This is a genomic window from Streptomyces sp. CRN 30, from assembly GCF_034105845.1.
Window position 1 is genome coordinate 1 of the sequence record NZ_JAVRHI010000394.1, and the last position, 57671, is coordinate 57671.

The 57671-nt window shown below is 72.0% G+C and carries 51 protein-coding genes, 1 tRNA gene and 1 riboswitch (1 of these 53 running past the window's edge); of the genes, 30 read left to right on the plus strand and 22 right to left on the minus strand.

Going from position 1 to position 57671, the window contains the following annotated elements; translation table 11 throughout:
- Positions 1-614 precede the first annotated feature (614 nt).
- From UW392_RS42450 to UW392_RS42460, 3 genes are all read left to right on the plus strand, one after another.
- Entirely contained in the window at positions 615-1502 is an 888-nt protein-coding gene (locus UW392_RS42450; protein WP_320780636.1) for a glycerophosphodiester phosphodiesterase, read from the plus strand.
- A 141-nt stretch (positions 1503-1643) separates the two neighbouring features.
- Positions 1644-2267: an ATP-binding protein gene (locus UW392_RS42455; protein WP_414497199.1), complete on the plus strand. Its 624-nt coding sequence runs from the start codon at positions 1644-1646 to the stop codon at positions 2265-2267.
- 113 nt (positions 2268-2380) lie between these two features.
- Positions 2381-3343 carry a DUF5926 family protein gene (locus UW392_RS42460; protein WP_320780638.1) on the plus strand — a complete coding sequence of 321 codons (963 nt, stop codon included), beginning with the start codon at positions 2381-2383 and terminating at the stop codon, positions 3341-3343.
- Positions 3344-3638: 295 nt separating this feature from the next.
- On the opposite strand, the gene UW392_RS42465 is transcribed toward UW392_RS42460, so the two are convergent.
- Complete coding sequence (locus UW392_RS42465) at positions 3639-4589, minus strand: hypothetical protein (RefSeq protein WP_414497184.1); 951 nt, start codon at positions 4587-4589, stop codon at positions 3639-3641.
- Between the two features lie 56 nt (positions 4590-4645).
- Positions 4646-5311 carry a bifunctional DNA primase/polymerase gene (locus UW392_RS42470; RefSeq protein ID WP_320780639.1) on the minus strand — a complete coding sequence of 222 codons (666 nt, stop codon included), beginning with the start codon at positions 5309-5311 and terminating at the stop codon, positions 4646-4648.
- 633 nt (positions 5312-5944) lie between these two features.
- On the opposite strand from UW392_RS42470, the gene UW392_RS42475 reads away from it, so the two are divergent.
- Positions 5945-7330: a PP2C family protein-serine/threonine phosphatase gene (locus UW392_RS42475; protein ID WP_320780640.1), complete on the plus strand. Its 1386-nt coding sequence runs from the start codon at positions 5945-5947 to the stop codon at positions 7328-7330.
- 91 nt (positions 7331-7421) lie between these two features.
- Positions 7422-8879, plus strand: a complete 1458-nt coding sequence (locus UW392_RS42480) for an aminopeptidase P family protein (RefSeq protein WP_320780641.1) — start codon at positions 7422-7424, stop codon at positions 8877-8879.
- Positions 8880-8923: 44 nt separating this feature from the next.
- Here the strand turns inward: UW392_RS42480 and UW392_RS42485 are convergent, their stop codons facing one another.
- On the minus strand, positions 8924-9367 hold the full coding sequence (locus tag UW392_RS42485; RefSeq protein ID WP_320780642.1) for an ATP-binding protein: 444 nt from the start codon (positions 9365-9367) through the stop codon (positions 8924-8926).
- 220 nt (positions 9368-9587) lie between these two features.
- On the opposite strand from UW392_RS42485, the gene UW392_RS42490 reads away from it, so the two are divergent.
- From UW392_RS42490 to UW392_RS42530, 9 genes are all read left to right on the plus strand, one after another.
- On the plus strand, positions 9588-10445 hold the full coding sequence (locus UW392_RS42490; RefSeq protein ID WP_320780643.1) for a hypothetical protein: 858 nt from the start codon (positions 9588-9590) through the stop codon (positions 10443-10445).
- Between the two features lie 115 nt (positions 10446-10560).
- A complete protein-coding gene (locus UW392_RS42495) occupies positions 10561-11307 on the plus strand; it encodes a YcnI family protein (RefSeq protein ID WP_320780644.1) in 747 nt (248 codons plus the stop codon).
- A gap of 86 nt (positions 11308-11393) precedes the next feature.
- A complete protein-coding gene (locus UW392_RS42500) occupies positions 11394-12047 on the plus strand; it encodes an SCO family protein (protein ID WP_320780645.1) in 654 nt (217 codons plus the stop codon).
- Complete coding sequence (locus UW392_RS42505) at positions 12044-12580, plus strand: copper chaperone PCu(A)C (protein ID WP_320780646.1); 537 nt, start codon at positions 12044-12046, stop codon at positions 12578-12580. Before UW392_RS42500 ends, UW392_RS42505 begins: the two co-directional genes overlap by 4 nt.
- A 13-nt stretch (positions 12581-12593) precedes the next feature.
- Complete coding sequence (locus UW392_RS42510) at positions 12594-14567, plus strand: copper resistance CopC/CopD family protein (protein ID WP_320780647.1); 1974 nt, start codon at positions 12594-12596, stop codon at positions 14565-14567.
- An 8-nt stretch (positions 14568-14575) separates the two neighbouring features.
- Positions 14576-15883, plus strand: coding sequence for an iron uptake transporter deferrochelatase/peroxidase subunit (gene efeB / locus UW392_RS42515; RefSeq protein ID WP_320780648.1), 1308 nt, complete (start codon positions 14576-14578; stop codon positions 15881-15883).
- Positions 15884-15899: 16 nt separating this feature from the next.
- Positions 15900-16835: a prephenate dehydratase gene (gene pheA / locus UW392_RS42520; protein WP_320780649.1), complete on the plus strand. Its 936-nt coding sequence runs from the start codon at positions 15900-15902 to the stop codon at positions 16833-16835.
- Between the two features lie 583 nt (positions 16836-17418).
- Entirely contained in the window at positions 17419-18696 is a 1278-nt protein-coding gene (gene serS / locus UW392_RS42525) for a serine--tRNA ligase (RefSeq protein ID WP_320780650.1), read from the plus strand.
- On the plus strand, positions 18693-19517 hold the full coding sequence (locus UW392_RS42530; protein WP_320780651.1) for an HAD family hydrolase: 825 nt from the start codon (positions 18693-18695) through the stop codon (positions 19515-19517). Before serS ends, UW392_RS42530 begins: the two co-directional genes overlap by 4 nt.
- Positions 19518-19721: 204 nt before the next feature.
- Here UW392_RS42530 and UW392_RS42535 read toward each other — a convergent pair.
- From UW392_RS42535 to UW392_RS42555, 5 genes are all read right to left on the minus strand, one after another.
- Positions 19722-19830 (minus strand) — tRNA-OTHER (locus UW392_RS42535).
- A 286-nt stretch (positions 19831-20116) separates the two neighbouring features.
- Entirely contained in the window at positions 20117-20836 is a 720-nt protein-coding gene (locus UW392_RS42540; protein ID WP_320780652.1) for an ABC transporter permease, read from the minus strand.
- A 13-nt stretch (positions 20837-20849) separates the two neighbouring features.
- Entirely contained in the window at positions 20850-21761 is a 912-nt protein-coding gene (locus tag UW392_RS42545) for an ABC transporter ATP-binding protein (protein ID WP_320780653.1), read from the minus strand.
- On the minus strand, positions 21758-22678 hold the full coding sequence (locus tag UW392_RS42550) for an ABC transporter permease (protein ID WP_320780654.1): 921 nt from the start codon (positions 22676-22678) through the stop codon (positions 21758-21760). Before UW392_RS42550 ends, UW392_RS42545 begins: the two co-directional genes overlap by 4 nt.
- Positions 22668-23627, minus strand: coding sequence for an ABC transporter ATP-binding protein (locus UW392_RS42555; RefSeq protein WP_320780689.1), 960 nt, complete (start codon positions 23625-23627; stop codon positions 22668-22670). Before UW392_RS42555 ends, UW392_RS42550 begins: the two co-directional genes overlap by 11 nt.
- Positions 23628-23846: 219 nt before the next feature.
- Here UW392_RS42555 and UW392_RS42560 point away from each other — a divergent pair, with 219 nt between their 5' ends.
- From UW392_RS42560 to UW392_RS42575, 4 genes are all read left to right on the plus strand, one after another.
- Positions 23847-25604 carry an SDR family oxidoreductase gene (locus UW392_RS42560; protein WP_320780655.1) on the plus strand — a complete coding sequence of 586 codons (1758 nt, stop codon included), beginning with the start codon at positions 23847-23849 and terminating at the stop codon, positions 25602-25604.
- A 141-nt stretch (positions 25605-25745) separates the two neighbouring features.
- Positions 25746-26309, plus strand: coding sequence for an RNA 2'-phosphotransferase (locus UW392_RS42565; RefSeq protein WP_320780656.1), 564 nt, complete (start codon positions 25746-25748; stop codon positions 26307-26309).
- 75 nt (positions 26310-26384) lie between these two features.
- The gene (locus UW392_RS42570) at positions 26385-27287 is read left to right on the plus strand and encodes an LLM class flavin-dependent oxidoreductase (RefSeq protein ID WP_320780657.1); all 903 of its coding nucleotides are present in this window, start codon (positions 26385-26387) and stop codon (positions 27285-27287) included.
- 123 nt (positions 27288-27410) lie between these two features.
- Positions 27411-28274 (plus strand): Cof-type HAD-IIB family hydrolase, encoded by an 864-nt coding sequence (locus tag UW392_RS42575; protein WP_320780658.1) that lies wholly within the window; start codon positions 27411-27413, stop codon positions 28272-28274.
- Between the two features lie 48 nt (positions 28275-28322).
- Here the strand turns inward: UW392_RS42575 and UW392_RS42580 are convergent, their stop codons facing one another.
- The 6 genes from UW392_RS42580 to hisC form a co-directional block, all read right to left on the minus strand.
- Entirely contained in the window at positions 28323-29360 is a 1038-nt protein-coding gene (locus UW392_RS42580; RefSeq protein ID WP_320780659.1) for a M23 family metallopeptidase, read from the minus strand.
- A gap of 136 nt (positions 29361-29496) precedes the next feature.
- Positions 29497-31128 carry a GAF domain-containing sensor histidine kinase gene (locus UW392_RS42585; RefSeq protein WP_414497191.1) on the minus strand — a complete coding sequence of 544 codons (1632 nt, stop codon included), beginning with the start codon at positions 31126-31128 and terminating at the stop codon, positions 29497-29499.
- 42 nt (positions 31129-31170) lie between these two features.
- Positions 31171-34671: a thiol reductant ABC exporter subunit CydD gene (gene cydD / locus UW392_RS42590; protein ID WP_320780660.1), complete on the minus strand. Its 3501-nt coding sequence runs from the start codon at positions 34669-34671 to the stop codon at positions 31171-31173.
- Between the two features lie 60 nt (positions 34672-34731).
- Positions 34732-35736 (minus strand): cytochrome d ubiquinol oxidase subunit II, encoded by a 1005-nt coding sequence (cydB, locus tag UW392_RS42595; RefSeq protein ID WP_320780661.1) that lies wholly within the window; start codon positions 35734-35736, stop codon positions 34732-34734.
- A gap of 21 nt (positions 35737-35757) precedes the next feature.
- Positions 35758-37263, minus strand: a complete 1506-nt coding sequence (locus UW392_RS42600; protein ID WP_320780662.1) for a cytochrome ubiquinol oxidase subunit I — start codon at positions 37261-37263, stop codon at positions 35758-35760.
- Between the two features lie 454 nt (positions 37264-37717).
- Complete coding sequence (hisC, locus tag UW392_RS42605; RefSeq protein WP_320780663.1) at positions 37718-38803, minus strand: histidinol-phosphate transaminase; 1086 nt, start codon at positions 38801-38803, stop codon at positions 37718-37720.
- 401 nt (positions 38804-39204) lie between these two features.
- On the opposite strand from hisC, the gene UW392_RS42610 reads away from it, so the two are divergent.
- The 3 genes from UW392_RS42610 (at position 39205) to UW392_RS42620 (ending at position 42733) form a co-directional block, all read left to right on the plus strand.
- On the plus strand, positions 39205-40317 hold the full coding sequence (locus tag UW392_RS42610) for a LacI family DNA-binding transcriptional regulator (RefSeq protein ID WP_320780664.1): 1113 nt from the start codon (positions 39205-39207) through the stop codon (positions 40315-40317).
- A gap of 268 nt (positions 40318-40585) precedes the next feature.
- Positions 40586-41677, plus strand: coding sequence for a metallophosphoesterase (locus UW392_RS42615; RefSeq protein WP_320780665.1), 1092 nt, complete (start codon positions 40586-40588; stop codon positions 41675-41677).
- A gap of 183 nt (positions 41678-41860) precedes the next feature.
- The gene (locus UW392_RS42620) at positions 41861-42733 is read left to right on the plus strand and encodes a hypothetical protein (protein ID WP_320780666.1); all 873 of its coding nucleotides are present in this window, start codon (positions 41861-41863) and stop codon (positions 42731-42733) included.
- Between the two features lie 75 nt (positions 42734-42808).
- Here the strand turns inward: UW392_RS42620 and thiC are convergent, their stop codons facing one another.
- On the minus strand, positions 42809-44620 hold the full coding sequence (gene thiC, locus UW392_RS42625; protein WP_320780667.1) for a phosphomethylpyrimidine synthase ThiC: 1812 nt from the start codon (positions 44618-44620) through the stop codon (positions 42809-42811).
- A riboswitch (TPP riboswitch) is annotated at positions 44613-44802 on the minus strand. Its footprint overlaps the gene before it by 8 nt.
- A 71-nt stretch (positions 44803-44873) precedes the next feature.
- On the opposite strand from thiC, the gene UW392_RS42630 reads away from it, so the two are divergent.
- Complete coding sequence (locus tag UW392_RS42630) at positions 44874-46439, plus strand: YibE/F family protein (protein WP_320780668.1); 1566 nt, start codon at positions 44874-44876, stop codon at positions 46437-46439.
- A 225-nt stretch (positions 46440-46664) separates the two neighbouring features.
- On the opposite strand, the gene UW392_RS42635 is transcribed toward UW392_RS42630, so the two are convergent.
- The 4 genes from UW392_RS42635 to UW392_RS42650 form a co-directional block, all read right to left on the minus strand.
- Positions 46665-47102, minus strand: coding sequence for an SsgA family sporulation/cell division regulator (locus tag UW392_RS42635; RefSeq protein WP_320780669.1), 438 nt, complete (start codon positions 47100-47102; stop codon positions 46665-46667).
- A 98-nt stretch (positions 47103-47200) separates the two neighbouring features.
- On the minus strand, positions 47201-47926 hold the full coding sequence (locus UW392_RS42640) for an IclR family transcriptional regulator (protein ID WP_414497201.1): 726 nt from the start codon (positions 47924-47926) through the stop codon (positions 47201-47203).
- A gap of 336 nt (positions 47927-48262) precedes the next feature.
- Entirely contained in the window at positions 48263-48475 is a 213-nt protein-coding gene (locus tag UW392_RS42645; RefSeq protein WP_320780671.1) for a DUF5326 family protein, read from the minus strand.
- A gap of 156 nt (positions 48476-48631) precedes the next feature.
- Positions 48632-48949: a cupin domain-containing protein gene (locus tag UW392_RS42650; RefSeq protein WP_320780672.1), complete on the minus strand. Its 318-nt coding sequence runs from the start codon at positions 48947-48949 to the stop codon at positions 48632-48634.
- Positions 48950-49008: 59 nt separating this feature from the next.
- On the opposite strand from UW392_RS42650, the gene UW392_RS42655 reads away from it, so the two are divergent.
- The 5 genes from UW392_RS42655 to UW392_RS42675 all read left to right on the plus strand — a co-directional run bounded on the left by UW392_RS42655 (position 49009) and on the right by UW392_RS42675 (position 52784).
- On the plus strand, positions 49009-49389 hold the full coding sequence (locus UW392_RS42655; RefSeq protein WP_320780673.1) for a phage holin family protein: 381 nt from the start codon (positions 49009-49011) through the stop codon (positions 49387-49389).
- 4 nt (positions 49390-49393) lie between these two features.
- Positions 49394-49888, plus strand: coding sequence for a low molecular weight protein-tyrosine-phosphatase (locus UW392_RS42660; RefSeq protein ID WP_320780674.1), 495 nt, complete (start codon positions 49394-49396; stop codon positions 49886-49888).
- A complete protein-coding gene (locus UW392_RS42665) occupies positions 49885-51069 on the plus strand; it encodes a cystathionine gamma-lyase (protein ID WP_320780675.1) in 1185 nt (394 codons plus the stop codon). Before UW392_RS42660 ends, UW392_RS42665 begins: the two co-directional genes overlap by 4 nt.
- 228 nt (positions 51070-51297) lie before the next feature.
- The gene (locus UW392_RS42670; RefSeq protein ID WP_320780676.1) at positions 51298-52203 is read left to right on the plus strand and encodes a LysR family transcriptional regulator; all 906 of its coding nucleotides are present in this window, start codon (positions 51298-51300) and stop codon (positions 52201-52203) included.
- 98 nt (positions 52204-52301) lie between these two features.
- Positions 52302-52784 (plus strand): NUDIX hydrolase, encoded by a 483-nt coding sequence (locus UW392_RS42675; protein ID WP_320780677.1) that lies wholly within the window; start codon positions 52302-52304, stop codon positions 52782-52784.
- A 94-nt stretch (positions 52785-52878) separates the two neighbouring features.
- Here the strand turns inward: UW392_RS42675 and UW392_RS42680 are convergent, their stop codons facing one another.
- The gene (locus UW392_RS42680) at positions 52879-54000 is read right to left on the minus strand and encodes a globin domain-containing protein (protein WP_320780678.1); all 1122 of its coding nucleotides are present in this window, start codon (positions 53998-54000) and stop codon (positions 52879-52881) included.
- A gap of 317 nt (positions 54001-54317) precedes the next feature.
- Between UW392_RS42680 and UW392_RS42685 the strand changes: the two genes are divergently transcribed.
- Positions 54318-55184 carry a GNAT family N-acetyltransferase gene (locus UW392_RS42685; RefSeq protein WP_320780679.1) on the plus strand — a complete coding sequence of 289 codons (867 nt, stop codon included), beginning with the start codon at positions 54318-54320 and terminating at the stop codon, positions 55182-55184.
- A gap of 4 nt (positions 55185-55188) precedes the next feature.
- On the opposite strand, the gene UW392_RS42690 is transcribed toward UW392_RS42685, so the two are convergent.
- Together UW392_RS42690 and UW392_RS42695 are read right to left on the minus strand one after the other, a co-directional pair.
- The gene (locus UW392_RS42690; RefSeq protein ID WP_320780680.1) at positions 55189-55635 is read right to left on the minus strand and encodes a heme-binding protein; all 447 of its coding nucleotides are present in this window, start codon (positions 55633-55635) and stop codon (positions 55189-55191) included.
- A gap of 67 nt (positions 55636-55702) precedes the next feature.
- On the minus strand, positions 55703-56929 hold the full coding sequence (locus UW392_RS42695; RefSeq protein ID WP_320780681.1) for an MFS transporter: 1227 nt from the start codon (positions 56927-56929) through the stop codon (positions 55703-55705).
- Between the two features lie 141 nt (positions 56930-57070).
- Between UW392_RS42695 and UW392_RS42700 the strand changes: the two genes are divergently transcribed.
- Positions 57071-57535, plus strand: a complete 465-nt coding sequence (locus UW392_RS42700) for a MarR family winged helix-turn-helix transcriptional regulator (RefSeq protein ID WP_320780682.1) — start codon at positions 57071-57073, stop codon at positions 57533-57535.
- 50 nt (positions 57536-57585) lie between these two features.
- Positions 57586-57671 carry the start of a GNAT family N-acetyltransferase gene (locus UW392_RS42705; protein WP_320780683.1) on the plus strand. 367 nt of this gene lie beyond the right edge of the window, so 86 of the gene's 453 nt are visible here — the first part of the coding sequence; it begins with the start codon at positions 57586-57588; the stop codon falls past the right edge of the window.

Consider the following 57671-nt stretch of genomic DNA (forward strand, 5'->3'; position numbering starts at 1 on the left):
GGCCGCCACCGCCCGGACCGTATCCGCCCGGACCGTGACCGCCGAAGCCGCCGGCGTCGCCGTGGCCCTCACCGCCGCCTCCGTACGGGCCCGCCGGCGGCTGCGGCGGCGGCCAGGACGCGTCGGGGGCCGAGCCCTGCATGGGGGAACCGGGGCCGGGGCCGGGACCTGAGCCGGTTCCGGCTCCAGGGCCGTAGGGGTGCTGTCCCGGCGCCTGTCCAGGACCAGGACCGGGGGTTTCCTGCTGGGACGTCGCGGACGTCGCGGGAGAATCCACCGGCACGGGGGGTGCGGACGGGGCCGGAGGTACCGCGGTGCCCTCGTTCTCGGTGCTCACAGCTTCTCTCCTCGGTCCACGGCTGTTGTCGGTTCACACTGAGTCGCACTCAGCCACGCTCGTGCGCGCCCGGCCTCTCCGGCCCGGCGCGATGTAGCTGTGCATGTCTTTTTGTATGCCCTCAGCTTTTCCCACGAGCCGTCAGAGCACCATAAGCGGTCGCTGTGGGTCCGTGGCTGTTTCTTACATAGGAAATTTAAAACATATCGGGCACAACGCCCTGACGCGCGCCCCCGCCCGCCCCCCGCCCGTCCCCGCGCGGTGGCACCATGTCGCGGTGACCCACGCACGACAGCACCGCATCCAGGTCGTCGCCCACCGCGGAGCCTCGGAGGAAGCCCCCGAGCACACCCTCGCCGCGTACCGGAAAGCCATCGAGGACGGAGCGGACGCCCTTGAGTGCGATGTGCGGCTGACGGCCGACGGTCACCTCGTGTGTGTGCACGACCGCCGCGTCAACCGTACGTCCAACGGCCGCGGCGCGGTCTCGGCACTGGAGCTGGCCGATCTGGCGGCGCTGGACTTCGGCTCCTGGAAGAACCGCGAGGCGTGGCACCACCGCGACGAGGAACCCGACTGGGAACACCGCCCCGAGGACCGGGAGTCGACCTCCGTCCTCACCCTGGAGCGGCTGCTCGCACTCGTCACCGACGCCGGCCGGCGGGTGGAACTGGCCATCGAGACCAAGCACCCCACCCGCTGGGCGGGCCAGGTCGAGGAGCGGCTGCTGATGCTGCTCAAGCGGTTCGGACTGGACGCCCCGCCCGCCGCCGACGACTCCCGGGTGCGGGTGATGAGCTTCTCGGCGCGCTCGCTGCACCGCGTCCGGGCCGCCGCGCCGACCCTGCCGACGGTGTACCTGATGCAGTTCGTCTCGCCCCGGCTGCGGGACGGCCGGCTGCCGCTGGGAGTCGGGATCGCGGGCCCCTCGGTACGGATGGTGCGCAGCCACCCCGCCTACATCGAGCGCCTGAAGCGGGCCGGTCACCAGGTGCACGTGTGGACCGTGAACGAGCCGCGGGACGTGGACCTCTGTGTGGGGCTCGGCGTGGACGCCATCATCACCAACCGGCCCCGCGCCGTCCTGGACCACCTCGGCCGCCGACAGCCGCCGCAGCCACCGCGACCGCCACAGCCACAGCCACCACACCCACCGCAGCCGTGAGGCCGTGAGGCCGTGTCCGGAAAGTCCGTCCGCTTAACCCTCCACCCCCGGCCAAACCGGCGTGATTCGGCCATCCCGGCTACAGGGAGTGCTCCGGCGCGTTCGCTCCGTGTTCGCCAGTTAGGAGTGCGTCAGCGGACCATGACCGGCCGGTTTCCGGTTCAGGCCAATGGGGCATCCACTCCGTGGCGTGGGGCAAAGGAGGTCTCGGGGGTGGCGTTGGTGGTGGCACAGGAGGTGCCGACGTCGTCGAGCATGGCCGTACCCCATGGCCCGTCGGGCGTGGGGAAAGCACGACACCGTATGCGCGACCAGTTGCGCAAGGGTGGCGTCACGGAAACGGTCATCGACGACGCCGTACTCATCCTTTCCGAACTTTTGAGCAATGCGTGCAAGCACGGCCGGCCCTTGGGCGACGCCCTGGCCGGAGACGGTGACGTCCGCGCCGCCTGGCGGGTCGAAGGCACCGGCCGGCTCCTGGTCGAGGTGACCGACGGCGGCGGACCGACCCGGCCGTCCCCGGCGACCCCGTCGGTGACGGCGCACGGAGGCCGCGGCCTCAACATCATCACGGCGCTGTCCGACGACTGGGGCGTGCGGGACGACGCCCGGGGCGAGGTCACGGTGTGGGTGGTCGTCCACGAGGACGTGTACGACCCGGACGCCGGGCACCGGCGCGACGACTTCGCCACACGGGTGGCCGCCCCGGCGGTGGCCGACATCCCCGGCCTGGACTTCGCGGACGCCTTCGACGAGCTGGCCTAACCGTTTGGGCCGTGAGGCCCACAGGGGCCCGTGGGCCAGGGGCCCGTGGGCCGTGGCGGTAACGGCTAGGCTCGCGCCCGTACGAGTAGAGCCGTAACCGGGAGACACCCACGATGGCCAAGAAGCGACCCCAGACGAAGGCCAGGCGGCCTCAGCTCGACGGAGAGGTCCCGGTCGTCGGCGCCCGCGAACCCTGCCCGTGCGGCAGCGGCCGCCGCTACAAGGCGTGCCACGGCCGCGCTGCCGCGCAGGCCGTGACCGAGCTGGTGCAGCGCCCGTTCGAGGGGCTGCCGGGCGAGGGCGACTGGGTGGCGCTGCGCGAGCTGGTGCCCGCGGCCACGGCCGAGCTGACCTTGAAGGACGGCCTCCCCGAGGGGGTCCCGTCCGTCACGCTGGCGACGGTCCTGCCGATGGCGTGGCCCGCGCTGCGCCGCGACGACGGCTCGGTCCTGCTCGGGCTGCAGAACGACACGCCCTCGGGCGACATCAGCCGCGACCTCGCCGACACCCTCCAGCAGGCCCTGAGCGCCGCGCCGGGGTCGCCGGTGCAGTCCCGGCGCGCGCCGGCCGACGGGCCGCGCCTCCAGGATGTGCTGGCGGCGGACGGCACTTTCGAGCCAGTGGTGCACGAGGGCTTCGAGTTCTGGGTCCCGGACCCGGAGAACGCCACGGCGGAGGTGACCGCCTCCCTGGAGCGGGCCAACGCCGCGGCTATCCCGACCGTCCGGCTCCAGGGCGTGGACGCCGCCTACTGGTGCGAGACGCCGGAGAAGAACCACCTGCGCTGGGTCATGCCGCACGAGGAGGAGCGGCTTCTGGACGCTCTCGCGCGGCTGCACGCGGCGGGCCGCTCGTCCCTCGGCGAGGGCACCCGGCTGGTCGGTTCCTTCCGCGCCCACGGGCTCATCGTGCCGGTCTGGGACCTGCCGACCGGTTTCTCGGCGCAGGACGCGGAGAAGCCGGCGGCCGAGTTCGCCGAGCGCCTCGCCGAGGCCCTGGCCGTGGAGACGCCGCTCACCGCGGAGGAGCGCCGGGCGCGCGGCGGCCTCACCAACCGGCAGGTCACGCTCAGCTGAGGGCCGTCCGCCGACCCCGTTCCGGCCGTTCGACGGCGGGTCCGGGGCCGGTCTCCGGCGGGAGCGGCGGCGGTTCGGACGGGGGGTGACTCCGATCACAACTCCCGGTCAGGACAGGCCAGTCGATGACCGGAAACACCGAGACCGAATTTGCTAACCGCCGATCTCTTGTTACCGTTCGAGTAGCCCGGTTGCTGGTGCATCCCCCGTCGCCAGCAACCGGGTCTTCACATGTCGCCCCTCGCTCACCGAACGCGGTCGTACGTCAACTGGCCGTTCCCGGCGGCGGCTACGGTCAGCCGCTTCCCGTTCGCAGCAGCAGCGGCCCGTACCCGGCCCGGTTCGCGAACTCGGCGACCGCTGTGTAGGACGCGGCCGCACCCCGGATCCGTTCCCTGGGCGTCTCGCACGACCCCGGTTCGTCCTCGGCGCTCACCGCGCAGCGCGTCTGTACGGTCCGGCCGCCGGTCCCGAGGAGACTCAGTACGGCGTCGAGCGGCCCTCCGGTCACGTTCCGGTAGTAGGTGCGGGCCCAGATCTCGGTGCCTTGGGCCAGGACGCAGGTCTGTGCCTCGATGCCCTCGGGGGAGGTCAGTTCGGGTCCGCAGCGCACGGCGGTGGCCAGTCCCTCGCCGAGTGTCGGCACCGAGCGGCCGGAGGCGGAGGCCCGCCCCTTCGATCCGTCCCCGAAGTCCCCGAGGTCCCCGAAGTCCGTGGGGTCCCCGAAGCCGCTGGAGTCCTTGGAGTACCTGGAGTCCCCGAGGTTCCCGGAGTCCCCGGGCCCCGTACCCCCGGTGCTCGCGTACGTCCCGTCGGCGGCCCGTCCGGCGCCGGAGGACGCCGTCCCGCCGCCCGTCGGCAGTTCCCGCGGGCCGCTCGCCTTCCCGTCGTCCCGGCCGCCGCCGGGCTCCGCGGGGGAGGAGACCGACGAGATGCCGTCACGTCCCCGGCCCGAGTCCGCCGCGGTCTCGGCGCGGTCCCGCTCCGAGCCCGCCGTGGCCACGGCGAAGGGCAGGACCACCGCGCACGCGATGCCGCCGACGAGGGCGACCACCCGCAGCCGGCGTGCGTCGGGCCCGTGGTTCCGGCGCTCCTCCGCACCGCCGCGGTGCCGGCCGGCGGCGGCGTCCTGACGGGGCTCCGGAGTACCACGCTGCCGGGCGTCCCGGGCGACACGCTGCCGCGCCTCCGGAGTACCCCGGTGACGCGACGGACCGGCGCGGTGTTCCCCAGCAGGAAGCGGCATGAAGCGGACGATAACGACCGCGGACGGATGCCGGGACCGCCCGCGCCCGACACCCCCTACATCTCGGGGGCGCTCACACCCGTACGAGTGAGGGCGTCGACGACCGCGTCCACGACGGCCTCCACGTCCGGGACCCAGGGGGAGGAGGAGCCGGGCAGCGGGGCCCGCTCCCAGCGGACGGCGCCCGTGCCGCTCTCGGACGGGGGCAGCGCGAGGTAGCCGCCCTGGCCGTGGAAGCGGAGGGAGCCGGGGACGAAGTCCTTGGCGTAGAGCAGTTCGCCGAGCTGCTCCATGGAGTACGGCTTGACCAGGATCGACCAGCGGGTGGCCGAGGCGACGACCGGGCCGAGACGCATGCCCATCCGGTCGAGGGCGACCAGCGCGCGGGCGGCCGGCAGCGCGGGCAGGGAGACGGCACAGGGAGCGGTGCCCCCGGTGGCCAGGACGATGGGGGCGGCCGGCCGGTTCGTCCACCACCAGCGCACCATCCGCCCGTCGGTGGTGGCCGCGAGCAGACCGGGGTCGAAGGGGTGCGCACCGGGCACCGTGCACTCCGGGTCGGGACAGGAGCAGCGGGAGCGTCCTTGCGGGTCCGCCGCCACACCCGGGAGTACGGGCCACTGCCATTCCGTGGCGTAGGTCAGGGCCGCGCCGATCAGACCGGGCCCCCCGTCGCTCCGCCGGGACAGGAGCCTGCGTCGCCTTCCGAGGATCTCGCGCATGAGCGCTCGTTCCTTTCCGTTGCACGCTGGCAACACCGTGGTCCAGAACACACCTGTGTCGATCACTTCACTGCGCGTAACTGTCGGCGCATCACACCCTGTCGAAGACAACCCCGTCGAAGACAAGGGGAACCCCTATGGGTCGAGCATTGGCTGCGTCCGCGGCCGGTCCGTCCATACTGCGTCTGTCAAAAGCATGGGCGTGGCGCGGGGGTGGCGGAGTCTGGCGTTTTGCCGTCCCGCGTATTTCTCTCCGCCTCCGCCACGGGAGGATGGGGCACGGTCGTCGGTGGATAGGACGCCCGGGTCCAGCGCCAGGTTCCGGATGGCTTCCAACCACCCCTGGCTTTCACCGAGTACGTACCCATCACGACCGCTGTGACGCTCCGTGAAGCACCCCCAGTCGACAGCAACAAGCCTTCCTCCGGGGCAGTTTCAAGCCATCTTTGTTTTTTCGCAAGACGTAGCGAAGAAAGTCACTTACGCCTCATGGACACCAGGAATCCCAGCAGGACAATGCTGGACATCCCCTCACGAGTGCGTGTACATGTGGAGACACTGCCGGCGACGCAGAATGACATGGGGGTTTGCGATGCTTTTGAGCAGTAAGCACCGGTCGGAAAGCCGACGGCCATGAACGCCCCGCACCCTCCGAAAGTGGCCGGAATCGATTCAACGGTTCCCTCACCCGCACACACTGTCGCGTCCGTCACGTCCGGCGGCTCCCCGGCCGTCCCCGGCGCCCCGGCCGCCCTTCTCCAGGACCGCCTCGCCGGCTGGGTCTCCGACCTCACCACCCTCCATGAGCTGACCGAGCGCCTGATCCGCACCGGCACCCTCGACGACGCCCTGCCCGAGCTGCTGCGCGCCGGAGCCACCCTGCTCGGCGCCCGCCGCGGCCTCGTCGTCCTGGAGCCCGCCGACGGACTCGGACCCGCCACCACCACCGGCCTCGGGCTCGGCCGCGCCGACCTCGGCCATCTGGAGACCGTGGAGCGCGCCGCGCTGTCGTACGGGCGGATCCTCCAGGGGCTGCCGGTCGCCGACGGCGGGATCGCCGAACCCGACCTGCTCGCCGAGGAAGGGCTCGACCCCCGCCACCGCGAAGTGGCCGCCCGGCTCGGGTACGCGGCCAGCTACACCCTGCCGCTGCGCACCGAGGACACCGGCCCGCTCGGCGCCGCCGTATGGCTCTACGACGAACCCGCCGCACCGCGCGAGCGGCAGCGGTACCTCGCCGGGCTGTACGTCCGGTACGCCGCCGCGCACCTCGCCCGGCTCGTCGAAGTGGAGCGCACGCGCGCGTGCGTCGCGGCGATCCGCGAGGAGCTGCTGCCCGCGCGGCTGCCGCGGGTGCCCGGGGTCCGGCTCGCCGCCCGGCACCGCACGTCCCCGCGCGGCGGCGGCGACTGGTACGACGCGCTGCCGCTGCCGGACTCCGCGCTCGGTCTCGCCGTCGGTTCGGTCACCGGCTCCGGTCCCGGCGCCGTCGCCGCGATGGGACGGCTGCGCGCGTCCCTGCGGGCGTACGCGGTGATGGAGGGCGAGGACCCGGTCGCCGTCCTGTCCGACTTGGAGCTGCTGCTGCGGCTCACCGAGCCCGCCCGTTCCGCCACCGCGCTGTTCGCCTACTGCGAGCCCGCGCTGCGCAGGATCACGCTGGCCGGCGCCGGGCACAGTCCGCCGCTGCTGATCGGCGAGCGGCGCACGGAGTTCGTGGAGACCTCCGTCTCCGCGCCGCTGAACATGCTGGCCTGCTTCGAGGCGCCGAGCGTGGAGCTGCGCGCCGAGGCCGGAGAGACGGTTCTGCTCTACAGCGACGGGCTGCTGCACCGTACCGGCGACCCGGTCGACCGCGCCTTCGCGCGGCTGCACGCCGCCGCGGCCGGGGTGTCCCGGGCGGGCCGGCAGGACCCCGACGCCGTCGTGGACCACGTCCTGCGCACGGTCCTTCCCGACGGACGGGACCGGGCGGACTCCGAGGAGGACGTCGTGCTGCTGGCCGTGCGCTTCGACTGACCGCCGGCGCGACAGGTCCACCGGCCCTGGTGCTCCTTACGTACGACCGTACGATGGGGGGTGGTCCAGTGCCGTGACAAGGAGGATGACCGTGTCGGAGGAGCTTCCGGAGAACCCGGAGACCGCTGAGGAAGAACCGATCAAGCAGCGGAAGAACGGCCTGTACCCGGGTGTTTCCGACGAGCTCGCCGAGAACATGAAGTCCGGCTGGGCCGACACCGAGCTGCGCGACCTGGAGCCGATCGCCCAGGCCGCCGAGACCGCCGCCCGGCGCGCCGCGCTCTCCGCGCGGTTCCCCGGCGAGCGCCTGGTGATCCCCGCCGGCAACCTCAAGACCCGCTCGAACGACACGGAGTACGCCTTCCGCGCCTCCGTGGAGTACGCGTACCTCACCGGCAACCAGACCGAGGACGGCGTCCTCGTGCTGGAGCCGAAGGGCGAGGGCCACGAGGCCACGATCTACCTGCTGCCGCGCTCCGACCGGGAGAACGGCGAGTTCTGGCTGAACGGCCAGGGCGAGCTGTGGGTCGGCCGCCGCCACTCCCTCACGGAGGCGGCGACGCTGTACGGCATCCCCGCGTCCGACGTGCGCGAGCTGGCGGAGAAGCTGCGCGAGGCCACCGGCCCGGTGCGCGTGGTGCGCGGCTACGACGCCGGCATCGAGGCGGCCCTGACCGACAAGGTCACCGCCGAGCGCGACGAGGAGCTGCGCGTCTTCCTCTCCGAGGCCCGGCTGGTCAAGGACGGGTTCGAGATCGGCGAGCTGCAGAAGGCCGTCGACTCCACCGTGCGCGGCTTCGAGGACGTCGTGAAGGTCCTCGACAAGGCCGAGGCGACCAGCGAGCGCTACATCGAGGGCACGTTCTTCCTCCGCGCGCGCGTGGAGGGCAACGACGTCGGCTACGGCACCATCGCCGCCGCCGGTCCGCACGCCTGCACCCTGCACTGGGTCCGTAACGACGGCCCGGTCCGCTCCGGCGACCTGCTGCTGCTCGACGCGGGCGTGGAGACGCACACGTACTACACCGCGGACGTCACCCGCACGCTCCCCGTCAACGGCACCTACAGCGAGCTGCAGAAGAAGGTGTACGACGCCGTCTACGAAGCGCAGGAAGCCGGCATCGCCGCCGTGAAGCCCGGTGCCGCCTACCGCGACTTCCACGACGCCGCGCAGCGCGTGCTGGCGGAGAAGCTCGTCGAGTGGGGCCTGGTCGAGGGCCCGGTCGAGCGGGTGCTGGAGCTGGGCCTGCAGCGCCGCTGGACGCTGCACGGCACCGGGCACATGCTCGGCCTGGACGTCCACGACTGCGCCGCCGCGCGCACGGAGGGCTACGTCGACGGCACGCTGGAGCCCGGCATGGTGCTCACGGTCGAGCCGGGTCTGTACTTCCAGGCCGACGACCTGACCGTGCCGGAGGAGTACCGGGGCGTCGGCGTCCGCATCGAGGACGACATCCTGGTCACCGAGGACGGCAACCGGAACCTGTCGGCGGGGCTGCCGCGCCGGTCCGACGAGGTCGAGGCGTGGATGGCCGGGCTGAAGGGCTGAGCCGCCCGCCCTCCGCGCCCCGGGCGGCGGAGGGTCCGGGGAGGTCACACCGCGAGGAGCGGTGTGTCCTCCCGCCACTTGATGATCTTGTCGAAGCTCACCACGGCGCCGCCGCGCGTCGAGGTGTTGCCGATGTGGACGTGGTCCGCCAGCTCCCGGATGATGCGCAGCCCCCGGCCGTGCTCGGCGTCCGCGGGGGCCTGGCGGGCCGGTCGCGGCGTGGGACCGGTGAACCCGGGGCCCGTGTCGCTGACCTCGATGCGGCACCGCTCGCCGTCCAGGTAGGCCGTGACGCGGTACGCCGCCGAGGGATCGCTCGCCCCGCCGTGCTCGACGGCGTTGGCGCACGCCTCACTGAGGGCGACGGAGAGGTCGTAGGAGCTGTCGGGGTCGACGCCCGCCGTCTCCATCGCGCCGAGCAGAAGGCGACGGGCAAGGGGCACGCTCGCGGCCTCGCGCCGCAGATGGAGTGACCACCAGATGCTCATGCTCCAGCCTCCCGGCCGCGGCTCGACATACCGTTACGTATTGCCCGACGGCCCGTGGCGTAAGCGCGGCGCTGACGTGAGACCGCCCATACGGCGGATGCGCCCCGGCGGCCACCGGTGTATGCGGGGCGCTCCCACCGAAGCCTGACCTTCCGGTCGTACGGCATCTTGCGGACCTGCCGCACGGGGTGGGTGGGCCCAGTGCGATGATGAGCCCGCCATGACTGCCCCCCACCCGCCTACGGCGCGCTCCGGGAACGACCTCCGGATCCTGCGGGCCGCGGTGTTCGCCGCGGTCTGCGTCGTGCTGGCCGGGGCGGGGCACGCCCTCGCCGCCTGCGCCGCCGTTCCGCTGTGGTCACTCGGCGTGGGGTTCCTGGGCGCGGTCGTGGTCGCGGCGCCGCTCGCCGGACGCGAGCGGTCACTGCCCGGGATCGCGGCTCTGCTCGCCGTCGGACAGACCGCGCTGCACACGCTGTTCGGACTGGGCCAGCACGGCGCCACGGCCGCCGCCTCCGGTACGGCGGTCACGGCCTCCACCGGCACCTCCGGCGCGGTGTCCGACGCCTCGCTGGTGCAGCAGGCGGCGCGGCTCATGTGCGGCACCACCGCGGCGGCGATCAGCCCGGCGCAGGCGCAGCGCATCCTCAGCGACGCGCGCGTGCAGCCCGGCACCGCCTCGCACCCGGGCGCCGCGCACCATCCGGCGGACGCCCTGTCGGCCGGTTCCGGTTCCGCCGCCGCACTGCTGCCGTCGCTGCCGATGCTGCTCAGCCACGTCCTCGCGGCGGTGGCCGCCGGCTGGCTGCTGCGCCGCGGGGACCTGGCCCTGGCCCGGCTCGTCGCTCTGTCGGCGCACTCCGCGCAACTCGTCAGCGAGGGTGCGCTCGTACGCTCCCTGCGCGCGGCGCTCGCTCTGGTGCGCGCCCTGTGCGCCGGTCTGCTGGGCGCGCCGGATGACGCCGCACGCCCCCCGCGTACGGCCCTGCTCGCCGTGGCGCCACCCCGTACCACCGCGCTCCAGCACTCGGTGATCCGGCGGGGACCGCCGCGCGCCGCGTTCGCCCTCGCCGCCTGACACGACGCGACCGCCGCTGCCTCCGTCCGGAGGGGTGGGCCGCCGTCGTGCGGCACGCGCGCGTGCGCGCACCCCTCCACCGGACACCACCAGCAGAAGAAGCGGAGTGCCCTTCATGAAGGCTTCCCGTATCGCCGCCGCCGGCGCCGTCGCAGGCGCCACCGTCCTCGTCCTGTCCGGTCCCGCCTTCGCGCACGTCTCCGTGCAGCCGGAGGGCGAGGCCGTCCAGGGCGGTTACGCCACCATCGACTTCAAGGTCCCCAACGAACGCGACAACGCCTCCACCACCAAGCTGGAGGTCACCATGGACGCCGACCACCCGCTGGCCTCGGTGATGCCGCAGCCCGTCGAGGGCTGGGAGGCGAAGGTGACCAAGAGCAAGCTCGACAAGCCGCTCGAAGCGCACGGCGAGAAGCTCACCGAGGCCGTCACCAAGGTGACCTGGACGGCCGAGGGCGACGGCATCGAGCCCGGCTTCTTCCAGAAGTTCCCGCTCTCCGTCGGCGCCCTGCCCGAGGACTCCGACGAACTGGTCTTCAAGGCGGTCCAGACGTACTCCAACAAGGAGGTCGTCCGCTGGATCGAGGTCCAGCAGGAGGGCCAGGAAGAGCCCGACAACCCGGCCCCGGTCCTCGAACTGACCGCGGCCGACGCCGACTCCGACGCCCACGGCTCCGCCGGCGGCGAGGCCGACGACGCCGACGACACGGAGGCCGCGGCCGAGACCACCGAGGCCGCCGCCGAGGACTCCGACGGCTCCACCGACACCACCGCCCGTGTCCTGGGCGTCGTCGGCATCGTCGTCGGAGCGGCGGGCGTCGCCTACGGCGTGCTCGCCGGCCGCCGCCGCGGCACCGCCTGACGCACCACCCGTCCGGTGCGCGCCGGGGACCCGCCGAACACGGTCCCCGGCGTGCGCCGGCCCGCTCACAACTGGGACATTTCTCTATGCGCAAGAAGACGTTGGCCGCGGCCGCCCTGCTCGCCGCCGCCTCCCTCACCCTCACCGCCTGCGGCAGCAGCGACGACTCCGGCTCCCCCGTCACCGTGGTCTCCGAGGACTCCTCGGCCCAGAAGGCCGCCACCGTCCTCGACCAGCCCTTCGAGAAGCCGGACCTGGTCCTCACCGACACGCACGGCGACGAGTACGACCTCCGTGCGGAGACCGAGGGCAAGCCGACCCTCATCTACTTCGGCTACACCAACTGCCCCGACGTCTGCCCGCTGACCATGAACAACATCGCCGTGGCCAAGAAGCAGCTGCCGAAGGCCGAACAGGACGAGCTGCGCGTCGTGTTCGTCACCACCGACCCCGAACGGGACACCCCCGCCGCCCTCGGCAAGTGGCTCAAGGGCATCGACTCCCAGGTCGTCGGCCTGACCGGCGACTTCGACACCATCCAGGCCGGCGCCCGCACCCTCGGCATCTCCATCGAACCGCCCGAGAAGGACAAGAACGGCAAGATCGTCTCCACCCACGGCACCCAGGTCGTCGCCTTCTCCCCGAAGACCGACGCGGGGTACGTCCTCTACGGCGAGGACGCCACCGTCGACGACTACACCGCCGACCTCCCCAAGCTGATCAAGGGGGCGAAGCCGTGACACGCCCCGCGTGGCCGGCCCTGGCGCTGGCGCTGGCCGGTGCCCTGGCTCTCGCGGGGTGCGGCGCGGACGCGTCCGGCTCGGACACGGCCGCCTCGGGCGCCGACCTCTCCGTCGGCTCCGCCTACATGCCGCAGCCCGTCTCCGAGACGATGGCCGCCGGGTTCCTCACCGTCACCAACGACGGCGGCACCGACGACGCGCTCACCTCCGTCACCAGCGACGCCGGCGAGGTCACCGTGCACGAGACGACCGACGGAACGATGCGGCAGGTCGACCGCCTCACCGTCCCGGCCCACGGCCGCCTCGCCCTGGAGAGCGGCGGCGACCACCTGATGTTCGAGAAGCTGAAGAAGCGGCCGGAGGAGGGCCAGACGGTCTCCGTCGAGCTGCACTTCGCCGACTCCGACCCGATCAGCGTCGACATGCCGGTGAAGGCGGCCACCTACCGGCCCGACAGCACGCGGTCCAACACCGCACAGCCCGACAGCACACAGTCCGGCACCGCACAGCCCGAGCACTCCAGTCACTGAGGGAGGGACCACCTTGACGCCGACCATCGCCCCACGCGTCCGGACACTGGCGCTGCTGCTCCTGGCCGCGGTCTGCGCACTGCTCGCGGGTGCCGGCCCGGCCTCCGCGCACGCCGCGCTGACCGGCAGCGACCCCCAGCAGGGGGCGGTGGTCGACCAGGCCCCGGCCCGCGTCTCCCTGACGTTCTCCGAGTCGGTCTCCATGGACGACGACTCCCTGCGCGTCCTCGACCCCAAGGGTGCCCGCGTCGACGACGGCGCACCGGCCAACGTCAGCGGCACCACCTACGGCGTCGCCCTGCACTCCGGCCTCCCGGACGGCACGTACACGGTCACCTACCAGGTCGTGTCCGCCGACAGCCACCCCGTCGCCGGTGCCTTCACCTTCTCCGTCGGCGCCCCGTCGAAGACCACGGTGACCGCCGCCGACCAGCAGGCGGGCGGCGGGACCGTCGGCTGGCTGTACGGCCTCGGCCGCTACGTCGCCTACGCCGGGTTCGCCGTGCTGGTGGGCGGCGCCGCGTTCGTCCTCGCCTGCTGGCCGAGCGGCTCCGGCGTACGGACCGTGCAGCGGGTGGTCGTCTCCGGGTGGCTCGCGCTCACCGCCGCGACCCTCGGCATGCTCCTGCTGCGCGGCTCCTACACCGGCTCCGGGAAGCTCGGCGACGTCTTCGACCTGGAGCTGCTCGGCCAGGTACTCCAGACCAAGACCGGCGCGGCGCTCGTCTCCCGGCTGCTGCTGCTCGCCGCGGCGGCGCTGTTCGTCGCGGTGCTCTTCGGGGCTCACGACAAGCGGGAGGACGCGGAGAAGAAGGACCTGACGTTCGGGCTGGCGCTCGGCGGTACCGTCGTCGCCGTCGGGCTCGCCGCGACCTGGGCCATGGCCGAGCACGCCTCGGTCGGTCTCCAGCCGGGCCTCGCCATGCCGGCCGACGTCGTCCATCTCCTCGCCGTCGCCGCCTGGCTCGGCGGGCTCACCACACTGCTCGTCGCCCTCTACAAGGCGCCCGCGGAGACCCCGGTGGAGGCCGACGCCGTCCACCGGTTCTCCCGGGTCGCCTTCGGCAGCGTCGTCGCGCTGGTCGTCACCGGCGTCTACCAGTCCTGGCGGCAGCTGGGCTCCTGGTCGGCCTTCACCGACACGCGGTACGGACAGCTGCTGCTGGTCAAGCTGGTCCTCGTGGCGGTGCTCGTCGGCATCGCCTCCCTGTCCCGGCGGTGGACGGCCCGGCTGGCCGACGGGGTGGCGGCGGTGCCGCGGCCGCGGGAGAAGCAGACGGTGGCCGCCACGACGGGCAACCCGTCCGGTGCCCGTGCCGGTGGGAACAGGGCCGGCGGGAGAGGAGCCGACGGGAAGGGAGCCGACGGGAAGGGGGCCGGTACCGCCGGCAAGACCCCCGCCGGTGCCAAGCGCGCCGCCCAGCTCGCCCGGCAGCGGGCCGCCGTGGACGCCGCCCGGCAGAAGCGGCTGCGCGACGGCGACCCCCACCGCTTCGGCCTGCGCCGCTCGGTCCTCGCCGAGGCCGGTGTCGCCGTCGTCCTCCTCGCCGTCACCACCGTCCTGACCCAGACCGAACCGGGCCGCACCGAGCAGGAGGCCGAGGCCGCCACCTCCGCCGCGGCCTCGGCCGACACCTCGGCCTCGGGGGCGGTCACCCTGGACATGCCGTTCGACACCGGCGGCGAGAACGGCGAGGGCGTCATACGCGTCGAGATCGACCCCGCGCGCGTGGGCGCCAACGACGTCCACGTCTACGTCGAGGACCCGGACGGCCGCGCCGTGGACATCCCCGAGGTGAAGATCGCCTTCACCCTGGAGACCAAGGACATCGGGCCGCTGCCCGTCGCCCCCGACCACATCACCACCGGACACTGGTCGGCGAGCGACGTACAGCTCCCCATGGCCGGCGACTGGAAGGTCGCCGCGACCGTGCGGACCTCCGACATCGACCAGGTCACCGTCTCCAAGAACGCCCAGATCGGCTGAACCGCACCATGACTGAACAGTCCGTTCCGGAGGCCCGTACGCGCGACGCCGACGCCGACGCCGTCGACGAAGCCGCCCCCCGGACCACCGCACCCGCCGACGGCATCTCACGGCGCCGCCTCCTCGGCACCGCCGGCGCCACCGGGCTCGTCCTCGGCGCGGCGGGCGCCGCCGCGGGGTACGCCGCCGCCCCCGCCGAGGCCACCCCGCTGACCTCGCTGGGCAGCGGGCAGGTGATGTTTCACGGGAAACATCAGCCCGGCATCACCACCCCGACGCAGGCCCGGGGCCACCTCGTCGCCTTCGACCTGACGGCGGGCGCCGGACGCAAGGAGGCGGCCGCGCTGCTGCGCCGCTGGTCCGGCACGGCCCGGCGGCTGATGGTGGGCGAGGCGGCCGCGTCCGGCGACACGGACGTCGCCCGGGACGCCGGGCCCTCCTCCCTCACCGTCACCTTCGGGTTCGGTCACAGCTTCTTCGGCCGGACCGGACTGGAGAAGCAGCGCCCCGTCTCCCTCGACCCGCTGCCCGACTTCTCCTCCGACCACCTCGACAAGAACCGCAGCAACGGCGACCTCTGGGTGCAGATCGGCGCCGACGACGCCCTCGTCGCCTTCCACGCCCTGCGCGCCCTTCAGAAGGACGCCGGATCGGCCGTCCGCGTCCGCTGGCAGATGAACGGCTTCAACCGCTCGCCGGGCGCCACCGCCCACCCCATGACCGTCCGCAACCTCATGGGCCAGGTCGACGGCACCCGTAACCCCAAGCCCTCGGAGAGCGACTTCGACCAGCGGATCTGGGTACCGGAGTCCGGCTCGCAGGACCCCTCCTGGATGGCGAACGGCTCCTACGCCGTCGTACGCCGCATCCGCATGCTCCTCGACGACTGGGAGGAGCTGTCGGCCAAGGAGCAGGAGGACGTCATCGGCCGCCGCAAGGCCGACGGGGCACCGCTCACCGGCGGCGGCGAGACCACCGAGATGGAGCTGGAGAAGACGGACAAGGCCGGGAACCTGGTCGTCCCGCTCAACGCCCACGCCCGTATCACCCGCCCCGACCAGAACGGCGGCGCGGCCATGCTGCGCCGGCCCTTCTCCTTCCACGACGGCATAGACACCGACGGCGTCCCCGACGCGGGGCTGCTCTTCGTCTGCTGGCAGGCCGACCCGCTGCGCGGCTTCGTGCCGGTCCAGCGCAAACTCGACCGGGGCGACGCCCTGTCGGCGTTCATCCGGCACGAGGCGAGCGGCCTGTTCGCGGTGCCGGGCGGAGCCACCGGAGACGGGTACGTGGGGCAGCCGCTGCTGGAGGGATGAGCACTAGGGTGAGGCCATGCCAGCCAGTTACGCGTATCTCGGCCCCGAAGGCACCTTCACGGAAGTCGCCCTGCGTACCCTCCCGGAGGCGGCGACCCGCGAGCTGGTGCCCTACGTCTCCGTGCAGTCCGCGCTCGACGCGGTGCGCGTCGGGGAGGCCGAGGCCGCGTTCGTACCGATCGAGAACTCCGTCGAGGGCGGCATCACCACCACCCTCGACGAGCTGGTCACCGGCCGGCCGCTGATGATCTACCGCGAGGTGCTTCTCTCCATCACCTTCGCGCTGCTGGTGCGGCCCGGCACCGCGCTGTCCGACATCAAGACCGTCACGGCCCACCCGGCCGCCCAGCCGCAGGTGCGCAACTGGCTGAAGGCTCACCTCCCCGACGTCGCCTGGGAGTCCGCCGCCTCCAACGCGGACGGCGCCCGCCTGGTGCAGGAGGGCCGGTACGACGCCGCCTTCGCCGGCGAGTTCGCCGCCGCCCGGTACGGCCTGGAGGCCCTGGAGACCGGCATCCACGACTCGCCGGAGACCGCGCAGACCCGGTTCGTCCTGGTGGGCCGCCCCGCCCGGCCGGCCGCACCGTCCGGCGCGGACAAGACGTCCGTCGTGATCTGGCAGCGGGACGACCACCCCGGCGGCCTGCGCGACCTGCTCGGCGAGTTCGCCACCCGGGGCATCAACCTGATGCTGCTGCAGTCCCGTCCCACCGGCGCCGGCATCGGCAACTACTGCTTCTGCATCGACGCCGAGGGGCACATCTCCGACCGCAGGGTGGCCGAGGCCCTGATGGGGCTGAAGCGGATCTGCCTCCAGGTGCGCTTCCTCGGCTCGTACCCGCGGGCGGGGGTGAGCCTCGCGGACGTGCGTCCGACCTCTCCGGGGACGTCGGACGACGAGTTCGTGGCCGCGGCGGAGTGGGTCGCGCGCTGCCAGGACGGGCGGTTCTGAGCAGGGGCCGGCATGGTTCCGAGCACGGTTCGGCGGGCCGTTCCGCAGATCGCCTCGCGGGCCGGGTTATCCACAGAAGTTATCCACAGGCTGTACGGCCTGGTGGGGACAAGTCGACAACAAATCGCCACCCAGTCGACAAATCGGCCTCCGGGCCGCATCTCCGTCCACAGAGCCGCAGGTCACCCTTCGTCCACCTGTTTCTTGCCCGCCATCCTCCGGAGTGACCCGTTTCCACTCGAAAGTGGGCCGGTGAAGGGTTTGGGAAGAGAATTCCACGGCCCGGTCGGAGGATTAGGAACGATCGCTTCCGAAGTCCACAGAACTTGCGCACAGCCTGTGGATAACTTGCCCCCATCCCCGGTTCCTGTGGACAGCCATGCCCCAAGTCCCCTGCACCGCAAGGCGATCCGGTCAACGCGCACCCCGCCTTCTGCCTCGTTCCAGGGAATGAGACGCTTTTTATTGACGGAGGGGATCAGCAGGCACATTCCGCACATAACGGAACGCTTCTCCCCTCCCGGTCCGCCGCCGGTCAATACGGAGTCGATCGCCGTCACCGCGCACCGGTAGCCTTGACCGCGTGATTGACCTTCGCCTGCTCCGTGAGGACCCCGACCGTGTGCGCGCCTCCCAGCGTGCCCGTGGAGAGGACGTCGCGCTCGTCGACTCCCTCCTCTCCGCCGATGAGCGGCGCAGGTCGTCCGGCGTCCGCTTCGACGAGCTGCGCAACGAGCAGAAGGGCCTCGGCAAGCTCATCGGCAAGGCCACCGGCGACGAGAAGGCCGAGCTGCTGAAGCGCGCGAGCCAGCTCGCCGCCGACGTCAAGGCCGCCGACGCCGAGCGCGACGCCGCCGACGCCGAGACCCAGGCGCTGCTGCAGAGGCTCGGCAACCTGGTCCACCCCGACGTCCCCGTGGGCGGCGAGGAGGACTTCGTCACCCTGGAGACGCACGGCACCCACCGCGACTTCGCCGCCGAGGGCTTCGAGCCCAAGGACCACCTGGAGCTGGGCCAGCTGCTCGGCGCCATCGACGTCGAGCGCGGCGCCAAGGTCTCCGGCTCCCGCTTCTACTTCCTGACCGGTGTCGGCGCCCTCCTGGAGCTGGCCCTGGTCAACGCGGCGATCGCGCAGGCCACGGCGGCCGGCTTCACGCCGATGCTGACCCCGGCGCTGGTCCGCCCGCAGTCGATGGCCGGCACCGGCTTCCTCGGCCAGGCCGCGCAGGACGTCTACCACCTCGACAAGGACGACCTGTACCTGGTCGGCACCTCCGAGGTCCCCCTCGCCGCGTACCACATGGACGAGATCCTCGAAGCCGACCGGCTGCCGCTGCGCTACGCAGGCTTCTCGCCCTGCTTCCGCCGCGAGGCCGGTTCGCACGGCAAGGACACCCGGGGCATCTTCCGCGTCCACCAGTTCGACAAGGTCGAGATGTTCTCCTATGTCCTCCCCGAGGACGCGCAGGCCGAGCACCAGCGCCTCCTGGAGTGGGAGAAGCAGTGGCTGACCTCGCTGGAGCTGCCGTTCCGCGTCATCGACGTGGCCTCGGCGGACCTCGGCGCGTCGGCGGCCCGCAAGTTCGACTGCGAGGCGTGGATCCCCACGCAGGGCAAGTACCGCGAGCTGACCTCGACCTCGGACTGCACCGAGTTCCAGTCCCGGCGTCTGTCGATCCGGGTGCGCGAGGACAAGAAGGTGCGCCCGCTCGCCACGCTCAACGGCACGCTGTGCGCCGTACCGCGCACGATCGTGGCGATCCTGGAGAACCACCAGCAGGCCGACGGTTCGGTGCGGGTGCCCGAGGTGCTCCGTCCGTACCTGGGCGGCCGTGAGGTGCTGGAGCCGGTGGGCAAGTGAGCGACAGCCCCTCCGGTACGGGTTTCCCGTACCGCCTCGTCGCGACCGACCTCGACGGCACGCTGCTGCGCGGTGACGACACGGTCTCCCGGCGCACCCGGGACGCGCTCGCCGCGGCCACCGCGGCGGGTGCCGCCCACATCGTGGTCACCGGCCGCGCGGTCCCGTGGACCCGGCACGTCCTGGACGACCTCGGCTACGAGGGTCTGGCCGTCTGCGGGCAGGGCGCGCAGGTCTACCACGCCGGTGAGCACCGTCTGCTGACCTCGGTCACGCTCGACCGGCAGCTCGCCGGGGTGGCGCTGGCCAAGATCGAGGCGGAGACCGGTCCGCTGTACCTGGCGGCCAGCCGCGACGGGCTGGACGGCGAGGTCATGGTCGGTCCCGGTTACGAGGTCGGGGGCACCCTTCCGGGGACGCCGTTCACGGACGCCTCCGACCTGTGGTCGGCGCCGCTGAACAAGATTTACATCCAGCATCCGACGCTGTCCGACGACGAGCTGGCGGAGGTGGCGCGGCGTGCCGCGGGCGGTTTCGTCACGGTCGTCGTGGCGGGTGCGGGGATCGTCGAACTGCTGCCGCTGGGGCTGTCGAAGGCGACGGGGCTGTCGCTGGCGGCGCGCCGGCTGAAGCTGAAGGCGGCGGACACCGTCGCCTTCGGTGACATGCCCAACGACGTGCCGATGTTCGCCTGGGCGGCGCACGGCGTGGCGATGGCCAACGCCCACGCCGAGCTGAAGGCGGTGGCGGACGAGGTGACGTCCTCGAACGACGAGGACGGTATCGCGGTGGTACTGGAACGACTGCTCGGCGGAGGCTGAACGCCGGGGCCTCGACCGCTCGGCGGAGGCTGAACACCCGACCACCCTGCCGCGCTGGCGAGAACCGCATGCCGGACCACTGCCGCTCGGCTCAGGCTGAACGCCCGGCCCGGCCGCTTCGCGGAAGCTGAGCGCCCGATCTCGCCGCTGGCGAGAACCGGGCACCGGGCCCCGGCCGCTCGGCGGGAGCCGAGTGGGCGGCCGTGGCGGAGGATGCACGGATCGAACGTGCGCGGGTCTCCAGGACCCGACCCGGGCCCGCCACCGGATTGCTCCGGGGCGGGCCGGTGCCTTGCCACTCGGCCGATCCTCCGGGTGGGCGGCCCACGCGAATGCCGTGCACCGCGTGCTCGAAGCGGCCGCCCCGGACGGCTCCTGTGCCAGACGGACTCGACGGAGGGCAGTGACTACTCCGGAGCCCGCCGCGGGCCGTCCTGTCGGGAGCGGGACGGACTGCCGTGCATGGACATCGCCCCGCTCCTCTCCCGGTCCCCGGCGCCTGTGTGGCGCGGCGGCTCGTGCATGTCACCAGTGTGCGAAACGGACGCGGCGGACGCCACCGAATAAAAACGGCGTACGGCCGTGCGGGCCGGGCTCGTTCACTCCTCCCCGGCGAGGGTGAGGGAGCGCAGCTTCTGACCTGCGTACCAGGTGGCCAGGACGGTCACCAGGACGAGCAGGACCGTCGCGGTGGGCAGGCCGACGTCGGAGGTGACCAGATCACCGCCGGCGACGTCCTGGGCGACGGCGAGCGACCACTGCTGGACGCTGAGAGTGCGGGCGCCGGGCACCAGGGAGCCGAAGAGGGCCTCCCAGACCAGTGCGTAGACGAGGCCGAAGACCACCGCGTGCCGGGAGACCGTGCCGAGGAGCAGGAAGAGCGCGGCGTAGGCGATCGAGGCGACGAGCGCCGCGACGGTGTAGGCGACGGCGACCTGCTGGCCGTTGCCGTTGAGGATCAGGCCCGCCAGGAGGGTCGGCAGGGCGGAGAAGGCCATGGTCACGGCGATGGCGACGATCAGCTTGGTGAAGATGATCGTGGGCCTTTTGACCGGCTTGGACAGCAGGTAGACCACGGAGCCGTCGTCGATCTCGGGACCGATGGCACCCGTGCCGGCGATGACGCCGATGATCGGCACCATGGTGGCGAGGGCGAAGCCGCCGAGGACGTCCGCGGCGGTCTGGTCGTCGGCGCCGGTCAGGGCGCGTACGGCGACGGCGATGACGAGCAGCAGCAGGGGCAGGGCGGCCAGGATGAGGGCCCGGCGGCGGCCGAGCAGAGCCCGGTAGGTGAGCCGGGCGACGGTGGGGTCGTACATGTTTTTCGGCCTCCTACGCCGCGACGAGGTACGAGAAGACGGACTCCAGGGACTCGTCGGACGGCGAGACCGTGAGCAGCCGGATGCCGTGGTCGCGGGCGACCCGGGGCAGCAGGGCCGTGAACCGGGCGAAGTCGACGGCCTGGACGCGCAGGGCGCCCTCGGCGTGGTCGACCTCGATGCCGGAGGTGGACGGGTCGGCGATGAGGGCCGCCGCGAGGGCCCGGTCGTCGCTGGAGCGGACCAGATAGCGGTGGGGCCGGTCGGTCATCAGGCGGCGGATCTTGCGGAAGTCGCCGCTGGCCGCGTGGCGGCCGGCGACGACGACCTCGATGTGCCAGGCGAGCTGTTCGACCTCTTCGAGGATGTGGGAGGAGAACAGGACCGTGCGGCCCTCCTCTCCCATGCGGCGCAGCAGTTCCATGAGCTGCATGCGCTGGCGGGGGTCCATGCCGTTGAACGGTTCGTCGAGGAGGAGCAGCGAGGGATCGTGCACGAGGGCGCTGGCCATCTTCACGCGCTGGCGCATGCCCTTGGAGTAGGTGGCGATCTTGCGGTCCTGGGCGTACTCCATCTCGACGGTGGCGAGGGCCCTCTGGGCCGCCTTCGCGCCGAGGCCGTGGAGTTCGGCGTTGGCGAGGACGAACTCCTTGCCGGTGAGGAAGTCGTACATGGCCTCGCGTTCGGGCACGATGCCGATGTGCCGGTAGATGGCCTCGTTGCGCCAGACGGGCTGTCCGTCGAGGGTGACGGTGCCGGTGGAGGGGGCGAGGAAACCGCCCATCATGTTGATGAGGGTGGACTTGCCCGCGCCGTTGGGGCCGAGGAGGCCGGTGACGCCTGGGCCGATCGTCATGGTGACGTCGTTGACGGCGACGACGTTGCCGAACCAGCGGGAGACGTGGTCGATGGTCAAGGTAGTCACAGGCCCACCTTCTTGTAGCGGCGGATCAGGAGGGCGTAGGCGCCGGCGATCAGGCCGAGGGTGACGAGGACGTAGACCAGGCCCTCCCCGGTGCCGGGGCCGTGGCCGCCGGGGAAGGCGGAGGGGGCGCCGAGGAAGGCGGACTGCACGCCGTCGATGAGGGTGATCGGCGAGAACAGGCCGATCCAGGCGACGGCGCCGGAGCTGCTCTGGACGTCCGCGATGGCCTGGAGGGTGGAGACCGCGCCGTAGCTGATGGTCAGTACGGCGATGACGGCGGCGATGCCGAAGCCGCGGCGCGGCGTGACCGAGGCGACGACCAGGCCGATGCCGGAGAACAGGAGCGAGAGCAGGGCCACGGAGACCAGTCCCTGGGCGAATCCCTTGGTCTGGTCGGCGAAGTCGAGCTTGGCGAGCAGCGCGCCGATGTACAGGACCAGCAGGGGGGCGGCGGTGAGGATGAAGAGGGCCGAGGCGAGCGCCGCGTACTTGGCGCGGACGTAGTCGGAGGTTTCGATCGGCCGTGAGAAGTAAAGGGGCACGGTCTTGAAGCGGAGGTCCCGGGAGACCGACTGGGGTGCCTGTGAGGCGATGTAGAGGCTGATGACGGCCTGGAGGACGATCGCGTAGCGCGTGTAGGTGAGGGGCAGGTCATTGGCCTTGGTGACGACGGCGACGGCGACCATGATCCCGGCGGGCAGGCACATCACCACGAACAGCAGCATGGGCAGGACCTTGGACTTGACCGAGCGGCCGAGTCCGTAGGCGCCGCGCAGCGACTGCGAGTAGAGCGAGCGGCGGGCGTAGGCGCGGCCGAGGCGGGGGCCGTCGTAGGCGCGGTAGCCGATGTTGTGGATGCGGGTCTTCTCGCCCGGGGCAGCGGCTGTGGCGGCGGCTGTGGGCTGCTCAGTTGCCATGGAGGGCGGCCTCCTTCGGTGCGGCGTCGTCCTTGAAGACCTCCGCGATGTGGTGCCGGCGCTGTTCCATGCGGACCAGGCCGAGTCCGAGGTCGGCGATGACGTCCCGGACGATGTCGTGGGTCTCCTCGCCGGTGGCGGTGAGCAGCAGGACGTGGCCGGCGCCGGGCAGCCCGCTGCCGTCCTCGACGCTCACCCCGCGCGCGTGGAGCGCGTCGCGCACCGCGCGGGTGCCGTCGGGGTGGTCGTCGGTGTCGGTGACCTCGATCGCGAGGGTGGTCGTGGACTGTGTGAAGTCCGTGGTGGAGCTGGCGCGCAGCAGTTTGCCGCCGTCCACGACGACGACGTGGTCGCAGGTGCGTTCCAGCTCGCCCAGGAGGTGGGAGGTGACGAGCACCGAGATGCCGAAGTCGGTGTGGATGCGGCGGATCAGGCCGAGCATCTCGTCGCGGCCGACCGGGTCGAGGCCGTTGGTGGGCTCGTCGAGGAAGACCAGCTGGGGGTCGTGGACGAGGGCCTGCGCGAGCTTCACGCGCTGCTTCATGCCGGTGGAGTAGCCGCCGATGGGGCGGTACCGCTCCTCGTAGAGGCCGACGTGGCGCAGGGTGTCCGCGGTGCGTTCGCGGGCGGCGGTGGGCGGCAGGCCGGACATCCGGGCCATGTGCACGACGAACTCGGTGGCCGAGACGTCGGGCGGCAGGCAGTCGTGTTCCGGCATGTAGCCGACGCGCTCGCGGATGGCGGCGCCCTTGGTGGCGACGTCGAGTCCGAGCACCTCGGCGCGGCCCTCCGTGGCGGGGGACAGCCCCAGCAGGATCTTGATGAGCGTGGACTTGCCGGCTCCGTTGGCTCCGACGAGCCCGGTCACACCGGGTCCGACGTCCACGGAGAGCCGGTCGAGTGCGGTCGCCCGGGGGAACCGCTTGCTCAGGCTTTCGGTCGCGATCACAGTCACGTCGTCGACGGTAGTGACGCGGGCCACGCCGGTCGTCACCCCGCAGGGCCGTCTTGGCCTCGTACTCCAGACGTACGGGGCCCTAGGGGGACCCTGCCTGAGGGCTACGGCGGGCGGGCGCCGCGCCGGACACGCGGACCGCACACCCTGTTGACGCGCCGTCTAACGACTGGGACTCTCGGCACCGTCGTACCGCGCGGGGACGGAGGAGACATGACGGGTTTCGAGGGGGCGCGCGAGCGCCGGGTGCGGACGGGCGGGGTCGAGCTGTGCGTGGCGGAACTGGGGGATCCCGAGCGGCCGACGGTGGTCCTCGTCCACGGCTACCCGGACAGCAAGGAGGTCTGGTCCGAGGTGGCCGACCGCCTCGCGGGCCGGTTCCACGTCGTCGCCTACGACGTCCGGGGCCACGGCGGGTCCACGGCGCCCGTACCGCTGCGCGGCGGGTTCACTCTGGAGAAGCTGACGGACGACTTCCTGGCCGTCGCGGACGCGGTCAGCCCCGGCCGGCCGGTGCACCTGGTCGGACACGACTGGGGTTCGGTGCAGTCCTGGGAGTTCACGACGGCCCGGCGCACCGCGGGCCGGATCGCGTCCTTCACCTCCCTGTCGGGGCCGTCCCTCGACCACCTCGGGCACTGGATGGCGGAGCGCGTGAAGCGCCCCACCCCGCGCCGGGTCGGCCAGCTCCTCGGCCAGGCCGTCAGGTCCTGGTACGTGTACGCGCTGCACACGCCCGTCCTGCCCGAACTGGCCTGGCGCGGCCCCCTCGGCAGGCGCTGGCCGGGCGTCCTCGGCCGCGTCGAACGGGTGCCCGCCGGGGACTATCCGACGGCGTCCCTGCCGCGCGACGCGGCGCACGGCACATGGCTCTACCGCGACAACGTACGGTCCCGGCTGCGTGCCCCACGCTCCGACGCGTACGCCCACGCGCCCGTGCAGCTCGTCACGCCCCTGGCGGACGCGTACCTCTCCGAGCGGCTCTACGACGGACTGGAGCGGTGGGTGCCGGAGCTGACCCGCCGTACCCTGTCCGCCCGGCACTGGGTCCCGCGCACCCGCCCGGACCTGCTGTCGACATGGATCACGGAGTTCGTCTCGGCCGTCGAGGACGGCCGGCCGGAACCGGCCGCCCGGGGGAGGCACGCCGAGCGGTTCGGCGGGCAGCTCGTCCTGGTGACGGGGGCGGGCAGCGGCATAGGCCGGGCCACGGCGCTGGCGTTCGCCGCGGCCGGCGCGCGCGTGATCGCCGTCGACCGGGACGGCGAGGCCGCGGCGCGCACCGCGGAGCGGGCACGCACGGCCGGTGCCCCGGAGGCCTGGGCCGAGACCGCCGACGTCTCCGACGAGCAGGCGATGGAGCAGCTCGCCGGGAAGGCCGACGCCGAGTACGGCGTGCCGGACGTCCTGGTGAACAACGCCGGGATCGGCCTGTCCGGCTCCTTCTTCGCCACCACGCCGGAGGACTGGAAGGAGGTCCTCGACGTCAATCTGTGGGGCGTGATCCACGGGTGCCGGCTCTTCGGACGGCGGATGGCCGACCGCGGTCAGGGCGGTCACATCGTCAACGTCGCGTCGGCGGCGGCCTACCAGCCCTCGCGGCTGCTGCCCGCGTACGGCACCTCCAAGGCGGCCGTGCTGATGCTGAGCGAGTGCCTGCGCGCCGAACTGGCCGGCCGGGGCATCGGCGTCACTGCGGTCTGCCCCGGGGTCGTCGATACGGGGATCACCTCGACGGCACGGTTCGCCGGGGCCGGCGCGGCCGAGGAACGACGGCGGCAGCGGCGGACGGCCCGGCTGTACGGGCTGCGCGGCTATCCGCCGGAGAAGGTGGCCGCCGCGATCCTCCAGGCGGTGCTCCGCGACCGTGCGGTGGTCCCGGTCACGCCGGAGGCGCGGGTGTCCCGGCTGCTGTCCCGCTTCGCGCCGGGCGCGCTGCGGTCGCTGGCGCGGGTCAATCCTCGTCTGTGAGCGAGGACTTGGGCACCGTGCGGGTGCGGGTTCTCCACAGGAAGCCCCGCTTTGCCTGTGGATAACACCGCTTGGCTGTGGACCAAACCTTTCCCTTAAAACCGATCGCGTGATACGCGTCTCCTTCGGCACGCTGTCCGAATGAACGAACGCGATGAACAGGGCTCGGACGACAGACGCACCGTGAAGGTGTCGAAGTACCTGTCCAAGCACCTACGGCACCAGCCCGAGCGGATCGGGCTGACCCTCGACGAGGGCGGCTGGGTCCGGATCGACACGCTCCTCGCGGCCGCCGCGTCCCACGGTTTCCCCATCGCCCGCGAGGAGCTGCATCACGTCGTCGCCGCCAACGACAAGCAGCGGTTCGCGGTCGACGGCGACCGCATCCGGGCCAGCCAGGGGCAAAGTGTCACCGTCGATCTCGGCCTGCCCCCGGCGACCCCGCCCGCCTTCCTCTACCACGGGACGGTGGCCCGCCATCTGGAGGCGATCCGCGCCGAGGGGCTCCGGCCGATGAACCGGCACGCCGTCCACCTCTCGCCCGACCGGGAGACCGCCACCCGGGTCGGCGCCCGCCACGGCCGGCCGGTGGTGCTGTCGGTGGATGCCGCCGCGATGCACGCCGACGGCCACGTCTTCCAGGTCAGCGCCAACGGGGTGTGGCTGACGGAGGCGGTACCGGCGCGGTATCTGCGTCTTCCCTGAGGCCCGCTCCTGCGCGTATACGGTTCCCGGGTGGGCGTTTCACGTGAAACAGCCGACGCGGCTTAGGCTCGTGTCATGAGCCTGCGCCTGAGCACCGTGATCCTCCCCTACCGCCGGTGGCACGAAGGCGGCCGCGCGGCCTGGACACGGGCCGAGCAGCTCGGCTTCCACGCCGCGTACACCTACGACCACCTGTCCTGGCGGAGCTTCCGGGACGGCCCGTGGTTCGGTGCCGTGCCGACCCTCACCGCCGCCGCGGCGGCCACCGAGCGGATGCGGCTGGGCACCCTGGTGACCTCCCCGAACTTCCGGCACCCGGTCACGCTCGCCAAGGAGCTGATCTCCCTCGACGACATCTCCGGCGGCCGGATCACGCTGGGCATAGGAGCGGGCGGCACCGGGTTCGACGCCACCGCGCTCGGCCAGGAGCCCTGGACGCCGCGCCAGCGCGCCGACCGGTTCGCCGAGTTCCTCGCGCTGCTCGACCGGCTGCTGACCGAGGACGCGGTCTCCTACGAGGGCGACTTCTACGCGGCGCACGAGGCTCGCAACATCCCGGGGTGCGTGCAGCGGCCCCGGCTGCCGTTCGCGGTGGCCGCGACCGGCCCGCGCGGGATGCGGCTCGCCGCCCGGTACGGCCAGGCGTGGGTGACCACCGGCGACCCGAGGCTGTTCGAGGACGGCACGCCCGAGCAGTCGCTGCGGGCCCTGCGGACGCAGACCGAGAAGCTGGCCGACGCCTGCGCGGAGATCGACCGCGACGTGGACGGACTCGACAAGGTGCTGCTCACCGGGTTCACCCCGGACCGCAACCGGCCGCTGGAGTCCCTGGACGCGTTCGTGGACTTCGCCGGACGCCACCGGGAGCTGGGATTCACGGAGATCGCCGTCCACTGGCCGATCCCCGGGTCGGACTTCGCGACCGACGAGAAGGTCTTCGAGCGGATCGCGATGGAGGCGGCGGCCCAGCTGTCCTGAGGCACGAGCGCCGGGATACGCCTGCCCGCGCCGACAGGTACGGGCAGGCGGCACCGATGAGAGCCGCGTCTCACAGATGTGCGGACGCCCGCACGCTCGTGCGGGTTACGTGACAATGGCCCGGTGACCTCAGCGACTCGACAGCCCCAGCCCCCGGCCGCCGCCGCTCGCCCCCGGCTCATCGCCACCGACCTCGACGGCACCCTGCTGCGCGACGACAAGTCAGTCTCGCCCCGCACGGTCGCCGCGCTGTCCGCCGCGGAGAAGGCGGGCATCGAGGTCTTCTTCGTCACCGGACGCCCGGCGCGCTGGATGGACGTCGTCAGCGACCACGTACACGGTCACGGCCTCGCCATCTGTGGGAACGGCGCCGCCGTGGTCGACCTGCACGGCACCGCCCCCCGGTTCGTGAAGGTGCGCGACCTGGCCCGGAAGAACGCCCTGGACACCGTACGGCTGCTGCGCGAGGCGGCTCCCGGCACGGTCTACGCCGTGGAGCAGACGTACGGCTTCAACCAGGAGCCGGACTACCCGAAGCTCCACCTGGAGGTCCCCGACATCCTCCTGTCGGCCGAGGAACTGCTGGGGCCGGACGGTCCCGCTCCCGACGAGCCCGTCCTCAAGATCCTGGCGTTCCACCCCACCATCGACCCGGACGCCTTCCTGACCCTGGCCCGGCTGGCCGTGGGCGACCGCGCCAACGTCACCCGGTCCAGTCCCAGCGCCCTGCTGGAGATCAGCGGCCCGGACGTCTCCAAGGCCAGCACGCTCGCCCTGTGCTGTGCCGAGCGCGGTATCTCGCACGAGGAGGTCGTCGCCTTCGGGGACATGCCGAACGACGTCGAGATGCTCACCTGGGCGGGACAGTCGTACGCCATGGGCAACGCCCACCCCGATGTGGTCGCCGCGGCCTCGGGCCAGACGGTCGCCAACAACGAGGACGGGGTGGCGATCGTGATCGAGCGGATGCTGGAACGCCCCGCCTGACGCTTGACGGTGAAGGGCGGGCGGCGGACAGCGGGCGGTGGCGACGGGTCAGACGGTCACGCCGTGGCGGGCCAGCCACGGCACCGGGTCCAGCGCCGAACCCGTCTCCGGGGTGACGCGTACCTCGAAGTGCAGATGCGGTCCGGTGGAGTTGCCGGTGCTGCCGGACTGCCCGATCCACTGGCCGGTCTCCACCCGGTCGCCCTGGTCGACGGCGAGACCGGCCAGGTGGGCGTATTGCGTGTAGTAGCCGCCGGCGTGCCGGAGCACGACCTGGATGCCGAAGGCGCCGCCGCAGGAGACCTTCACGACCTGTCCGGCGCCGACGGCGCGCACCGGCGTACCGAGGGGCACCGCGAAGTCCTGCCCGGTGTGCCGGTTCGCCCACCGGGACCCACCGCTGCCGAAGGACGCGGACAGGTCGTACGTCTCCACCGGCGCCACCCAGGACCCGGTGAAGTGGAGCTCCGGCTGGTCGATGCGGACGGAGCCGGGGCAGGAACCCGCCGACGCCGACGCCTCCGACCGGCCCCGCAGCCGGGACCGGGCCGCTTCCAGCTTGCGTTCGATCTTCTGCTTGAGGGCGGCCAGTCCGGCGTTCCGCCGCTCCAGTTCCCGCCAGGCGGCCCGCGCCTCCGCCTCGTCGGCGGCGAGCCGCGCCTCGGCCCGCCGGCTCTTGGCGAGGGCGTTGTTGACCGCGAGGTCCGCCCGCCACAGGACCCGTTGGCCGCGCATCAGCCGTTCCGGGTCCTCGGCGAGGAGCATCTGCGCGGTGAGCGGCAGTTGGCCGCCGCCGCGGTACTGGGTGCGTGCGATCCGCCCCAGGTCGTCGTCGAGGACGGCGATCTCCTCGCGCTGCCGGTCCAGCTGCGCCTCGTACCGCTGGGCCTCGGCGCGGCGGGCATCCGCCTCCTGGCGGCCGTTCTCGTAGCGCTGGGTCGCCGCGGCGGCCTCCTGGTAGAGCCGGACCACCTCGGCGCCCGCGTCCGCGTCGCCGTCCCCGTCCGAGCCGGGGCGGGCCGCGAGGACGGCGAGCGCGCACAGCAGCACCGGAACGAGCAGCGGATGACGGCGACGTGAGCGCATGTCAGTGATCGTGGCTTGTGCGGTGCCGCCGGGTCATGCGCGGATCGTGCAGCTGGGCTAGCGGTTGCCGCGCACGGGGGATGTCCGGGCGGACTCGGCGTGTCTACTGCCGACAGGACTCCGCCAGTACAGCTCGTCAGTACGGCGCTTCCCAGACGATCGTCGTCCCCGCGCCGTCGGGGCCGATACCCGGGCCGGTCCGGCTGGTGCCGCCGAGCGACTGTGCGCGGCGCTCCAGGTTGCGCAGGCCGCTGCGCCGGCCGCCCTCGGGGAGGCCGACCCCGTCGTCGGCGACGGTCAGCCGGACGCCCGGCCGCCCGTCCGGGAGGGTCACCGTCGCGTCGACGACGACCTCCAGGCGCGTCGCCCCGGCGTGCCGGTAGGCGTTGGAGAGCGCCTCACGCAGGACGGCGAGGAGGTTCTTGCCGGTCGTGTCGCCGACCGCGCTGTCGACCGGTCCGACGCAGCGGTGCGCGGGGGCGAACCCCAGCGGCACGGCGGCCATGGTGACCTCCCGCCGGATGCGGATCGACAGCCCCGTGGGCGTCTCGGCGGGCTGCCGGAGCGCGAAGACCGCCGAGCGGATCTCCTGGATGGTGACGTCGAGTTCGTCGACGGCCCGGCCGACCCCCTCGCGCACCTCGGCGGCGGCCGCGTCGCGCCGGGCGCTCTCCAGCGTCGTCCCGGCCGTGAACAGCCGCTGGATGACGAGGTCGTGCAGGTCGCGGGCGATGCGGTCGCGGTCCTTCAGGACAGCGATCCGCTCCCGGTCGCGCTGTGCCTCGGCGGTCACCAGGGCGAGCGCCGCCTGGGCCGCGAACCGGTCGGCGAGCACCCGCTCGGTCCGTGTGAACGGCCGCTCCCCGCAGGCCCGGGGCATCACCAGCCCGCCGAGAACCCGTCCGTCGCTGCGCAACGGCAGCACCAGGGCGGGGCCGTAGCCACGGGCGGGCCCGGTGAGCAGCCGCGGGTCGGTGGCCGCGTCGTCGACGACCACGGACCGCCCGGCGAGCAACTCGACGACCAGTCCGCTCTCCGGTGGGATCACCGTGCCCAGGGGTACGCCGGGGTGCCGGGCGGCACGGGACTCCGCGCCGCGCTCGTCGGCGCCGGGCGCGGCGGGCGGCCGGTCCGCGACGGCGGCGATCTCCATGCCGCCCCCGTCGACCGGCAGCAGCACGATCCCGGTGACCGCTCCGGAGAGCCGGCGGGCCTGTTCCGCGACGACCTGGAGGGAGTCGTCGGCGTCGTCGCCGGAGAGGAGGGCCGTGGTGACGGCGACCGAGCCGTCGATCCACCGCTCCCGTTGCCGGGCGGACTCCTGCAGCCGCGCGTTGCGGACGGCCACGCCCGCCTCCATGGCGAGCACACGGGCCAGGGCACGGTCGTGGTCGTCGAACCGTGAGCCGTCGCGCTTGCCCGCCAGGCGCAGGGTGCCGAGCTCCTCTCCCCGTACCCGGACGGGGACCTCCAAGCGCGGCACAGCGGGCAGGTCCGCGGGGCGGGCCGCCGCCGGGTCCTCGCCGTCACCGTGGTGGACGAGGTGGGTGACTCTCTCCCCGTCCTCGGCGAGGATGCTCAGCCCCGCGTACCGGGCGCCGGCCAGGTCCGCCGCCGTCTCGCAGATCCGCCGCAGCGTGGTGCGCGGTTCCAGGCCGTCGCCGACGGAGCGCATCGCCTCCAGCAGCCGCGCCGTCCGCGTGGGCGGCTCCGCGGATGGCCCCGCGTCGGACGGCCGGGAACCGGGGGGAGGCGAGGTACCGGACATGCCCCGAGCGTAGTGAGCCCCTTTCCTCCCGGAAAGTCGGAGCTACCGGGCCGTCACCAGCAGATCCGAAGCAGACTCCCGCTCGGCCATCGCCCGCAGCGGTCCCGGCTCGGCCACCAGCTCCGCGAACGTGCCGCGCTGCGCGACCCGCCCCTCGTCCAGCACGACGACCTCGTCGACCGCGTCGAGCCCGGCGAGCCGGTGGGTGATGAGCAGCGTCGTACGCCCCTCGGTCGCGGCCAGCAGGTCGGCGGTGAGGGCGTCCGCGGTGGGCAGGTCGAGGTGTTCGGCGGGTTCGTCGAGCACGAGCACCGGGAAGTCGGCGAGCAGCGCGCGGGCCAGTGCCAGCCGCTGCCGCTGGCCGCCGGAGAGCCGTGCCCCGTGCTCCCCGACCAGGGTGTCGAGGCCGTCGGGGAGGCTGTCGGCCCAGTCGAGCAGCCGGGCCCGGCCGAGCGCGTCGCGCAGTTCCGTCTCCGTGGCGTCCTTCCTGGCCAGCAGCAGGTTCTCGCGCACCGAGCTGTCGAAGAGGTGGGCGTCCTGCGCGCACAGTCCGACGAGCCGGCGGACGTCGTCGGTGTCCAGGGCGCGGGCGTCCACCCCGGCCAGCGTGTACGAGCCCGCGTCCGGCTCCAGGAACCGCAGCAGTACCTGCGCCAGTGTCGTCTTGCCCGACCCGGACGCGCCGACCACGGCGATCCGGCGGCCCTGGTCCAGGGTCAGCTCCAGGCCGGCGAGGGCCTCCCGGTCCTGTCCCGGGTGGCGGGCCGCGAGGCCCTTGACGACGACCGGGAAGGGCGTGGCGGGCGCCGGGCGGGGCCGCTCCGGCTCCCGTACGGGCTCGGGGGCGTCGAGCACCTCGTACACGCGCTCCGCGCTGCGGCGCACCCGCTGCCGGTACTGCACGGCGAGCGGCAGGCCGAGGACGGCCTCGAACGCGGCGAGCGGGGTGAGGGCGACCACGGCCAGGGCGACGCCGTCGAGCCGGCCGTCGGCGACCGCCTGGACCCCGACGAGGGAGGCCGCCGCCACGGTGAGACCGGTGATCAGCGCGGTGAGTCCGTCGCCGAGCGCGGTGGCGGTGGCCGCCCGCGAGGCGATGCGGGTCAGCGTGTGGTCCGCGCGGCGCGCGTCGTCGGTACGGGCGGGCAGGGCTCCGGCCACGGTCAGTTCGGCGGTGCCGGTGAGCAGGTCGGTGACGCGGGTGGCGAGCGTGCCGCGGGCCGGGGCCAGCCTGCGCTCGGCCCGGCGGGCGACGGCTCCGGTGATCAGCGGGACGCCGACACCGGCGGCGAGCAGTCCCGCGGCGAGTACCGCGCCTGCCTCCGGCAGCAGCCAGGCGGTGAAGCCGACGGAGGCGGCCGAGACGACCAGCGCGGACCCGGCCGGCAGCAGCCAGCGCAGCCAGTAGTCCTGGAGCGCGTCGACGTCGGCGACGAGGCGCGACAGCAGGTCGCCGCGGCGGCGGTCACGCAGCCCGGCGGGGGCCAGCCGCTCCAGCCGCCGGTAGACGGCGACCCGGGTGTCGGCCAGCATGCGCAGGACGGCGTCGTGCGACACGAGCCGTTCGGCGTAGCGGAACACGGCCCGTCCGATGCCGAAGGCCCGCGTCGCCGTCACGGCCACCATCAGGTAGAGCACCGGCGGCTGCTGCGAGGCGCGCGAGATGAGCCATCCGGAGGTGGCCATCAGGCCGACGGCGCTGCCGAGCGCCAGACTGCCGAGCAGCAGCGCCAGGGCGAGCCGGCCGCTCCGGGCGGCGGACATCGCACGCACCCGGGCGAGGACGCGGCCACGGGGAGCGGCGACGGGCTCCGCCGGGCTCGGGTTCTCGGCCGCGGCGGCCGGGGCGTCGGGTGTCGTTCCGGCCGGCCGTGCCGTCGGCGTGCCCGCTCCGGTCAGCGCGGTGTGCTCCGGTTCGGGGAGCCGTACCACCCGGTCGGCGGCCTCCAGCAGCGCGGGCCGGTGGACCACGAGCAGGACCGTCCGTCCCGCCGCGAGCCGCCGTACCGCCGCCACGACCTCCGCCTCGGTCGCCCCGTCGAGGGCGGCCGTCGGCTCGTCCAGCAGCAGGACCGGCCGGTCGGCGAGGAACGCGCGGGCCAGCGCGAGCCGTTGGCGCTGGCCCGCGGAGAGTCCGGCGCCGTCCTCGCCGAGCACCGTCTCCGCGCCTTCGGGCAGCGCGTCGACGAAGGTCAGCGCCCCGGCGTCCCGCAGGGCCCGGCGCACGGCGGCGTCGTCGGCCTCGGGCCGGGCGAGCCGTACGTTCTCCGCGATGGTCGCGGCGTACAGGTGCGGGCGCTGGGGCACCCAGGCGACCCGGGCGTGCCACTCGGCGGGGTCCAGGCCGGCGAGGTCGGCGCCGCCGACGCGCACCCGGCCCTCCGCGGGCCGTACGAAGCCCAGGAGGACGTCGAGGAGCGTCGACTTGCCCGCTCCGCTCGGGCCGACGAGTGCCACCGTCTCCCCGGGCTCGACGGTGAAGCTCACTCCGGACACCGCGTCCGTCGCGCGGCCGGGGTGGCGGACCGTCACGTTCTCGAAGGCCAGGGCCTGCCGTGCGGGCACCGGGCTTGTGCCGGGCACCGGTGCGGGCGTCTCCAGCACCTCGAAGATCTCCTCGGCGGCGGCGAGCCCTTCGGCCGCCGCGTGGTACTGCGCCCCGACCTGCCGCAGCGGCAGATACGCCTCGGGCGCGAGCACCAGCACGACCAGTCCGTCGTAGAGGGCCATGTCACCGTGGACGAGCCGCATGCCGATCGTCACGGCGACCAGTGCCACCGAGAGCGTGGCGAGCAGTTCCAGGGCGAAGGACGACAGGAAGGCGATGCGGAGCGTCCGCAGCGTCGCCTGCCGGTAGTCGTCGGTGATGCGCTTGATCGACTCGGCCTGGGCCTTGGCCCGGCCGAAGACCTTCAGCGTCGGCAGGCCCGCGACGACGTCCAGGAAGTGCCCGGAGAGCCGGGACAGGAGCCGCCACTGGCGGTCCATACGGGACTGCGTGACCCAGCCGATCAGCGCCATGAAGAGCGGGATGAGGGGGAGCGTGACGACGATGATGGCCGCCGACACCCAGTCCTCGGTGACGATCCGGGCCAGCACCGCCACCGGGACGGCGACCGCGAGCCCCAGCTGCGGCAGATAGCGCGAGAAATAGTCGTCCAGGGCGTCGACGCCCCGGGTGGCGAGGGCGGTCAGCGAGCCGGTGCGCTGGCCGGAGAGCCAGCCGGGCCCCAGGGCGGTCGCCCGGTCCAGCAGCCGTCCGCGCAGTTCGGACTTGACCGCCGCGCCGGCTCGGTGTGCGGCCAGTTCGGTGAGCCACCCCACCAGGCCCCGACCGCAGGCGACGGCCACCAACCACAGCAGAGCAGTGCGGAGTTCGGCCACTGCCTGGCCGTCCTGGAAAGCGCCGACCACGACCTCGGCGATGAGCATCGCCTGGGCGATGACCAGCCCCGCGCCGACGGCACCGAGTCCGACGACGGCCATGAGGAAGAGCCGAGTGGTGCGGGCGTACCGCAGCAGACGTGGATCGATGGGTTTCACGTGAAACATGCCCTCCCGTCCCGAGGGGTGCGTTTCACGTGAAACGCACCCCGGCCGGACTCAGTGCGTGGCTTCGGCCAGGTGCTGCGTACCGATGCGCTTGCGGAACACCCAGTACGTCCATCCCTGGTAGAGCAGGACGACGGGGGTACCGATCACCGCCAGCCACGTCATGATCTTCAGCGTGTAGGGGCTGGACGAGGCGTTGGTGACGGTGAGGCTCCACTCCGCGTTCAGCGTGGACGGCATGACGTTCGGGAACAGCGTCAGGAACAGCATGGCCACTGCGGCCACGATGGTGACGCCGGACAGCGTGAACGACCATCCCTCGCGTCCGGCCTGGTTGGCCCCGAGTGCGGCGAGCAGTGCGGCGACCGCCACCACCAGCGCCACGAGGCTGGCGCCGTCACCGTGCTCCGCCTGCGTCCACACCAGGAAGACCAGTGCCAGGACGGCGGTGACCAGGCCGACGCGCAGCGCCAGCTTCCGTGCCCGCTCGCGGATCTCCCCGACCGTCTTGAGCGCGGTGAACACCGTGCCGTGGAAGGTGAACAGCGTCAGCGTGACCACTCCGCCGAGCAGCGCGTAGGGGTTGAGCAGCTCCCAGACGCTGCCGACGTACTCCATGTCCCGGTCGATCTTCACGCCGCCGACGATGTTGCCGAAGGCCACGCCCCACAGGAACGCGGGGATGAGCGAGGTCCAGAAGATCGCCGTCTCCCAGTTCCGCTGCCAGCGCTCCTCGGGCCGCTTCACCCGGTACTCGAAGGCCACACCCCGGACGATCAGGCACAGCAGGATGACCAGCAGCGGCAGGTAGAAGCCGGAGAACAGCGTGGCGTACCACTCGGGGAAGGCGGCGAAGGTGGCGCCGCCGGCCGTGAGAAGCCAGACCTCGTTGCCGTCCCAGACCGGGCCGATGGTGTTGATCAGCACCCGCTTCTCGGGACGGTCCCGGGCCAGCAGCTTCGTCAGGACACCGACCCCGAAGTCGAAGCCCTCCAGGAAGAAGTAGCCGGTCCACAGGAAGGCGATGAGGACGAACCAGACGTCGTGCAGTTCCATGACTGTGCAGCTCCCTTACGCCTAGTACGAGAAGGCCATCGGCTTGTCGGCGTCACGGGCGTCGCCGCCGATCTTCGTGGGCGGGTTGAGGTCGGCCTCGGTCAGCTCGGGCGGGCCGGCCTTGACGTACTTCACGAGCAGCTTTACCTCGACGACGGCCAGGACGGCGTAGAGCAGGGTGAAGGCAATCATCGAGATGAGCACCTCGGCCGTCGAGACACCGGGGGAGACCGCGTCGCGGGTCTGGAACAGGCCGTAGACGACCCACGGCTGACGGCCCATCTCGGTGAAGATCCAGCCCCAGGAGTTGGCGATCAGCGGGAAGGCCATCGTCCAGACGGACAGCAACCAGTACAGGCCGGTGAGCCGGGAACCGAGCGGCTTCTTCAGCAGCACCAGGTGCGGGACCTCGTCCTCACCGCTGCGCAGGGCGGCCGGCAGCATGAACTTCTTCCGCGTCAGCCACAGCCCGACCAGGCCGAGGGAGAAGGACGCCATCCCGAAGCCGATCATCCAGCGGAAGCCCCAGTAGGCCACGGGGACGATGGGCTTGTAGTCGCCGGGGCCGAACTTCTCCTGCTCCGCCTTGTTGGTGTCGTTGATGCCGGGCACGTACGAGTCGAAGTCGCTGTGGGCGAGGAAGGACAGCAGCCCGGGGATCTCCAGGGCGACCTTGTTGTGGCCCTCGTCGACGTCTCCGTAGGCGAAGACGGAGAAGGGGGCGGGTTCCTCGCCGTCCCACAGCGCCTCGGCCGCGGCCATCTTCATCGGCTGCTGCTCGTACATGACCTTGCCGAGGGTGTCGCCGCTGATCGCGGTGAGCAGGCCGCCGACGGCGAGCGTGACCAGGCCGAGGCGGAGCGAGGTCCGCATCACCGGGATGTGCTTCTTGCGCTTCAGGTGGAGGGCCGCGATGCCCACCATGAAGGCGCCACCGGTCAGGAACGCCGCGGAGAAGCTGTGGAACACCTGGTTGAGCGCGGTGTTCTGGGTGAGGACCTGCCAGAAGTCGGTGAGTTCGGCGCGGCCCTTCTCCTCGTTGATCCGGTAGCCGACGGGGTGCTGCATCCAGGAGTTGGCCGCGAGGATGAAGTACGCCGACAGCAGCGTCCCGATCGAGACCATCCATATACAGGCCAGGTGGATCTTCTTGGGCAGCTTGTCCCAGCCGAAGATCCACAGCCCGATGAAGGTGGACTCGAAGAAGAAGGCGATCAGGGCCTCGAAGGCCAGGGGGGCGCCGAAGATGTCACCGACGAACCGGGAGTAGTCGGACCAGTTCATGCCGAACTGGAACTCCTGGACGATGCCTGTGACGACGCCCATCGCGATGTTGATCAGGAAGAGCTTGCCCCAGAACTTCGTCGCCTGGAGGTACTTCTCCTTGCCCGTGCGCACCCAGGCGGTCTCCAGGCCGGCCGTGAGAGCGGCGAGCGAGATCGTCAGGGGAACGAACAGGAAGTGGTAGACGGTGGTGATGCCGAACTGCCAGCGCGCCAGCGTCTCCGGCGCCAGAGCCATGTCCACGTCGTCGCTCTCCTTACACCGCCGTGGTCAGCGGCATTTTGTGCGTGTATGACACACCCATACCGGGAGCGATCCGACACGCTTGTGAACGCGTTCACATTCACAAGCAATTATGACCTACTGCTTTTCGACGCCGGAAGGGGGGTCCCCTGTGACGTCAACCCCTCGCCCGGCCTTTTCTACGAACCGTTGAACCAGGAGCCGGGGACAGACGGCCTGTTCCACGTGAAACGGTGCACTTCACCGGCCTCGCAGCACGGTCCGGAGCCCCAGGCCACGGGCCCGAGCCCGCAGCCCGACGATCCGGGAGGCCGTGAAAAAAGGGACTCGCGGGGTGACCAACGCCACCCCGCGAGTCCCTGCGGTTCTCAGCCGCCCGACGCCACCTGCCCGGCGCCGTCTTGCTCCGCCTTGCTCTGTCCCGCTCTGTCCTACCCTGTCCTGCCGCGCCCCGCTACAGGTCCAAGCCCTTCCGGAACCCTTCCGCCGCCTTGAGGAAGATGTCGTTCGCCTCGCTCTCCCCCACGGTGACCCGGACGCCGTCGCCCGGGAACGGCCGGACCACCACACCGGCCCGCTCACACGTCTCCGCGAAGTCGACCGTCCGCTCCCCCAGCCGCAGCCACACGAAGTTGGCCTGTGTCTCCGGCACCGTCCAGCCCTGGGCCCGCAGCCCCTCCACCACGCGGGTGCGCTCACAGACCAGCGAGCCGACCCGCCCGAGCAGCTCGTCCTCGGCCCGCAGCGAGGCGATCGCCGCCTCCTGCGCGATCTGGCTCACGCCGAACGGCACCGCCGTCTTGCGCAGCGCCGCCGCCACCGGCTCGTGCGCGACGGCGAAACCGACCCGCAGCCCGGCGAGGCCGTACGCCTTGGAGAACGTCCGCAGCACGCAGACGTTGGGCCGCTCACGGTAGAGCTCGATGCCGTCCGGCACCCGGGGGTCGCGGATGAACTCGCGGTACGCCTCGTCCAGCACCACCAGAACGTCACCGGGCACCCGGTCGAGGAACCGTTCCAGCTCCTCCCGGCCCACCACGGTGCCGGTCGGGTTGTTCGGGTTGCAGACGAAGACCAGCCGTGTCCGCTCGGTGATCGCGTCGGCCATGGCGTCCAGGTCGTGGACGTCCCCCGGCGTCAGCGGCACCCGCACCGCCGTCGCACCGCTGATCTGCGTGATGATCGGGTACGCCTCGAAGGAGCGCCAGGCGTAGACGACCTCGTCACCGGGGCCCGCCGTCGCCTGGAGGAGCTGCTGGGCCACGCCCACCGAACCGGTACCGGTCGCCAGGTCGGAGACCGGGACGCCGAACCGGTCGGACAGCTCGTCCATCAGCCCCGTACAGGCCATGTCGGGGTAGCGGTTGAAGGAGCAGGCCGCCGCGGCGACGGTCTCCATCACTCCGGGCAGCGGCGGATAGGGGTTCTCGTTGGAGGACAGCTTGTAGGCCGCCGGCCCGTCCGCGGCCGCCGCCCTGCCCGGCCTGTAGGTGGGGATGCCTTCCAGCTCGGCGCGCAGCTTGGGGCTCGTCTCGCTCACCGCAGTCCTCCTCGTGGCCACCACCGGCATCGAATACTTCTCACCTTAAGAGGATTGGCCGCCGGTGCGTACAGAAGAGACCGGACCACATCAGTCACACTGACATCAGGGGCAACAGCACACGAAGGCGCACGATCCGTAGGGGCGGTCGCGCATATATCTACGCGCCGGTGGCTTGCGCCCTAGCGCGCATCCCCCGTAGAGGTGAGTTGAGACCTCTTCGCAACATCGGAGTCGAGGCAGGCCCGCACGCGCCGACACACAACGTACGCGGGTCGACAGGACTAACTGCCTTGTTTACGAAGGCATTTGACCCATGCCAGCCATGCAGAAACGTGCCTGTCAACGCGCGCATATGCGTCCGCCCTACCCGCCTGCATGAGCCCTACTATCGGCTCGCCATGACAGCAGCAGGGAAGCACCAGGTGAGCCGCGCGGAAACCTCACGTCGAGGCAGCCGGCCGGGCCGGGCAGGCATCAGGGACGTCGCCGCCGCCGCCGGAGTCTCCATCACGACCGTCTCCGATGCCCTCAACGGCAAGGGCAGGCTCCCGGATGCCACCCGACGCCATGTCCGTGAGGTGGCCGACCGGCTGGGCTACCGCCCGTCGGCCGCCGCCCGTACGCTCCGCACCGGCAAGTCGGGCCTCATCGGCCTCACCGTGACGACGTACGGGAATGAACCTTTCACCTTCACCGAGTTCGCCTACTTCGCCGAGATGGCGCGGGCCGCCACGTCGGCCGCGCTGGCCCGCGGCTATGCGCTGGTCATCCTCCCCGCCACCTCCCGCCACGACGTGTGGTCCAACGTCGCCCTGGACGGCACGGTGGTCATCGACCCCTCCGACCAGGACCCGGTGGTCGGGGAACTGGTCCGCCAGGGCCTGCCGGTCGTCTCCGACGGCCGCCCGGCCGGGACCCTCCCGGTCACCGCCTGGGTCGACAACGACCACGAGGCGGCCGTCCTCGGCATCCTCGACCACCTCGCCGACGCCGGGGCCCGCCGTATCGGCCTCCTCACCGGCACCACCACCGACACCTACACCCACCTGTCGACCACCGCGTACCTGCGCTGGTGCGAGCGCGTCGGCCAGGACCCGGTCTACGAGGCCTACCCCGCGCACGACCCGTGCGCGGGCGCCGTCGCCGCCGACCGGCTGCTCGCCCGCCCCGACCGCCCCGACGCCGTCTACGGCCTCTTCGACCCCAACGGCACCGACCTGCTCGCCGCCGCCCGCCGCTACGGCCTGCGCGTCCCCGACGACCTGCTGCTGGTCTGCTGCAGCGAGTCCACCGTGTACGCCACCACCGAGCCGCCCATCACCACCCTGTCGCTCAAACCGCGCCGCATCGGCACGGCCGTGGTGCAGCTGCTGATCGACGCCATCGAGAACGTCGAGTCGAACCAACCGGTCGAGCAGGTGATACCGACCGAATTGATCGTGCGCACTTCGTCACAGCGCCGCCCGCCGCGCACGACGGTCAGTCCGCCGCGGTCCCCCGAGGACGAATAGGGACCCGATCGCCGTACCGGCGGCGGGGGTTCCCCGTCGGCCGGCAAGGGCGACACCGGCGGGGAAGGACGGTCACGAGGTGACCATGAGGTGGACGGGACGCAGGCGCAGAGCGGGCCAATCGGGGCGAAAGCCGCGATGCGACGGGGTCCTGTTCCGATTCACCACCCCTGGGTCATCACACAGCGCGATCCGCATTCCTATGATGGGCCCACGACACCGCGGGCCGCTGCGACCAGGCAGTCCGAAGCGGTGCAGCAGCGGCGCGATGGTGGAGGGGTCGATGACTCAGGGGGCCGGTCAGGGACCCGACGTGGAGCGGACGGCGACGTTGCGCGACTTCCGGGTGCCCGCGTACGTCCACGAGACCGGTCCGTACGGACAGGGCCAGCACCCCGGCGACGCCGTCCCGCCGCACGAGGAGCCGCCCCCGGAGGGGTACACCCCCACCGAGCGCGACCTGCCCGTCATCCATCGGGGTGACACCGTCATGGTGCCCGTGGAGCCCGCCGCGGAGGCCGCGGAGCAGTCCGCCGCGGGACCTGGCCCGCTGTACGTCGTCGGCGACGTGCACGGCTACCTCGACGAGCTGGTGGCCGCCCTCCAGGAGCAGCACCTGATCGACGAGGCCGGGCAGTGGTGTGCCGGTACGGCCCGCCTGTGGTTCCTCGGTGACTTCACCGACCGCGGCCCGGACGGCATCGGCGTCATCGACCTGGTCATGCGCCTGTCCGCCGAGGCCGCCGCCGCCGGCGGCTACTGCAAGGCGCTGATGGGCAACCACGAGCTGCTGCTGCTCGGCGCGAAGCGGTTCGCCGACACCCCCGTCAACTCGGGCGCCGGCACCGCCACCTTCCAGGCGGCCTGGCTGCTCAACGGCGGCCAGAAGACCGACATGGACCGCCTCCAGGACCACCACCTGCAGTGGATGTCGCGGCTCGACGCCCTGGAGGAGGTCGACAGCCACCTCCTCGTGCACTCCGACACCACCGCCTACCTCGACTACGGCCGGTCCATCGAAGAGGTCAACGACACCGTCCACGACACCCTCACGCGCAACGACGCGGACGAGGTCTGGGACCTGTTCCGCAAGTTCACCAAGCGGTTCTCCTTCCGCGACGAGGGCGGCGCCGACGCGGCCCGCTCCCTGCTGGACACCTACGGCGGGACCCGCGTCGTGCACGGCCACAGCCCGATCCCGTACCTGCTCGGTGAAGTCGGCTCCGAAGACGGAGAGGGCGATTCCGGTCCGATCGTCGAAGGACCGCACGTCTACGCCGACGGACTCGCCATCGCGATGGACGGCGGCGTGACCATGGCCGGAAAACTGCTGGTCCAGCAACTGCCGCTGAACGACTGAGCGTTCACCGGAGCCGGCGGCGCCCCGACGGCGGGCGGACGGGCCCGCACCCAATTTCCGGAAACCCCCTGTCACCCCGCGCCGTCACCGCTCTACCATCGGCTTATCCGTAGCAGGCTCCCCTCCGTTTCTGCCCGACGGCTCGTTGGCATGCGAGCCCCAAGCCCTACGGAGCATCGGGGGATGCACATGAACAGCGTTCCGCAGCACCTGTCGAGTGAGGACCGCAAGGACTACGAGCGGGTCCTGGACGAGGCGCTGCGCTCCGCACCACACCGCCCGGAACTGGCCGCGATGGGACAGCGGCTCAACTCCGAACAACTGCGCACCATGGCGCTCAGCGCCACCGCACTGATCACCGCGGCAGCGGCGACCGAGTACCAGCACTACGTGAAGGTCCGCGAGGAGCTGCGCCAGCCGGCGCCGTCCGCCCCGCAGTCGTCCGTGCGCGAATCCAGCTCCACCGAGACGAGCGGCAACCCCATGGGTCTCGCCGCCACCATGGGCGAGGTCGCCGAGACAGCGGGGGCGGGCGCCGTCGCCGTCGTCGCGGTCCTGGCCCCCGTCCTGGCCGGCACCGCCGCCGCGATATTCCTGCTGGTCGGGTACGTCCTGAAGATGATCGACCCGGAGCAGGCGTTCGCCCGGACGCTGCTCACCACCGGCTGGGTCTTCGGCGGCGTCACCGCCGTCGCGATCCTGGTCGCCGCCGCCGGACTGCTGACGACTGCACTGCGCAACCGCCCCTCGGCGGAGGCGGTGTCGTACGGCGAACGCGACGGGGTGGTGCGACGGGCGAGGGATGCCTGGCACACGGCCCTGCTGGAGCAGGGCATCGTGCCGTTCCTGCGCGACGCGCTCGCCGACCCCGCCGCCGCGACGGCGACCGGCGGCACGGCGCCGTCAGAACCGTCCGGCCGCATCCCTCAGCTGGGGTACGGCCGTCCCGGGTTCTCCAGCCCGGACGACGGCACCACCGCCGGCCACCGCCCGAAGTACTCCAGCCCGGACTTCAGCAGCCCGGACTGGGGCGGCCCGGAGCACCAGCCAGAGTGACCACCGGTGCGCGCTCCCCGACGGGCGGGTCCCCGCCCCGGGGGAGCGCCACCGATGGCTCGTGGGACCGGTCGGTCACTCCGCGAGCGGCAGGTACACCCGGTTCCCCGCGGCCGCGAACTCCTTCGACTTCCGGAGCATTCCCTCGGCGATCTCCTCCTGGGACGCTCCCTCGGCCGCCGTACCGCCGAAGCGCTCCGCGATGTTCTGGCTGATCTTCATCGAGCAGAACTTCGGACCGCACATCGAGCAGAAGTGGGCCGTCTTGGCGGGCTCGGCCGGGAGGGTCTCGTCGTGGAACTCGCGTGCCGTGTCGGGGTCGAGGGCCAGGTTGAACTGGTCCTCCCAGCGGAACTCGAACCGGGCGTCCGACAGGGCGTCGTCCCACTCCTGCGCACCTGGGTGACCCTTGGCGAGGTCGGCGGCGTGAGCGGCGATCTTGTAGGTGATGACACCGGTCTTGACATCGTCACGGTTGGGCAGGCCCAGATGCTCCTTGGGCGTGACGTAGCAGAGCATGGCCGTGCCCCACCAGGCGATCATCGCGGCACCGATGCCGGAGGTGATGTGGTCGTACGCCGGCGCGATGTCCGTGGTCAGCGGGCCGAGCGTGTAGAACGGAGCTCCGTCGCAGATCTCCTGCTGAAGGTCGATGTTCTCCTTGATCTTGTGCATCGGGACGTGTCCCGGGCCCTCGATCATGGTCTGGACGCCGAACCTCCTGGCGATCGTGTTGAGTTCCCCGAGCGTGCGCAGCTCCGCGAACTGTGCCTCGTCGTTGGCGTCCGCGATCGATCCCGGGCGCAGTCCGTCGCCGAGCGAGTAGGTGACGTCGTAGGCGGCGAGGATCTCGCAGAGTTCCTCGAAGTGCTCGTACAGGAACGACTCCTTGTGGTGCGCCAGACACCAGGCCGCCATGATCGACCCGCCGCGCGAGACGATGCCGGTCTTGCGGTGGGCGGTCAGCGGGACGTACGCCAGCCGCACGCCCGCGTGGACCGTCATGTAGTCGACGCCCTGCTCGGCCTGTTCGACGACCGTGTCCTTGTAGATCTCCCAGGTCAGCTCCTCGGCCCGGCCGTCGACCTTCTCCAGTGCCTGGTACAGGGGGACCGTGCCGATGGGCACGGGGGAGTTGCGCAGCACCCACTCGCGGGTGGTGTGGATGTTGCGGCCGGTGGAGAGGTCCATGACCGTGTCGGCGCCCCAGCGGGTCGCCCAGGTCATCTTCTCGACCTCCTCCTCGATGGAGGAGGTCACCGCGGAGTTGCCGATGTTGGCGTTGACCTTCACCAGGAACCGCTTGCCGATGATCATCGGCTCGATCTCCGGGTGGTTGACGTTGGCGGGGAGGACCGCCCGGCCCGCGGCGATCTCCTCCCGTACGACCTCCGGCGAGACGTTCTCCCGGACGGCGACGTACTCCATCTCGGGCGTGATCTCGCCCCGGCGGGCGTACGCGAGCTGGGTCACCGGCTGCCCGGTGCGGCCCCGGCGGGGCTGGCGCGGGCGGCCGGGGAACACCGCGTCGAGGTTGCGCAGTCCGCCGCGCGGCGAGGTGTGCTTGATGCCGTCGTCCTCGGGACGGACGGGCCGGCCCGCGTACTCCTCGGTGTCGCCGCGGGCGATGATCCAGGTCTCGCGCAGGGGGGCCAGTCCCCTGCGCACATCGGTGTCGACGAGCGGATCGGTGTACGGGCCGGAGGTGTCGTAGAGGGTGACCGACTCCCCGTTGGTGAGGTGCACCTGACGGACCGGCACCCGCAGGTCGGGGCGTGAACCCTCGACGTACGCCTTGTGCCAGCCGACGGACTTCCCGTTCTCCCCGCGTTCCTCCTGGTCGGAGTGGTGCGTGGAGGCAGGCGTGCGTGCGTCCTTGATGGTCATGAGACCTACTCCCTACGCCGGCATTACCCGGTAACAGGTTCGGCGGTCGACGCAGCGGTATCCGTCCGCGGACGCTTCGTGGGGAACATCACTCGGCTTCGGTGATGTTTCCCGTGAAACATCGCTGGGACGGAGGTCAGCGCCCTCTCAGCCCGGTGCTCCGAGCTCCCGCGTGTACAAAGGTGACTCCACGCTAGCGTCAGTTCGGGCGCGGTGAACAGAGGCCCCCTTCCGTTCTTGCGATGATCGGGCCGTGACCACGACGCAGCAGCCTCCCTTCCCCCCGCCCGAACCAGGCCGCGGCGACGGCCACGAGTACGGACACGGGCATGGGCCTGGGCCCGGCCACGGATCGGGCCCGGTTCCGAGGGCGGGCGGTGGCAACGGTCAGGGCTCCGGCGGCGGCTACGGCCCCGGTGGCGGCGGTGGGGGTGGCGGCGGCGGCGGCGGAAGTCACGGTCCCCATGGCGGTGGCGGAAGCCACGGTCCCGACGGTGGCGGAGCCGGGGGCGGCCACGGGCATTCCCACAGTCACGGCCCCGCCGCCCCCGTCTCCCAGCATCTGCGCAAGGTCATCGCGGCGGTACTGGTGCCCTTCGCCGCGGCCGTGCTGGTCGGACTCGCCGTGCTGTGGCCGGGCGGGGCCCCGGCGCACGAGCGCACCGGGGTCGGCTTCGACCGGCAGACCCAGCAAGCCACCGTCACCGAGGTGACGGAGATGAGCTGCCAGGACGTCAACGGCTCGAACCTCCCCGCCACCGGCGACACCTCGACCGCCGAGGGCTCTTCGGCCCAGCAGCAGGAGAGCGGGAACTGCAAGAAGGCGACGATCCGGGTCGACACCGGCAAGGACAAGGGCCGTACGTTCACCGAGGTCGTACAGCCGGACCAGTCACGGCAGCTGAGTGAGGGCCAGAAGGTCGTGGTCGCCTACGAGCCCTCCGCGCCGAAGGACCTGCAGTACTCGGTCTCCGACGTCAACCGCCGCTTCCCCATGGCGCTGCTCGCCGGGATCTTCGCGCTCGCCGTCGTGGTCGTCGGCCGGCTCCGGGGTGTGATGGCGCTGGTCGCCCTGGCCATCAGCTTCCTGGTGCTCAATTTCTTCATCCTGCCGGCGATCCTCCAGGGGTCGAACCCGCTGCTCGTGGCGGTGATCGGGTCGAGCGCCATCATGCTGATCGCGCTCTACGCGTGCCACGGGCTGTCGGCCCGTACGTCCGTGGCGGTGCTCGGCACGCTGGTGTCACTGGTCCTGATCGGCGTCCTCGGCTCGGTCTTCATCGGCTGGGCGGCGCTGACCGGCGACACGGACGACAACACCGGCCTCATCCACGGCCTGTACCCGTCGATCGACATGAGCGGTCTGCTGCTGGCGGGGGTCATCATCGGATCGCTCGGTGTCCTGGACGACGTGACGGTGACGCAGACGTCGGCGGTCTGGGAACTGCACGAGGCCAATCCGACGCTGGGGCGACGCGGTCTGTACCGCGCGGGCATCCGCATCGGCCGGGACCACATCGCCTCCGTCGTCAACACGCTCGTCCTCGCCTACGCGGGTGCCGCGCTGCCGCTGTTGCTGCTGTTCTCGATCGCACAGAGCAGCGTGGGCGCGGTCGCCAACAGCGAACTGGTCGCGGAGGAGATCGTGCGCACGCTGGTCGGCTCGATCGGGCTGGTGGCGTCGGTGCCGGTGACCACCGCGCTCGCGGCGCTCGTCGTCTCGGCCGACCGGCCGCAGAACGCCGGTGCCGCCGTCGCCGCGGGGGACGGCGGCCCGGCCGCGGCCCGTGGGGGGCGGGGACGGCGCCGCAAGCGGTGAAGGTGGCGGTGACGGTGACGACGACGGTGGTGGTGGCGGTGGCGGTCACGCCATCGTGGGTGGTGTGCCGTGCCCGTCTTCCGTCCCGTCGTGGGCGTCTGCCGAGCCCCTCCCTGCGCCGGACGAGGCGCAGGATCGTTCCGGCACGGTCGTCGGCGGGCGACCGCTGGACCGCCGGCGTCTGAGGAAGCGTTACCTCACCTCTTCAGGACGCGACGGAACGCTTCACCCGGCGCTCTGCTCCTCCGCCAGGATCCGGTCCAGCGCCTCGTCGAGGTGGGCGTCGAAGTCGGCGAGCACCCCTTCCTGCCCCAACGGCACCAGCTTGTCGGTGCGGTCGAGAAAGGCCACCAGCGGTGCGGCCGAGGAGCGGAACAGCGCCTGGTCGCTGCCGACCTGAAGGCGGATCAGCACCTCCGCCAGCGGCTCGGGGTCGACGGGCGCGATGCGCACGTCCCCGTCCCCGCAGGGCCGGCCCACCCCGTCGATCAGCAGCTCACGTCCGAAGGCCCAGGTCACCGGCGCGTCTCCGGGCAGGTGGAAGGTCAGTCGCACGGCATAGGGATCACCGGTCTCGTAGCTCAGCTCCACCGGGATGCGGAAGGAGAGCTCCTCCGACACGAGAAAGCTCATCATGACCTCTGCCTGTACGGACTCGTGCATCGCTTACCCCGTCATTCGCCGTCGACTGGCCGGGAATCAACCTCTAACACTGGTGGCATCTTGCTGAACGTACACACCAGATCACAAGGAGTTAGTTTTCACATACTGATAGAGAGGGAGAGCGAGCCCAGCAGCCGCCCCACCTCGTACTGCAGCTGACGCACCGCGGGCATGAGCCGGTCGGCCTGGCGGGCCGGCAGGGAGAGGGCCACGGTCGCCGCCGTGCTGCCGACGGTGAGGGGGATCGCGCCGCAGACGGCGCCCAGCGCGTACTCCTGGTGCTCGGTCACCGGTTCCATGCGCCGCACGCGCTCAAGCCGCCTCAGGAGGCTCTCGTCGTCCCGCACGGTGTAGCGCGTGACGGGGCGCACCGGATGCCGGTCGAGGTGGTCCCGGCGGGCGGGCTCGTCCAGCTGTGCGAGCAGGCACTGGCCGATGGCGTGGGCGTGGGCGGTCGTACGGAAGTCGGCCCACTCCTCGACCGCCGGGGCTCCCGGGGTGTCGGCGACGCACACGACGTCGACCTCCCCGTCGCGGTACATGGCGTAGTACACGGGGACACCGATCGCGTCGCTGCAGTGGGCGAGCGCGTCCGCCAGCGCGCCGCGACGTTTCTGCTGGGCTCCGCTGCTGCTCAGCCGCTCGGCGGCCTCCCCGAGGAAGAACAGGCCCTTGTCCCGGCGCAGATAGCCCTCGTGCACCAGGGTGCGCAGCAGGTGGTACGCCGTGGGCAGGGCCAGTCCCGTCTCCCGGGCCAACTGCTTGGCGGGGGCGCCGTACCGGTGCCCGGCCACGCACTCCAGCAGCCGCATCGCGCGCTGCACGGAACCGATGAGCGTGCCCACCGGGGTGTCCGCCGCCGGGACGTCCGCGGCGGGTGGCGCCGGACGGGACCGCACGGGGCGAGGCTGCACGGGAAGGGTGTGCGGAGTGCGCGGCGGGTGGACGGATGCGGTGTCAGCCGTGGCCAAGGGTCACTCCCGGAGCGAGGGGGCAGCCATTGCGGGGAACACGGGTGCTGGGTGTACGCCGCTGCGGGGTCGTCCCCGCCTGAGTTCCGGACTCTAACCGCCCGTCACCGCTCCTGGCCGACTCGCTCGGCAAATGTCCCTCGCCCGAGGGAACCGGTGGTCGTCGTCCTCACCGGTCCCCGGCGCCGCTCACCAGTCGCTGCGCGAAGAGGAGTTCGACATGAACTTCCGCACGATGTAGATCAGTCCGCCGACCAGGGCCACGAAGACCAGCACCTTGAAGAGCAGTCCGATCACGAACCCGACCACGCTGGCGATCAGGCCGCCGAACACGACCAGGGCGATGACCGGCACCGCGATCCACTTCACCCACCACGGCAGTTCCGCGAAGATCTCTCGCATCGCCCTCGTCCTCGTCTCTCCCGTTCCCGGGATCCTCCCGGTGACCGGGAATCCTGATGTCCTGCCCCCGATGCTAGGCGGCGCGGGTCCGGCGCGGGGGCCCGGCAGCCCTTGTCCGTCCCTGACCGAACCCCTAGGGAACCCGGAGGCCCGGTCTCAGCTCTCGGGCGGAGAGAAGACCACCAGGACCCGCAGGTCCTCGCTGATGTGGTGGAACTTGTGGGCGACGCCGGCCGGCACGTAGACGACGCTGCCGCGGGCCACCTCGGTCGTCTCCATGCCCACGGTGATCGCGGCCCGCCCGCTGACGACGAAGTACACCTCGTCCTGCGCGTGCGGCTGCTGCGGGTCGGTGGTGCCCGCGTCGAGCGCGTAGAGGCCGACCGACATGTTCCGCTCCCGCAGGAACTGCAGATAGGCACCATCGTTGGCGGCGCGCTCCGCCTCCAGTTCGTCCAGCCGGAATGCCTTCATCGCCTCGTCCGCCCCTGCCTCACCGTTCGTTCCCGATCGTGTCTGCCACGATCAGACACATGAAGAATTTCGTAGTCAAGACGATCGCGAACGCGGGCGCCCTGGCCGTCGCAGTATGGCTGCTCGACAAGATCACCCTGACCGGGGGCAGCACGGGCAAGAAGGCCGGCACCCTGATCCTCGTCGCTCTGGTCTTCGGCCTGGTCAACCTGCTGGTCAAGCCGATCGTGCAGGTCCTGACCTTCCCGTTGTTCATCCTGACGCTGGGTCTGTTCACGCTGGTGGTGAACGCGCTCATGCTGTTGCTCACCTCGTGGCTGGCCGACAAGCTCGACCTCAGTTTCCACGTGGAGGGGTTCTGGACCGCCGTTCTGGGCGGCCTGATCATCTCGATCGTGTCCTGGGCGCTGAACATGGTCCTGCCGGACGACAAGGACTGACCCGATGACCTACCGCGTCTCTTTCGTCTGCAGCGGCAACATCTGCCGGTCGCCGATGGCCGAAGTCGTCTTCCTCGCGCGCGTGGCGGACGCCGGGCTGGAGGGCCGGGTGGAGGCCGACAGCGCCGGCACGGGCGGCTGGCACGAGGGCGAGGGCGCCGATCCGCGCACGGTGGCCGTCCTGGAGGACAACGGTTACACCGTCGACCACACGGCCCGGCAGTTCCACGCCTCCTGGTTCGCCCGCCTGGACCTCGTCGTCGCCCTGGACGCCGGCCACCTCAGGGCGCTGCGCCGCCTGGCGCCCACCGAGCAGGACGCGGCCAAGGTCCGCCTGCTGCGGTCGTACGACCCGGCCGCGCGCGACGGCGACCTCGACGTGCCCGACCCGTACTACGGGGGCGCGGACGGCTTCGAGGAGTGCCTTGAGATGGTGGAGGCGGCGAGCGACGGTCTGCTCGCCGCGGTACGAGAGCAAGTGGAAGGACGAGCGGCATGAGTGATTCCGCCTCCATCGGGCAGACCCCCGGGCACCTCCCCGAGGCAGTGCTGCCGGACGGTGCGGGAGACGGCACGCGCGCCGTGCGCGCCGGGCTGCCCGAGCCGGTCAAGCACGAGCCGACCCTGCCGGGACCGGTGTTCGCCGCCCACTTCCACCTGCCGGGCGATCCCACCGGTCCGTACACCTACGGACGGGACGAGAACCCCACCTGGACGCTGCTGGAGCGCGCCATCGGCGGGCTGGAGGCGCCCGGCGCGCGGGACGTGGAGACACTGGTCTTCGCCTCCGGCATGGCCGCGATCTCCTCCGTGCTGTTCTCGCAGCTCAAGGCCGGGGACGCGGTCGTCCTGCCCGACGACGGCTACCAGGTGCTGCCGCTGGTGCGGGCGCAGCTGGAGGCGTACGGCATCGAGGTGCGCACCGCGCCGACCGCCGGGGACGCCCAGCTCGGTCTGCTGGACGGCGCCCGGCTGCTGTGGATCGAGACGCCGTCGAACCCCGGTCTCGACGTGTGTGACGTCCGCCGGCTCGTGGAGGCGGCGCACGCGCGGGGCGTGCTCGTCGCCGTCGACAACACCCTCGCCACCCCCCTCGGCCAGCGTCCGCTGGAGCTCGGCGCGGACTTCACGGTGGCCAGCGGCACCAAGCAGCTCACCGGTCACGGCGACATCCTGCTGGGCTACGTCGCCGGCCGCGGCGGCGAGCCGATGACCGCCGTACGGCGGTGGCGGAAGATCGTCGGCGCGATCCCCGGCCCGATGGAGGCGTGGCTCGCCCACCGTTCGCTCGCCACGCTCCAGCTCCGCGCCGACCGGCAGAACGCGAGCGCGCTGAAGGTCGCCGAGGCGCTCCGCGACCGACCGGAGATCACCGGGCTGCGGTACCCGGGACTGCCCGACGACCCGTCGCACAAGATCGCCGCGCGGCAGATGCGGCGCTACGGCTGCGTGGTCTCCTTCACCCTGCCCTCACGCGCGCGTGCCGACCGTTTCCTGGACGAGCTGCGGCTGGTGGACGACGCGACGAGCTTCGGCGGCGTACGGTCCACCGCGGAGCGGCGCGGCCGGTGGGGCGGCGACGCGGTACCGGAGGGCTTCGTCCGGCTGTCGGTCGGCGCCGAGGACCCCGAGGACCTGGTGGCCGACCTGCTGCGGGCCCTGGACGCGTCCGCTGAGTGACCCGGGCGGCAGCCCCCCGGACGGGGCATGCCGCATACGGCGGACGGTCCGAGCCTCCCCCCTCATGGCTCGGACCGTCCTCGGTTCCGCGCGCGAAGAACCGCGCACACAAGGCTAGTTGACTCTGTGTCAGTGTCCAATCACAGTAGCGACAGAGACCTATCGACATATTTATAGTTGGGCGGTGCCGGGGGGCCGGGAGAAGGGCAGAAGAGGGGAAGAGCTTTCGTGGATCTGGCCTTGCTGCGCACGTTCGTGACAGTTCACCGGGCCGGTTCCTTCACCCGGGCCGCCGCCCTGCTCGGCCTCTCGCAGCCGGCTGTGACCTCGCAGATCCGCACCCTGGAGCGGCAGCTCGGCCGCCCGCTCTTCCTGCGTCAGGCCCGCGGCGTGACCCCCACGACCATCGGTGACGAACTGGCGCACAAGGCCGCACCGCATCTCGACGCCTTGGTGGAGATAGCCGAGACCGGGCTCGACGACACGTCCTCCCAGCGGACGCTGCACCTGGCCGGGCCGCCCGAGTTCACGGCCGAGCGGGCCCTGCCCGCGCTCACCGGGCTCATCGGCGAGGACGCCCAGAACTTCTCCCTGCGCGCCTCCTTCGGCAACGCCGACGAAACCCTGGAAGGGCTCGCCGCCGGACATCATGATCTGGCCATCGGCACGGCCCGTCCGCGCGGTGGTCTGCTCACGGCGACTCCGCTCTGCGACGAGGAACACGTCCTCGTCGCGGCTCCGCGCTGGGCCGAGCAGACAGCCGTCGCCCGGCGCGGCAGCGACGGAACGTCCCTGCTGGAGCGCGTCCCCGTCATCGAGGTGCACGAGTCGCTGCCCTTCGTCGCCCGGTACTGGGCCTCCGTCTTCGACGCCTGCCCGGTCGCCCCGGGCACGATCATCGTCCCCGATCTGCGGGCGGTGCTGGCCTGCGCCGTCGCGGGGGCCGGGCTCGGGGTGCTGCCCCGGTACCTGGCCGCCGAGGCGCTGGAGCGCGGTGCGCTGGTCCCGCTGTACGACCCGGTGGTGCCGCCGCTGCGGACGTACTTCCTCGCCGTGCGCACCGGCACGCTGGCCATGCCGCACATCGCACGGGCCCACGACTGGCTGCTCCAGGTCGCGGCCGACTGGAACTGACCCCTGTGGCCGCCGGCTCCCGCCCGCAGGACAGGCATGTGGCCTTCCATGATCTTCCGTGATGTTTCACGTGGAACGAACCGGGCCACATTCCCCCCATGACCGACCGACCCGTGGTCAAGCGCACCGCACGCGCCGTTCTCCTGGACGGCGGTGACCTGATTCTGATCAAGCGCACCAAGCCCGGCGTGGATCCCTACTGGGTCACCCCGGGCGGGGGAGTCGAGCCGGAGGACACCACGGTCGTCGACGCCCTGCACCGCGAGGTGTCCGAGGAGCTAGGCGCCAAGGTCTCCGACGTCGTCCCTTGCTTCGTGGACACCGTGGAGCACATCGGGGAGGACGGCGGCGCCACGGGCGTGAAGGTGCAGCATTTCTTCGTCTGCCGGCTGGAGTCGATGGATCCGGCCCTGCGGCACGGGCCCGAGGTCGACGAGCCGGCCGGTGAGTACGAGATCGTCCGGGTGCCGTTCACACGGGTGGGCATCGCCTCGGTCCACCTCGTGCCGTTGTCGCTCCGGCACTATCTGGACGGCAACATCGAGGGGGTCCGGGCCCTGCACGCAGGGGATCTGGGCTGAGAAGACTACGCCGTACGCCGGGGATCTGGGCTGCGGAAGTGCGCCGCACACCGGGAACGAGTCGAGAAGAGCGCGGCATCTCCGGGGACGCGGCTCAGTCCTCCGTGCCGACCGGGCCGTCCACCTCGTCGTGGCGTATGCGCTCCGCGGGGACGCCGCTCGCCCGCAGGGTGGTCACGCCCCGGCGGATCATCCCGGGCGGTCCTGAGAGAAAGGCGTCGTACTCGTTCCAGGGTCCGTAGGCGCGGACCGCGTCGGGGAGCTGGAGCCGGGCCTGCCGGTCGGTCACGGCCCGGACCGAGAGCCAGGGGTGCACCCGCTGGAGCCGGAGCAGGGTGTCGATGTCGTAGAGCCCGTGGTCGGTGCGGGCGCCGTAGAAGACCTGCACCGCACGTCGGTCGCCGTGCTCGGCGACGTCCTCGACGAGCGCCTTCATGGGCGCGATGCCGGTCCCGCCGCCGATACAGAGCAGGCTGCTGCCGGAGGCGTGGTCCACGGTCATCGATCCGGCGGGCGGGCCGAGGCGGAGGACGTCACCGGGCCGGGCCCGGTGCACCAGGGCGTTGGATACCCAGCCCGCCGGTACGGCCTTCACATGGAGCGACAGCAGGCCGTCGGAGCGGGGCGCCGACGCGAAGGAGTAGCGCCGCCAGATCCGCGGCCACCACGGCGTCTCCAGGCTCGTGTACTGCCCGGCGAGAAAGGGGTAGGGCTGGTCGGGACGGAGGCTGAGGACCGCTATGTCCGGCGTTCTCAGCTCGTGCCCGACGATCTCGGCGTGCCACCAGGGCGGGGCGTGCAGCTCGTCCTCCGCCGCCGCGTCGATCATGATCTGCGAGATGCTCGTGTAGGCCCGGATCCACGCCTGCTCGGTCTCCGGATCCCAGGTCAGGAGGGCGTGTCTGCTCAGCGCGCCGAGGAGGCACTCCCCGACGGCCGGATAGTGCTCGGGCCGGGTCCCGTACTTGCGGTGGCCCCGGCCGAGGCCCCGGAGGTACGCGGTGAGGACCGCCGGGTCGTCGATGTGCTCGGCCGCCGTGAGCAGCGCCGTGAACAGCCGGTCGCGCTGCGCGTCCATCGCCGCCGGGAAGAGCGCCCGCAGCTCCGGATGCCGGACGAACAGCAGCGCGTAGAAGTACGACGTGACCTTCTGCGACATGGGCTCGATCTCCGCCATGGTGCGGCGGATGAGGAGGGCGTCCGGGGACGCGTCCATGTGTGCCTCGCCTAGAGCAGCTTCCGGTCGGTCTGCGCCCTGCGCCGGGAGATGCGTCGCAGCACACTCTGCCCGAGCGTTCCACCGTGTGAGGGCGCCCCGGCCGCATACCCGGAATCACAGGTCTTCGATCAGGGCAGCACGTTACGCTGCCCGCCTGTCACCGGTCTGTCGTCCTGCTGCCGCGCCATCCTGCGTTCGCCGACGTTTCACGTGAAACCCGGTGCCGCGCGAGCAGTGCTCACATGGCCAAAAGCTCGTACGTCCCAGCGGAAACGGGTGGACGGCGAGGGTGGCCGTCGGTCAGCCTGACCTGCGTGCCGACTCCCTCCCTCGCCACCCTGCCCATCCGACGCCTGACGTTCCGCGATCTCTCCGCGTGCGCCGATCTCTCCGAGTCCCGCGGCTGGACCCGCGAGGAACACCGGTGGAGCCTGCTCCTCACAGCCGGCAAGGGGTACGGCATCGACGACCCCGGAGGCGGTCTGGTCAGCGCCTGCGCCGTCACCGAGTACGGGCACAGTGAACGTCCCGCGCTCGCCGCCGTCGGCATGGTGCTCGTCGCGGAACGGCACGCCCGGCAGGGCGTGGGACGCCGCCTCATGCGCCACCTCGTGGCGACGTACAGCCCCGCTCCCCTGACCCTGTACGCGACGCCCAACGGCCGACCGCTCTACGAGGAGCTGGGGTTCAAGGCCGTCGGCGGCGCGGAGATGGTCCGCGGTTACTTCGCCCCCGACGAGCAGGGGCCGGCGGTCCCCACGCGGGCGGCGACCGCCGAGGACCTCCCGGCGATCCTGCGGCTCGACGAAGAGGTCTTCGGTGCGGACCGCACCCACATGATCGCGCGGCTGCCCGCCTTCGCCGACCGGCTGCGGGTGGCGGAGGAGGACGGACGGCTCGTCGGGTACGCCGCTGTCTGGCCCTCCACGGACAGCGATGTCGTGGGCCCGCTGATCGCCCGGGACACCGAGACGGCCAAGGCGCTGCTCGCGTCCTTGGCCGTCGGCGCGGAGCGCCCGCTGCGCACCGACATCGACGTACGCCACGAGGAGTTGCTGTCCTGGCTGAAGGCACGGGGCCTGGCACCCATCGCCTTCAACGCGGTCATGACGTACGGCACCACCGAGCTGCCCGGCGACTGGAGCCGCCGGTTCGCTCCGCTGACGGTGGCGGCCGGCTGAGCCGCTAGACGAGCGAAAGGGATGCGACGGCCGCCGAGGCGAAGCCGTGGTCCTGCTCCGGGGCTCCGCCGCCGACCCCGATCGCGCCGATCAGCCGTCCGTCGCGGTGCACGGGCACACCGCCCGCGATGAACAGCAGCGGCCGGTCCAGCGCGGTCGGCAGCGTGTGGAAGAGCCCGCCGGGCTGCACCGCGTCGACGAGGTCGGCGGTCGGCGCGTCCAGCTGAAGCGCCGTGTACGCCTTGCGGGTGCTGGTCTCCCCGGAGATCAGCACGGCGCGGTCGTCCCGTCGGAAGGCCAGGAGGTGGCCGCCCGCGTCGAGGACGGTGACGCTCACCGTGACTCCGGCGGCCTCGGCGGCGCGGTACGCCGCGGTGACGAGTGCCTCGGCGTCCTGGGTGGTCAGCGGGGCGGCGGCTGTGCTGACGGGGGTGGGGGTGGGGGTGCTCATCGGGTTGCTCTTCTCTTGCGGTTGTCGGGGTCGGGCGGTGCGGTTCATCGGGGTCGGGCGGTGCGGTTCAGTGGTGGACGGCCGGCTGCCGGTCGGCCGGCACGGAGCCTGTGACGACAGCGCCGGGGGCACCGGACGCGGCGGACGCGCCGGTCCGTCGTTCGAGGGCGGCCGCGAGGACGGCCAGTACCAGGGCGGACGCGGCCAGTGCGGCGCCCACCCAGTTCGGGGCGGTGTAGCCGAACCCGGCGGCGATGACGAGGCCGCCGAGCCAGGCGGAGAGCGCGTTGCCCAGGTTGAAGGCCCCGATGTTCACGGCCGAGGCCAGGGTGGGGGCGCCGTGGGCGTGGTCGAGGACGCGCTTCTGCAGCGGCGGGACGGTCGCGAAGCCGAGGGCGCCGATCAGTACGACGGTCACGGCAGCCGCCACCCGGTTGTGCGCGGTGAGGGTGAACAGGGCCAGGACGACGGCCAGGGTGCTCAGTGAGACGTAGAGCAGGGGCATCGTGGCCCGGTCGGCCAGCCGGCCGCCGACGAGGTTGCCGCCGACCATGCCGAGTCCGAAGAGGACCAGCAGCCAGGTGACCGAGGAGTCGGCAAAGCCCGCGACATGGGTCATCATCGGCGCGATGTAGGTGACGGCCGCGAAGACGCCGCCGAAGCCGAGGACGGTCATCGCCATGGCGAGCAGGACCTGCACGTTCTTGAAGGCGGCCAGTTCGTGCCGGAGCCGTACGCCCTCCGGCTTCGGCAGGTCGGGGACCAGCTTGGCGATGCCGGCCAGCCCGACGAGGCCGAGCGCGGCGACCAGGGCGAAGGTGACACGCCAGCCGACAGCCTGGCCGACGAGGGTGCCGAGCGGCACGCCCACCACGTTGGCGACGGTCAGCCCGGTGAACATCATGGCGATGGCTCCGGCCTTCTTCTCGGGGGCCACGAGATCCGCGGCGACGACCGAGCCGATGCCGAAGAAGGCGCCGTGGGCGAGCGAGGCCACCACACGGCCGATCACCATGACGGAGAAGGCCGGTGCGAGGGCGGAGAGCAGGTTGCCGACGACGAAGAGCCCCATCAGCAGCATCAGCATCCGCTTGCGGGGGATGCGGGTGCCGAGGACGGTCATCAGCGGGGCGCCGAACATGACACCGAGGGCGTAGCCGGTCACCAGGAATCCGGCGGTGGGGATGGAGACCCCGTAGTCCCGCGCGACCTCGGGCAGGAGCCCCATGATCACGAACTCGGTCGTTCCGATGCCGAAGGCCCCGATCGCGAGGGCCAGAAGCGCGAGAGGCATGGACGGGTACACCTTTCAGAAAGATTGCAGGAGCGCTGTGCTTGCGTCGACAATAGTTGCACACGCTGGCTATAAGTGAAAGCGGGCTATTGCACTCCTGGTCTACCCTTGTCTCAGCCGCTCCGGGACGGAGGAAACGCCATGACAGCGACGGACCCCGCACTCACCGCCCTCGCCCAGGGCTGGTGCGCCCTTTCCCTGCTGCACGGGAGGATCGAGACGCACATCGAGCGCGCCCTGCAGGCCGGCCACGGCCTCAGCGTGCGCGAGTACTCCCTGCTCGACGTCCTCAGCAGGCAGCACGAGGGCGACGGCGGACATCTGCAGATGAAGCAGGTCGCCGACGCGGTGGTGCTGAGCCAGAGCGCCACCACCCGCCTGGTGACGCGACTGGAGGACCGTGGCCTGCTGGAGCGCTACCTGTGCCCCACCGACCGCCGCGGCATCTACACGAACGTCACCGAGGCCGGTCTGAAGCTGCTGGAGGAGGCCCGGCCCACCAACGACACGGCGCTGCGCGAGGCCCTCGACGAAGCCTCCCGCAACCCGGACCTCGCCCCGCTGGTCCGGGCCGTGGAGACGCTGAAGGCCCCGCTCCCCGCCTGAGCCGGTCCACGCCGCACGCCCCGCCCGCCGCGGTGCGTAGGGTGCGGGGCATGGGAGATCTTGAGATACGGCCCGCCGTCGAGGACGACATCCCGGCGATCGTCGCGATGCTCGCCGACGACCCGCTGGGCGCGCG

Bases quoted from the DNA above. Each gene is read 5' to 3' on its own strand.
- UW392_RS42455 (WP_414497199.1), top strand. From the start codon at position 1,644: ATGACCGGCCGGTTTCCGGTTCAGGCCAATGGGGCATCCACTCCGTGG.
- UW392_RS42460 (WP_320780638.1), top strand. From the start codon at position 2,381: ATGGCCAAGAAGCGACCCCAGACGAAGGCCAGGCGGCCTCAGCTCGAC.
- UW392_RS42465 (WP_414497184.1), bottom strand. From the start codon at position 4,589: ATGCCGCTTCCTGCTGGGGAACACCGCGCCGGTCCGTCGCGTCACCGG.
- UW392_RS42470 (WP_320780639.1), bottom strand. From the start codon at position 5,311: ATGCGCGAGATCCTCGGAAGGCGACGCAGGCTCCTGTCCCGGCGGAGC.
- UW392_RS42475 (WP_320780640.1), top strand. From the start codon at position 5,945: ATGAACGCCCCGCACCCTCCGAAAGTGGCCGGAATCGATTCAACGGTT.
- UW392_RS42485 (WP_320780642.1), bottom strand. From the start codon at position 9,367: ATGAGCATCTGGTGGTCACTCCATCTGCGGCGCGAGGCCGCGAGCGTG.
- UW392_RS42490 (WP_320780643.1), top strand. From the start codon at position 9,588: ATGACTGCCCCCCACCCGCCTACGGCGCGCTCCGGGAACGACCTCCGG.
- UW392_RS42495 (WP_320780644.1), top strand. From the start codon at position 10,561: ATGAAGGCTTCCCGTATCGCCGCCGCCGGCGCCGTCGCAGGCGCCACC.
- UW392_RS42500 (WP_320780645.1), top strand. From the start codon at position 11,394: ATGCGCAAGAAGACGTTGGCCGCGGCCGCCCTGCTCGCCGCCGCCTCC.
- efeB (WP_320780648.1), top strand. From the start codon at position 14,576: ATGACTGAACAGTCCGTTCCGGAGGCCCGTACGCGCGACGCCGACGCC.
- pheA (WP_320780649.1), top strand. From the start codon at position 15,900: ATGCCAGCCAGTTACGCGTATCTCGGCCCCGAAGGCACCTTCACGGAA.
- UW392_RS42540 (WP_320780652.1), bottom strand. From the start codon at position 20,836: ATGTACGACCCCACCGTCGCCCGGCTCACCTACCGGGCTCTGCTCGGC.
- UW392_RS42550 (WP_320780654.1), bottom strand. From the start codon at position 22,678: ATGGCAACTGAGCAGCCCACAGCCGCCGCCACAGCCGCTGCCCCGGGC.
- UW392_RS42560 (WP_320780655.1), top strand. From the start codon at position 23,847: ATGACGGGTTTCGAGGGGGCGCGCGAGCGCCGGGTGCGGACGGGCGGG.
- UW392_RS42565 (WP_320780656.1), top strand. From the start codon at position 25,746: ATGAACGAACGCGATGAACAGGGCTCGGACGACAGACGCACCGTGAAG.
- UW392_RS42570 (WP_320780657.1), top strand. From the start codon at position 26,385: ATGAGCCTGCGCCTGAGCACCGTGATCCTCCCCTACCGCCGGTGGCAC.
- UW392_RS42580 (WP_320780659.1), bottom strand. From the start codon at position 29,360: ATGCGCTCACGTCGCCGTCATCCGCTGCTCGTTCCGGTGCTGCTGTGC.
- UW392_RS42585 (WP_414497191.1), bottom strand. From the start codon at position 31,128: ATGTCCGGTACCTCGCCTCCCCCCGGTTCCCGGCCGTCCGACGCGGGG.
- cydB (WP_320780661.1), bottom strand. From the start codon at position 35,736: ATGGAACTGCACGACGTCTGGTTCGTCCTCATCGCCTTCCTGTGGACC.
- UW392_RS42610 (WP_320780664.1), top strand. From the start codon at position 39,205: ATGACAGCAGCAGGGAAGCACCAGGTGAGCCGCGCGGAAACCTCACGT.
- UW392_RS42615 (WP_320780665.1), top strand. From the start codon at position 40,586: ATGGTGGAGGGGTCGATGACTCAGGGGGCCGGTCAGGGACCCGACGTG.
- UW392_RS42620 (WP_320780666.1), top strand. From the start codon at position 41,861: ATGCACATGAACAGCGTTCCGCAGCACCTGTCGAGTGAGGACCGCAAG.
- thiC (WP_320780667.1), bottom strand. From the start codon at position 44,620: ATGACCATCAAGGACGCACGCACGCCTGCCTCCACGCACCACTCCGAC.
- UW392_RS42635 (WP_320780669.1), bottom strand. From the start codon at position 47,102: ATGCACGAGTCCGTACAGGCAGAGGTCATGATGAGCTTTCTCGTGTCG.
- UW392_RS42645 (WP_320780671.1), bottom strand. From the start codon at position 48,475: ATGCGAGAGATCTTCGCGGAACTGCCGTGGTGGGTGAAGTGGATCGCG.
- UW392_RS42650 (WP_320780672.1), bottom strand. From the start codon at position 48,949: ATGAAGGCATTCCGGCTGGACGAACTGGAGGCGGAGCGCGCCGCCAAC.
- UW392_RS42655 (WP_320780673.1), top strand. From the start codon at position 49,009: ATGAAGAATTTCGTAGTCAAGACGATCGCGAACGCGGGCGCCCTGGCC.
- UW392_RS42660 (WP_320780674.1), top strand. From the start codon at position 49,394: ATGACCTACCGCGTCTCTTTCGTCTGCAGCGGCAACATCTGCCGGTCG.
- UW392_RS42665 (WP_320780675.1), top strand. From the start codon at position 49,885: ATGAGTGATTCCGCCTCCATCGGGCAGACCCCCGGGCACCTCCCCGAG.
- UW392_RS42675 (WP_320780677.1), top strand. From the start codon at position 52,302: ATGACCGACCGACCCGTGGTCAAGCGCACCGCACGCGCCGTTCTCCTG.
- UW392_RS42680 (WP_320780678.1), bottom strand. From the start codon at position 54,000: ATGGACGCGTCCCCGGACGCCCTCCTCATCCGCCGCACCATGGCGGAG.
- UW392_RS42690 (WP_320780680.1), bottom strand. From the start codon at position 55,635: ATGAGCACCCCCACCCCCACCCCCGTCAGCACAGCCGCCGCCCCGCTG.
- UW392_RS42695 (WP_320780681.1), bottom strand. From the start codon at position 56,929: ATGCCTCTCGCGCTTCTGGCCCTCGCGATCGGGGCCTTCGGCATCGGA.
- UW392_RS42700 (WP_320780682.1), top strand. From the start codon at position 57,071: ATGACAGCGACGGACCCCGCACTCACCGCCCTCGCCCAGGGCTGGTGC.